Consider the following 57,671-nt stretch of genomic DNA (forward strand, 5'->3'; position numbering starts at 1 on the left):
TTGACAAGCTTTTTATCTCCTTTGGCTCTACCTTGACTGCCAGCGTCATACCCACCTACAGCAAACTCATCGACCTCAACATACCCCTTCAAAGGATGCTGTAAACTACTTTGCATAGCATATTGCACTTTACGTCTGAAATTTAAACAGCTTTGATAACTCAAGGACAGTTTCTCACTTAAAGTTAAAGTGGACATGCCTTTCTTATCACAACTAACTTTAAATATGAATTCAAAAGCAGTTAGAATTGAAAATTTCAGCTTATGAAATAGGGTATGAGCCGTAACAGACTCATCATATTTACACTTTTGACAACGTCTGGAATGTAACTTTTTACCTTTCATATATTTTGTATGTTCACATTTCCTACATTTGTAATGATCACTCCACTTTAGTGTCGATAAATATTCAAGACAATCTTCTTCTTTTTGAAATGTTGAATAAAATGTTCTATCGTCAAAACCTTCAAAATTGATCATAATACATCTGGTTGTTTGGTTACTTTTACACTAATGTAAATCAGTTAACCGTAACAGAAGTACGTTTTACTATTTAGGGCGATCTAAGTTTAGATACCTAATAAATAATAAAGATACACTCTTATGTTTCAGCATAGGAAAGTAGCTTTATTTTATCAAAAAACAAAAGATTTAATCACCCCATTTCGAACGTTTTTCAAGGTCAGTTCTCAATTAAATCCAGTTGAATAAATACCTGTATCAAGGTTCAGAGAAACTTTTCACTGACTGTGCTTTATTATCAACAGCTTGACTTTTTTACTTGTTTTTTGTGTACTATTCTCCCAATAATTGGAGTGATTTTTGACCCGAAAAGCGAAATGCTTATCAACGTTTTTTAAATATCAATTTAATACTTCACGAAATACTAAACTACGTAAATTATGTTAGAAAAAGAGGATTATAGCGAGCTAATCAAACACATTAAAGAAGGGCGAAAAGTCAAATTATCATCTTCAAGAATTCTTTTCGGAAGAATATTCACAATCATCATTACCACCTTCGTTATTGCTTTATGCAGCTTATACATTGTCAATCATTTGGATGAAGCCATTCACGTACCTTTAATCACGGTCAGTTTCTGCCTTCTGCTTATATTTTTAGTGCTTAAGATTTCATCGTTTGAAATTGAAAATCACAAAATCATTGTTAAAAATGGCTTTGGTAAAAAAGAATTCAAACCCGAAGAAATTTTCACTGCCAAATGCTTCAGCTTCGCTCTTGCAGATCCCTTTAAACAGTCCTATTACACAAAATTAGAGTTTAAGAAAGACGGTAAATTCAGTACTTTTTATATCCTCAATATTTCAACTGCGTCTGATGGATTTATCGAGTTCCCTGATATTCTATATATGAAAATCAAAAACATGTATACTGAAAAAACAGATGCATAACATGAAGCTTTCATAGTGGCAGTTTATCCACTTTGACTTTTATGCTGCAAAAAAAGGGATAAAAATAGCATGCACCATGGTTAAAACTATGGTGCATGAAACCTCCCGTTTAATTCATTCTGGAAGGAACGATATTCAAGTTCAGTTTTTCACCGCTTTCCAATGTCATCTCTAAATTAAATTCCTCGGGGAAAATACCTTTATCAATAGTAAGAATGATTCTTGCTGTAGGTGCCCCTGTTAAAAATGGAATATCTTTCTGGTTCTTTATCGCTTCTGAAATATTGTATTTTTGGTAAGGCCGCTCAGGAATAACTTTGAAAAGGGCAGACAATTCATCACCTGCTTGAATTGAATTAAATTCAACGGGAGCTTTGATGGAAATATTTTTTATCGTGTCAACACTTGCGAAAATAGGTCCCGGAGAAGCATAAGCACTTTGAAAAAATGAAAATGTACTTCGCTGTGAAGTTGTTCCTGCATTGTTGATCTCACTTGATTGCACTAGAAGTAAAATGGTTTTATCGCCTTCAGCAGTCGTGTCTCCATCAAAATGAAACGTAGAGTCAGAATCGATTGCTTTTAGCACACCTACCTGATAAGTCATGGATTCAACTTTAGTTGTTACTTGCCATATTTCTCCTCCTGAACATGAAGGCTCATCTTTTAAACTACATGAAACTGAAATGAAGATAAAAGTACAAATGATCAAGACTGACTTGAAGAGTGCAGAGGAATAGATTGTTCTCATGATATAATTAGTATTAAGTTTTTATGTATTACAATAAGGACAAATAACTTCGGTTAAAGGACAAAGAAAAAGTTTTTTTGAGAAATAAGAATAGACTTTCATCAAAAGTACTTGATTATAAGGGTATTTACCATAAACACCTATTAAATTTCAATTTTGTTTAACCTAAAACAAAATAACACCGTATCAATATACTGTAATCAAAAACACTATAAATTTAAAAACCTATATTACTTTATTTAATTGTTATGAAAAACATGTATAAAATCATTGCTACAGTATTATTCTTTACCATTTCTACTTTCGGATTTGCCCAAGACAACCCACAACAATCTACTGGCAATGGTGGTCACTATCAAGGCACTGGCTCATTAAATGTGGGCATCGGTGTAGGTTTCAATCATGGTGCTGGAGGAATCAACGCTGATTATGAGTTTCTACAAATGGGACAAGATTTCACTATGGCAGCCGCTGTTTCTTATTACGGTTGGGACACTGGTTATTCTAAGCATAATACAATTGGATTAGGTGTTAGATTTAGATGGTATGCTGACAGAGTTTTAGGCATTACATCTAATAAATGGGATGTATTTGCAAGTGGTGATGTTGGATTCGGCATTACAAACTCCAGTTATTACGGAGAAACTCACGGAGGCAATAATGTATCTCCTAATTTACTGGGGATTGGGGATTGGTACTAAATTCCATATCAGTGAAAAAATTGGTCTTCATGCCATTGTTGGTACAGGTGCACAGTTTGGTGTAACTTTCGGCCTGTAAGCACTTCAATCTGAAAAGGTTAGTTCAAGGTACTCTGTTCATCGGGGTACCTTTACTTATGTTATCCAAAAATTCCTTTCCAATTAACAAGCGTTCGAAATATTGATTTTCATTAAGCGACAAAGCAAACTGCTAAAACATATCTTTGTTGGATTAATTATCAACAAATTAATTCAACAATGACCAAACGATTTATTTTTTCAATTGTATTGCTAATTACTGTTCTGTTTTCTTTAGAAAGTACTGCTCAAAATACAAAACGCAGGACATCAAGCAATTATTCAAATGGATCAAAATTCTACCTTAATACAGGTGTAGGCGTCAACACAAGAGGTGTTCCCTTTTATATAGGCCTGGATTACAATGGTGTTCATCCCGACATCTCAATTGGTGGCAGTTTTGGTATTCATAATTACAAGCATTACCACAAAAATCATTATCGTGGCCATAGAGCATGGAATTTATCATTTAATGGTAACTACCACTTCAATAGAATAATGAACATTCCTAACAATTTTGATTTTTATGCGGGTGCAAATATTGGCCTTTACAGCTACAGTGACAGGCATGATTACCCTATTGACAATTGGTCTTACATCCGCATGGGACTACAAATAGGTGGACGATGGTTTATCAATGACACCATTGGTCTGAATCTTCAGTTTGGTGGGGGTACTCAATACAGTGGTGCTAACTTTGGGTTGACTTTTAGGTTGTAATATTGTTTACAGTGAATTTTTTTTCATTAGATTTGAATAAAATATTTTGTTACGAGCTTTATGAATACATTCTATCCTATGAAAGCACTTCCTAATTCGTAACACATTAACTCAATTTTTTATTCTAAACATACAAATGAAAAAGTCAATTCAACTACTAGTCACTCTAGTATTAGTAACATTTTCAAGTTCCGTTTTCGCTCAAAACAGTGCTGATTTTAGAGGTCCTAACACTTTAAACGTGGGTATTATCTCTCATTTGGGTGTGGGTTCTCTTGGTGTACAAGCTGATTACGAAATCGCACAATTAGGACAAGATTTTACAATTGGTGCTTCGGCTTACTATCAAGGTTGGTCAGATACACATTACAATTACAGCTATTTTGGTGTAGGTGCAAGAGTAAGATGGTATGCTGATCGTGTACTTGGTATTACTGATAACAGATGGGATGTTTTTGCAAGTGGTGATCTTGGTTTTAGATTTGGTAACGCCAGCGGAAAAGGAGATTTAAGCAATGTAAGTTCTAGTACTGTCAACCCTCTTTACTTGGGTATTGGTATTGGTGGTAAATTCCACATCAATGATAAAATAAGCTTACAAGCTATTATTGGATCAGGTGCACAGTTTGGTGTAGCTTTCCAATTATAAGATTACATCCTGCCCAACAAGCAGATATATTGATGAGCTTAAAGAGGAGCAGTTCAAGAGATTGAGCTGCTTTTTTTATTGTTCTTTTTCAAGAAAAAAAGGCAGTGAAATAAGAAAATCACATAAATATTCACGCATCAAAAAGGAAATATTTAGTTTTAGTAGCACATATTGATATGCCCTTGACATGTTTCATTAAAAAGGAAATATCAACGATTGTAACTTGGTCATCAAATAGTACTGATGACCAGATAAATGACACTAATAACTCATTACCTTTAAATATGAAAAAACTATTTCTTTTTCTTTTTACAATTATTTCTTTTTGTATGGTAAACACTGCTCTAGCTCAAAGTGGCGGAGGTGATTACAAAGGGCCTGGCAACCTGAACATCGGTTTAACTTCCGGATTCAGTGATTATGGCCTAGGTGTACAAGCAGATTATGAATTTAACCTTGCAAGAGACTTCACTGTAGGCCCGTCAGTCGGACTTCAGACCTGGGACAATGCAGGTAAAACAGGTACATCTATCGGGGTGGGTGCCCGTTTTAGATGGTATGCAGATCGTGTATTTAACCTCACACACCCTAAATGGGATGTTTTTGCGAATGGTGATATTGGTTTCAATATCAATAGTTTCAACAGCTTATGGTGGGGAATTGGTATTGGTGGAAAATTCCATATCAGCGACGGTTTCGGCTTGCAAGCTATTATTGGCTCAGGTGCACAAATAGGTGTGCATTTCCAGCTTTAAAAAATATTTACACCCCAAACACAAGAAAAGCGGTCTCACAACATGAGCCGCTTTTTCTATGGCGTAAATTCTTATCCCCTAAGAACGTACTAATCATCTTTATTTTTAAATTACTGATCTCTTACTCTAACTAGCTTTTAAATAGCCTGTAAGGTTTGTTACATGAAAACCTGTGTGATATGCTTCCTCCTGCATCCATCCCTTCACTCTCACTGTAAATGCTCTTTCGGCATATCCTTTTAAAATCTTTAAGCCTACGGGCTTTAAAATCAATTCTAATTGCTGTCCATCTACTGTATTCAATACCGCAAAGGCATTATTACCATTTTCATGAACATTACTCAATATACCTCTTACAACAGTTTTCATTTTTCCTTTTGTTATTGTATGCTACAAACATAAACAATAAAATGTCAAAATAAAAAACATTGATAATATTTTTAGCTTTTATTTTTATATAAGATGCTGAATCAATACGTTAACGCATTTATCATCTCTAATTTTTGACAAAAAAATAACCATCAATGCTCTCACATTGATGGTTATTTTAATCATATCTTAAATATGTTGCTATTTTTTAGAATGAAATACTGGACATCCTTCTGTATTAAAAACGCTTAATGCTCCATTAATTAGCTCTTCTGATGTGAAATGATTTCCATCACTAGCCATTCTTGTTTCCAGTAAATCAACAATGTTATCGATATACCCTTCTGCCACTGTTCTTGTAATATCAAGTGAATCCTCTCCAATTTGTTTTTTGAAGCGATCCAACTCTCCATCGACGAAAGTCATAAACAGTGAACGGATCTCTAACTTCGTACTTTCCAGTGAAGTAGAAATACGCTGACGGTGATAAGGGCAAAGGTTTGCTAAAACCTTTTGATTGAACATTTTGTTTAAAGAAGATTCTAGACGTTGCATATAATTAGAACTAGGTGCATTATCTCTCGGTACAAAATTACAATTTTTCAGCTAAATCGCACTATTTTCCCAAAATGATTCGTTTTTATTTACATTAATTTACTGATTCCCATAGCAATAAACAATTCAAATAACTTTTATCATATAATAAAATGACTCTAAATTAAATCTAAAATGCTATTGACTTTAATAGGTGCAGATTTGATAAACCCTTCTGCAAACTGTGCTCCTACCCTCTGTCCATACTCTCTTGCTCTTGCTTCTAAAAACTGCATAAACTGAGGTGTAGAGATAAATGTCTGTGGTTCGCCCGGTGCTGCATCAGCTCCTTCTCCCACGAAAAACTGAGAACCAAACGCTTTAATGGCTTCTACTTTTGTCTCCCACTCTTCTGTTACATCTACTACAAAATCAGGCATCAAAAAGTTAGATTGAATCATATGAAAGACGTTTACAGGTCTCCAAGGCTCTTGTGACTTACCGTCTTCAAATGTTTCTACCTTTCTTAAACCACTCATAAAACAGGCATCAACAACCAATTGAGCCCCTTTACCGTGATCAGGGTGGCGGTCTTCAGGTGCATTGGTAATGATAAGATCCGGCTTATATTTTCTTATGATTCTTGAAACTTCCTTTTGATGTTCTGCATCGTTTTTAAAGAAGAAGTCTGCAAACCCTAGGTTATCTCTAACCGCCAAGCCCATAATTTTTGAGGCCTTTTCGGCTTCTTGTATTCTTAATTCAGGAGTGCCTCTTGTTCCCATCTCACCTTTTGTAAGATCAACAATACCAACTTTTTTTCCTTCATTGATGGCTTTCACTAATGTACCAGAACAGCTTAATTCTGCATCATCTGGATGGGCACAGATTACTAAGATATCTAATTTCATTTTTTCTTGATTAATAAACACCTTATTCCTTCTACAAGAAGTCAGAGTGTTTAAGTGGGTATGTTTTTTATATTAACTAGAATGATCAGCAATGATCACCCATTTGTTGTCTATTTTTTTCCAAACTAAAGAAAAGTGACCTTGTAAGTCGTTTGTCTCACGTGACAAATGCCATTTTCCTACTACCAATGCCACATTCTCTGCTAAAAGTTCAGTCTCAATTAATGTAAAGGTTAATTTTCCCATTGCTTTCACATCAGGATATCCTTTTTTATAATTGGCCAATGTTTGTTCCCAACCGTACGTCAAACCACTTTTACCTATAAACATCAACTTTTCTGATTCCCAGTAGCCAATCATAAATTGATCAAGATCTCCCGTATTCCAGGCTTTCTCTTGTGTTTTTAATACTTTATGGATTTGCTGTATTTCTTGTTCAGGGTTAGAGGTAGTCGTTTGGCATCCTATTAAGATCGAAAACAGGAAGAGGTAAATATATTTTATCATGTCAAAAAAATGTTTGCTTGAAAAAAAGACTGAGATTATTGATGTTACAATAATCTCAGCATTCTTTTTTATTCTTCGTCTAAACCTTCTCCATTATCCAATGCTTCTGCCCAATTTTCACCGTGTTTTAACCACAGCTGATTGTAAGCAAATGAATGATGGTTAGGGTAGATCTTGTAGAATTTATCAGAAACTAATTCGAAGATTTTTCGCTTTAACTCCTCTACTCCTTCACTCTTCAAGGCTGAAACAAATACTGAATTGTTTTCTTTGGCTAAATAACTCTCTTTCCACTCCTCAATCGTCGCTGGTGGATGATCTTCAAATGGCGGATATTCTTTGTCCTCAAAGCTGTCTACTTTATTAAACACTAATAATGTAGGCTTATCTGTCGCTTTGATATCTTTCAAAGTATTATTAACCACAGTCACGTGCTCTTCAAAAGATTCATGAGAAACATCCACAACATGAATCAAAACATCTGCTTCTACGATCTCATCCAAAGTGGATTTAAAACTTTCGATAAGGGTAGTAGGAAGTTTACGTATAAAACCTACGGTATCCGTCATTAAGAAAGGAACGTTGTTCATGGTAATTTTTCTTACCGTTGAATCTACCGTGGCGAAGAGCTTATTTTCCGCAAAGACATCCGCTTTACTCAACAATCGCATGATGGTTGATTTACCCACGTTGGTATATCCTACCAATGCCACACGCACTTCCTTGTCTCTTCCTTTACGACGGAGATCTGACTGTACCGCAATTTTCTTCAGTTTCTTACGTAACAAACTGATTTTATCACGGATGATACGCTTATCCGTTTCCAATTCTGTTTCACCAGGACCTTTCATACCTACACCACCACGTTGTCTAGAGTGGTGAGTCCAAAGATTGGTCAATCTTGGCAACATGTATTGGTATTGTGCCAACTCTACTTGTGTTTTGGCTTGAGAAGATTTTGCTCTCATGGCAAAGATCTGAAGGATCAATAATGAACGGTCAATGATCATTACGTCTTCCACTTCTCTATCCAAGTTTCTAGAGTGGGCAGATGATAAGTCGTCATCAAAAATGATGGTATCAATTCCCTCTGCTTTCACATAGGTCATGATCTCCTCCAACTTACCTTTACCTACAAAATATTTCTTGTCAGGATGTTCTAAACGCTGGATAAACATTTTTCTAGTTTCAATCCCTAAGGTTGAAGCCAAAAATGCCAATTCGTCTAAGTATTCCTGTGCTTTTTCTACTTTTTGATCTTTTAAGGCTAAACCTACCAAAACGGCTTGTGGTGCCTTATTATCTCGTATATGATGAAATTCTTTTTTCAAGTAATTTTATTTTTATGACCCACTGAAAGGTCAGCTTTATAACTTTATTCAACCCTAGAATATGGGATTTCAAGTTTTGTTTGAACAAATTTAATACTTTTATCCGTATCAACCTAAGTTCAACCCGTTTACATTCCCAAAAGTGTTTCTAGGTGATGTGTAGTGATACCGTGAATCTTTTTGATTTCATTGATCTGCTCTATCACTTCTGGATTTGGCGTATCTCTGATTTCATCTTGCACTCCCACTACTAAAACATTTTTTGCAGTATGTTCTGTGGCAATAAATTCAAACACCTTCGTCTTGTAACCAAACGCTTCCATGATCAACGCACGGATACCATCTGTCAACAATTCCGCTTGTCTTTCCTTCAGAATACCAAACTGCGTGATTTTACCTAAACTGTCTTGTGGTTCTAATTGCTTACGCACTTGCTTATGACAACACGGAGCACAAACAATCACTTTCGACTGTGCTTTGATACCTCTATAAATAGCATCATCTGTAGCTGTATCACAGGCATGAAGTGCAATCAATAAATCAATTGATGGAAGGTCTACTTCTTTGATGGTACCTTCTTTGAAAGTCAGGTGCTCAAAATTCGATTTCTCTGCAATTCCATTACACTTTTTCACCAATTCAGGACGCATCTCCACACCAATTACTTCTGGAGATTGCTTCACGACATTCTTCAAGTAATCATATAATGCGAACGTCAGGTAACCTTTCCCTGCCCCCATATCTACAACATTATAGTTACTAGAAAGGTCCACATTTTTCAAAATACCTTCAATAATCTCAACATATTTGTTCAGCTGACGGTATTTGTCCTGCATGCTGTTTTTCACCTTAAACTCCTTGGTCGTTACACCCAGTTCTTGAAGGTATACATTGTCTTTTGCATCAATCAATCTTCTTTTTTGCTTGTCGTGCTGTAGCTTAGGCTTCGACTTCATAGAAGCGGCTTTCACTCTCAACTTGGCAGATTGCTTGGGAGAAATCAATAAATGGAAATCGTTTTCTGTAGTATATAAATCAGCATTGAAGAAATCTTCTTCCAAATACTTCATTACTGTTTCTACGATCTCTTCAAAAGAAATATTTTTCGTAATATCATTTGTAGGGTATCTGTAGATACATGAAAGATGTAATCCTTTTTTCAGCTGTGCTAACTTTCCATTAATAGACTTCAGGCCTGCTTCTTTGTTTCTCTTATTTGACAATGTAATTTTTACAAGGGTATCATTTTTCAAACTATCCCTTAAATGCTGTTCAAATTTATCTACATTGATAAGACTCATATTCCTTCTTTTTAAAATTCAACCCACAAAAGTAATGAATTCTAATTCTAAAGTCTTGTGAATTTGAACAATAGCTCTTAATAACTGAATTAACTACTTCTTAATAAGTTTAAAATCATGAATTTTCCCTTTATCAACCACTGATAAAAAGTATATTCCAGCAGGTAATGGATTATGACTGTTGGATAAATGAAGTCCTTCAACAGTGCCATATGCAATTAAGCATCCCTTTGAATTATGCAATAGATATTGTCCTTTGACAGGATAAGAAAATTCAATCTGTTCTAATGAATAATGCGGATGATTGAATTTTAAATAGAGTTTTTTCTCAGTATCAGAAATAGAAGTTATTACTTTTTTATACTCAAAATATAGCGTTTTGGACCAATTGGTTTCAACAGTATTTAAACTATCTATACCGCGTACTTTTATAAACACTGAAGAGTCTAATACCATTGAATAAGTATTTGATGGATGAATAGTTGTTATTGCATCCTTGAATAAAGAATCTGCTGAAGATAAAATTTCAAATTGTTGAGATGCTTGAGTTGAAAAAAGTGATAGGGTGTAAGCATTACTTTCACTGCTTGTAATTTTCACTTCACACTCCCCCATTTCTTTTTCTAATTCCTGTGTTTTAAAGGAATACATCTGATCAGACTCTTGAGAAGGAAATGTAAAATACATTGTACTTACTTTGATGGTATACCAAGTATCCGCCGTAAGATTTTCTAATTTATACTCAGAGGCAGATGTGAAATAAGTCTGTGTATTCCCTAATGAATCAACACAATCTATCTTATATTCTTTTGCTCCTTTTACCTCTTCCCAAACTACCGAAGCACTTGAATCTGTTACTGTTTTAATGACAGGCAAAGGTTGTACATATGCGAATTTTTCTAGGGAAAGAATGTTAGAATAAATGGTTACATACCTATTATCTTTTACTCCTCTTACTCGAATATACTCAGCGTCATAAGAGGTAAGATCAAAGTGGTTTTGTTCCAATACAATGGTATCTTTTTCAGAGATATAAAATGTTGAATCTTTTGAAGTTTCAATTTCTAAGGTATCTAATAGTAAGCTATCAGCATCAATGGCAATAGTATAAACTCCTTCAAAGTGAGAAGCTATTTTACAGGTTATTCCCTTCAGTTCTGGCACTTTTGGAACAAAGGCTTTTAAGAATAATGTATTAGAGAAATAGGTACTATATTCTCCGTCTTTTATACCTCTCACTCTTATATATTTTGAATTCGAAACACTTAAAGTGAATTGATTATTTTTAAGATAAACGGTATCAATAGTAACAGCATTGAATAATGAATCGTCAGAGCGTTCTATTTCTAATGTATCTAATTGTAGCTCATCTACTAATATGGTATATACACTTTCAACACTGGATTGAATTTTACATGAAATTGGCATTATCTCCCTTAAAGTATAAATGGATTTTTGATGACCTAGGCTATCCAACTCTTCATAGGAATAAATAGTGATCACTTCAAAAGAATATAATGTTGAATCATTCAATCCATCTATAACAAGCTCATTAGAGGTCGTGAAAGCTTTATTATTCAGCTCCATATTTTCACCCCACTTGACTAAGTACTTTTCTGCTTCTGCCACCTGATTCCATGATAAACTAATGGTATTATGAGTAACAGCTCCAAATTCGATTTCAGGATTAAAAAACGTTTCTCTTGGCTTATAAAGTGTGATGGACGTCCATTCTGAAAGTGCTCCAATAGAATTAAACTGAGACCTTATATTGAAGTGGTAAAACTGTCCTTCTTTAAGAGGACCAATATTACTTGTTGTGTCTGATAATTGCCCATCTGCGAGTAATACACTGTCAACATCATACAATTCATATTCATATCCTGAAGCTCCAAAGACATCACTCCAAACTAACGAAAGTTCATTATTCTCTATAAATGAAAATGAATGGACTGTGGGAGGTAATAGTCGTTGTTCTCCTTCAATAGTAAAGGTTTCTTCTTGATAAAAATATTCACTTTCTACCCTTAAATCATGAGTGGTTTCCCCTAGGAACTCCGGTAAATTGACCTTTAATTGCTCATTTTGTATTGTAAAATCGATTTGATTTCCATCTATATAAACCTTCTCTACACTTGAAACATTGACTATATCCAATACCAAAACAGTATCGCCTTGATAAAGGCTATTGTAACCTCTTATAGAAAATGCATAAGGAATATAGAACTGAGATGTTTGCTGACCGTCACCATTATGAAGAAATACATTAACGCCCTTTATGGTATCTTCTTGAAGAAGTAAATGCTCTAAAGGAATATCAAAATAGGCATTAAAATCATTTGCTCTACTCAATTGATATTTGTGTACTTTATGATTTTTGGATTGATCCTCGATACTATAAGTTCCCTTCCCCCCTACTATCTCATAATAAATAAACTGATCTGCATGTAAATCGAATAATGTATTGTATTCATTCGAAACCATCAATCTCACATCATTTGAGAGTACTTCTTCCATAGTATCAGCTAGGGAAGTGATATATACTTGTTGGTCTATTATCAAAGAAGTGGGTGATGTTGAAAAATGTAATGCTTCTGATAATTCTGAGTTTTCAAATTGGGCTTGAATTGTATAATCTGACTCGGGTTTTAAATGATAAATTGGAAAGACAGATTGATTGACTGTAAAAACACTATCCCCCATCACCACTGCTATTTCTTCTCCTTTTAATAGATCTGCTTTCACATAAACCAATGTATCATAAACAGAATGTAACTCTAATTCTGGTGTATCTCTAAAGGTCTTCACCTTCGTAAAATTACTGAATAGCCCCTCTTTTATTTTTATTCTAAAACTATAATCTGAATTAGGTTCTAACCCTTTAAAAGTATATTTATTTTGATCTACATCCTCCTCTCGAATGAGTTGATTATCGCTCCAGGCTTCGAGCACAAAGTGATTTCCATAGGCAGTAGACCAAACCAAACTTACACTCGTTTCAGTAATCTTATCCACTATTAATTGAGGTGGTTTGACATGAAGGTTAATCAAAGCCTTCCACCCTTCAGCATTCACACTTCTATCAGCATCAAAAGAAAAAGTCAAAGCACCACTTTCATGATCCGAAAATAAAGGTTGTTGATTGTGATAACTTGAGGTGTATTTTTTTATTAAGTGTTCACTATTCTGAATTGTATCGGCATAAACGGTTAAAGAATCATAGTTATTTTCTAATTGAATATCGATAAATTCCACTGATAATAAATAGTCATTATTGGGTGGAAATAAGGTCTGGACAATCTCTGTCTTTTCAGTATAATCTCCTTCTAACCCTCCCGGATCAGTGTAAACAAAACCATGAGACACCACAAGAGTATCTGCGGATATTTTAATGACATTGTCAAAAAGAGTAGAAGTCTCATAAGGCCGACTCCATTGCAGGCTATCCATAGAAATTGAAAAACCATACTTTTGCCCTGCCACTAGGTCTTTTATTGATAGAATCCCTTCTGTTGTAGAAAAAGCTACTGTATCATCCACAGTTATGCATAACAAGTAAAAAGTTTCTCCCTCAAAACCTTCTTTTGACCATTCTAAATTCAGAAAATCAACTCCTCTTTCTTTAAAAGTAACAGCAGGCCACCCCTTTTCTGTTTGATAATATTGAGGAGGAGAAAAAGAAGATCCTTCTGACCTAAATCTTACTTTATAATTTGTATTGGATGATAAGTGAGGAATAACGATGGTTTCTTGCAATTGGAATGTTTCATTCAATACATTTTCATTATCATCCTCTATTAAGAAATGTAGAGTTTGACCTTTATACTTTATGGGTAAATGAAATTCTAATTCATGCTCTGATTTACTGACAAGTTGAAGTGTATCTTGGTTTTTAGTTTGAAGTTCAGGGAATAGTATAAAGCCACTTTTATTGACTCTTCGATCAGAGGTCATCTGCAATTTCAAACCTGCTGAATCACTAAAAATTTGACGATCTGAAATCACTCCTGTCAATTCCTCTGTCAGATGATCTCCTTGCATAGTACCAACGTCATGTACTCTTAAAAAATCATAGTTGTTTTCTAAATCAAAATGAAAAATATTTAACGATAAAGCTTTTGATGAATCTTCTGACACAAAAAAATGAGATAGGTTTGAGGAAGATAGATAATCGCCATTCATTCCTCCGTTATCGACTATAGTATGATAGTTTCCTACGGTATCTATTTGTTGATCTTCTAAGAGAATAATTTTATTCGTATCAATGGTTAAGAAAGAAATAGGAACTGAAGCTATTGTTTCTTCATATCCTCTTAATTGTATTGAATATTGGTTTCTTGGATTTAGATTATCAACATGAAAAACACTCTGGTTAGTGGTGTAATACTGTACTTCTCCATCATCATTTCTCAATTCAATTTCCACCCAATCTGAAGGTATTTGCTGTTCTGATTTATCGATTTGAAAAGAACAAGAAGTAGCCGTTGATAATAGATCATCAATCTTTAAAAATGATGGTCCGTTGATATAAATAGTATAATCTTCAATTTCTCCATAAGATAGGTTTGCACAAGGAGTAGGGAGTTTATTAAAAGCCATCATCACACGCATTCTTTTCATACCTGATGATGCTTGTGATAGAATGAAACTTCCAGAAACAGGCCCTTTAGATGGATTCACAGAAATAATTTCTTCTCCTTCATCATAGAAGTTTCCATTTTCATTAAAATCAATCCATACCTTCCAGCCCTCCGCATAGCTATCGGCTAAATACCCTGGGGTGAATTGAAATACCACTTCCTCTCCGTAGGATAAAGTGAGGTTTGACGATGTATCAGTAAAACTTTGATAACCGCCATTATTTCCAGAATGTGAGGTCCAATTTCCAATGTCAATTTTCTCAATCCATTCATCCGAGGTATTTCCATTAGGTTTACAATAGTCTTGTGCAAATGAAAAGTAGTTTAAGAATAGCAAAACAAGGGTGATGTTTTTCATAGTTATAGTTAGTATGATAAGTACTTATATGGGTTTTAGTTATATATAAAATACTATGATTAAACTGAATAACATACCTGCTCTGCGAATGTTACTATTCTTTCTTTTGATAAAATAAAAAAGGCCACACTTTTCAGCATGGCCTTTCAATCTATGAAACCTTTATTATTATCTCACAATCAGCTTTTTCACGAAAGCATCTCTACCTGCAACAACCTTCACTAGATAAACACCAGAACTTAATGTACTTGTGTTTAACTCGATCACATCATAGTTAGAAATAGTCTCACGTTCAAAACTATCAATCGTTCTACCATTGTGGTCATAGATAAATACTGAAATTGCTTTTGTATCAATATCGATCAACGAAAGAGTAGTATTCTGTCCATTTGTAGGGTTAGGACTTAATAAGATATCACTTGTACTTCTATCTGAATCTACTAATACGCTAATTGGTCCGAAATACTCGTATTTACCGTCAAAATCAATTTGTTTTAATCTGTAATACATTCTTCCAGCAAAAAGGTCAGTATCAGCATAAGTGTAAGATACATTGACATTACTATTACCTACACCTTCTACAAACCCTGCCTGTTCCCAATTTCGATTATCTCTTGATTTCTCAATAACAAAACCTTCATTGTTGATTTCTGAAGCAGTAGCCCATTGTAACTCTACTTCATCGTCTTTTACTTCAGCATCAAAATAGATCAATTCTACTGGTAGCTCTTCCACTGTAAATCCTACAGAAATCATTGCTTCCACAGTAATATCAGAAGCCATTGTTCTTGCATTACTAGTATTCACTCTAGAGCCTGATCCTCCTTTTTTGTCTTTACTATGTCCAGTTTTAGTATCAAAAATGATCGGGTCACCAGATGTTGATGAGAAGTAATGCTCATCATCCAATAACGCTTCACTGAACTTACTACCACCTACAATGGCTTTTGAAGAATCATTTCCTATATAAGTCCATGTTTCTGACCCTACCGCTGACTCTGCATCTGAGTACAGTAAGAATCTATTTACATCTTGGTTTTCAGTAGAAATATAATTCAACTCTGTAGATACTGTAGCTGGTCCTCCTGCTGGTACTAATGGAACTAAGTGCCATTGACCTTCCTCTACAGTCGTAATATCCTCAGGATACCTACCTACTGATCCTTCTAGATCAATCATATCATGTGTATATTCTACTGACCAAATGATCACATCCTCACTTCTCGCTACTCTAGCATTACTTGCGGTTCTTGTATTAGAAGAATTTTGTTGTGCTGCACTACTTTTCGGCAATGCTCCTTTCGCAGTCAGACTACCGATACCAATTGGTCTAAAACCTCCTTGTAATGAACCTATCGGGAAAATCATACCTCCTGCTACTTTACCATCAATAGACTTCACCTGATAGTGTGATCTACCTAATACATAACTATTACCAGAGCCATTAGACTGTAAATTGTTATTAAAGTCATCATAGAACAAGAATCCTTCATCAGTAGAGTTTACAGTACCACTGATCAACTGTAAGGCATCTCCAACATGAATTGTATCTGTTAATACAACTGATGGTGTACCCAATACATTAAAGTTATGTGTATTATTTACTTTCAAGATTGGAAGATACTCACCTGGGTAAGCACCAAACTTAGCATAAACCGTTTGTGGAGCTGTACCATTTAACTCAAGAGTAAAGTCTCTCAAATCATAATTCAATCCTTTAGATGGCTTTCCATCAACCTCTCTATCTACTTTTTCAATTGTAAGATCTCCTCCTAATTGAATCGATGAATTTAATGCAGTTAACTTCGCTTCCTTTCTTACTGTCAAATCTCCATCAATAGTGATATTGGCACCGGAAGGAAGTTCTAATTCTCCTACATTTGCTACCTCAACACCTCCACCAGAGGTTGTTTTCAAGTCTGACTCTAACTGGAATTTCACACCTTCTCCTACTTTCAAACCATCCTTACCTAAAACTAATAATTCATCACTGAATCTATAAGAAATGATTGGATCTCCATCAGTATAAGCAGAGTTCATTAACTCTAAACCTTTCACATTTGCATACTCTCCAGTTTTAAAGTCATCTGGTAATGGATAAGGAATACCACCTGCATTTGGAGAAGAAAAGTCCATGACTAAAGTACCTGCATCCACAGTATAAAATTCTCTCCAGTTATCAGGAATAGCCATGTTTGATCTACGAACAAATCGACCAGAACCTTTTACTTTATTGAACTTTGTACCAGGAATAGCAACGTTAAAGATTAATTCACCTCTCAAGTCTAGAACATCTTGCTCAAGAGGATTATTTAGAATTACTTTTGCTCCTTCATCAATCAATATATTGGTAAACTCTGGAGCATTCACTAGCGTGGAAGTCCACACCGTATCTTCACCAGCAAGCTTAATTTCAAAAATGGTATATTCCCCAATTTTATTTGAACTAGCATCCAATAAATCATATGATTTCTCTGTACCATCTGCTTTTACCCAAATAGCATCACTCCAATTTTGTTCTGTAGAGAAATCTACTGAAGAGGCTGTTTTATATGGAATTGTATATTTCTTGAAATCATTAGGATCTCCAATCATATACACTCCTGCCACATAACCATTATTGAAAACATGTAATGCATCCTTTGTAAAAGAGGTCTTGAAAATATGATCGCCTTTATCAATATTAGATCCGTCAGATAATATTTTCCATATACCTGTTTTGTCATAGTTGACAGCTTCAACATAAGATGCTTCTGCTGTACCATCAGCATCATTGACGATATCTAACTCATTATAATAAAGCTCAAAATCTATATTCAAGTCATCATTAATTTGAATCTCATCACCATTCTGATCATAAGAAGTCAAGAACCAAGTATAATCCAAAATACGGGCGTCAGCTTCTGTTTTACCATCTGCTATTGCTGGCGAGAACATTTTATCCAAAATGTTTACGTTCACACCATATACACTTGCTCCTGTTGTATACTCTGCTACTGCAGGAGTAAATTTATAAACAGCTGTTTCTGTATCTTCAACTCCTAATGGATAAATAAATGATTTACTTGTTGCTGTATTCGCAGGGAAAAGTTTTGTAACTCCTCCACTTCTTCTCTTTCCTGACAACAGAATCATATTCTGATCAGAGAAACTTGATACTCTACTTCTACCATCAGAACCATTGATCTCAGCATTTTCTGACAATAACATATGATTATCTTTCAATGCTAAAACACCTAATTCAAGCGTCAAAGCATTGTTTATGGTAAATGCATAGAAACTATCACCTATGATCTCTGTAGAAACACCAGAATTGTTGTTAATCTTCAAATAAGAAATATTGATGTTATTACTTCTTATGTTTTGAGTTTGATTACCATTCAGGATTAGAGCCTCTTTTTTGTTATCACTTACAATATCACCTTCTCCAATAAAGTCACCCGTTAAATACAAGGAGTGGTTTCTGTTTAGAATAATGGTAGAATTATCACTAACTGTAAGGTCTCCTTCTACTTTTAATCCATTTTCTTTACCTGATTCAACATCAAAATAAGCTCTATTCAGTTTCAAGATTGTACCTGCTCCAGAAACCTCAAGGTCATTTAATTGGAATGATGATGCATTATTATTATCAAATCTATCAATATTCTGCTGTGTGCCACTGTTGAATTTTACTTTACCTCCATTAGCAATGTAAGCACCATCATTCTCAATGCCGTTTTTAAACTGAACATTAAATCCATTTTGGTTAAACGTTGCTCCTGACTCAATCTGTAATTTACCAGCTAACTGATAATATTTGTCCGTTGATAAAGGCATTAATTTCACCTCTCCAGACTTGATTAATAAAATTGGCAAGTTTACATCATCTGTTGATCTAAAAGTTGATACTTCAGATAAGCCATCTGCTAATTCGAAAACGATTTTAGCATCATCACTAAATTCAGAAGAAAGTGGAGTGATATTCACATAAGGGATTGTAGGATTGATCATCGCACCTGTTTTCACAATAAATGATCTTCCATTTCCAATATTATGATCAAAGTTCAGTTTAATAGAACCCTCGTTATAAATTTCAAAAACACCTCTTTCTTGATGTAATGCAGAAGAAATACCTTGAGATCCTACTTCGAAAGCACCACCTGTTTGTTCGTAGTTCAATTCACCAGTAGTAGTTGTCAACTTTCTTCTCACTTGTGAACCTACTTTGATTATACCATCTTCAAGAAGAATCGTTGATGCTCCACTTGCACCATACTCTATATAGTTTTCCTTACCAGCATCTGCCATTAATAGTGAACCGCCGTTAACATGGATTTTTCCGTCTAATTCAATACCACCATTATCAGATGTTACTCTTACAATTGCATTCTTAGTAATCTTAAGTGTTGTACCTACTGGAATTGCAAAGTTTCCTCCACCTGAGTTAAGGTCGATATCAATATTCGAAGAATTAAATTCAACACCACCCTTCACTAACTGAATTGGCTTTTCGTCAGATGTTCCATCAGCAGGTCTAGCAAAAGAAATCTTATCTTCTACTCTTATGACCTTAGAAGAAGAACCTTTGTTGACTACAAAATCATAAAGCTTAAGTTCATCCGTATCTTTTAAGTCAATTTCTCCATCACTTTCTCCATTGAATACTAAAGATACTCTTGGTACTTTATTGATATCAATCAAATCAAGCCCAACGCCATCATGACCAAACAAATCAAATGTATCAATAGTATTTTTTGACTTTATACCTTCGTTTAAATACATTGTATGATGAGCACCAACCGTAGATACTGAGTAGCGGTCTACCTTGACCTCAGGTTTATTTTCAAATCGAATAGAACCATCTTCATTTTTCTTAATATGGTTATCAAGAAGTAAGAAGTTCGCTTCCACCGTATGATTATAATTACCATCAGTGAAGTATAAATCACCTCCGTTTTTAAGGAAAATCTGACCTTCTATAAAAATATCTCCTTCCGGTTGATCTCCTCTTACATACAATGCCACTTCTTTAAAGATGTCTAAAGTTTTTGCCTTTAAATCACTAGACAAATAAACATTAGCATTTTTCACAAGGTCATCATCATCTGTTTCCTGCTCTCTGTTCCAAAGTTCATACCTTGGGTAAACCTGAATAGAAGGATAAGTTGGAATTTCTATATTATCTCCAGTAGGTACTTGTAATTTAAATACACTACTATCATTCATAGCCCAGCTATTAAAGTCTCCTTCAATGACTGGCCTTGTGATTGAAATAATATTATCATCAGCATCATAAGTAGCATTTATATCAACACTCAATTCTGCAGTACCAGTAACTAAGCCAGGTTTGAAAATAGCACTTTCTTTGATTTTAATACTTTTACCTTCTCTTGACTTAAACTGCTGTTCGAATCTGATTTCTGCAATCGTTAAGTCATAACCCTCAGGAATTACAATTCCTTTAAATTGTTTCCCAACATTATCTCGATCATAACCTGTTTTTGGAGAACCAATAATAGCTACATCACCTTCACCTGGAATATGATATTTTGATAAGTCATCAGTAATAGGGATTAAAGTACCTCCTACTTCAACGTACCAGCTATCTTCATTGGTCCAATCACTATTATTACTTATACCAGCTCTACAGTTTTTACAGTAGTAATAAGCGGTTGGCTCACCTTCAAAAGTGTTTTGCTCACCAAACGTATAACTTGCATTTTCTAGCGCAAAGAAACCTTCAGTACCTACACCACTTTCATCCCAGACTTTATCAAAAGTGATTAAGATTTTATCTTGAGTATAATGTACAGGTGTTGAATTTAGGTTTGATTTGTGCTTTTCATAACCTGGGTTACCTAATGTACCATTATTCGAATAATTCTCATGTAAGGCTAACGTTGTTTCACCTACTACACTTCCATCTTCACCATACTCTCTTTGGTAAGATGATGAAGGATAAGTAATACCAGCGTTTCCGTAAAGCTCAACTAATTTTTCATCACCACTTAAAACTTTACCGCTTACATAACCTGTTACAACATTACCTGCTCCTAAAGTAAACTTATTAGCATCCGGGCTGAATTTGTTTTCTGTATCAGCACCATTATTGACTTGGAAAGACCACTTTACTTTTGGTAATACTGACAAAGAACTTTCATCAAAACCTGATCTCTCTACTCTCCAATTCACTTTTGCAAGATTCCCCCCATCATTATCAGCAGTTTGCAAGACTGTATTCACTGGTCTTACACTTATATAACCATCAATAGCAGAAACATCTTCTATTGATAATCGAGCAGGAGTATATTCAAAATCAGTATCACCATATTTTATAGCCAATGGGAAAAGTAATGTATTGTCTTCTCCATCATACTTATAATATTGAGCCCAAGTACCATTATCTACTTTCAATTTCAGACCACCTGAAGAAGACTTACCATCAGTAAGGATAAAAGATATAATGTCTTTATCATTAAAAACGGCACCTGATTTGACTTTTTTAAGATACTCCTCGAAACGTGGCGAGTCACCAAAACCTGGATCTGTCACAGCATTTCCATTATTGGAATCTCTAGCAATATATTGGAAAGCTGTATAACCTAATTGATCTACTTCTAACTCATAACGACCAATATCAATATAACCATCATAATATACCAAACGGTCAATATGTACATCAGAAGTGAATTCGATACCAGTACCTTCCATGAACATTTTTATGTTACCAAAGCGTGCACCTGGTTTAGTTAACTTTACACCTTGATTCGCAGGTCTTAATTTCAACAATGCATTTGAAGCCGTAACTCCTGGCACAAAAACACCAATTGTACCATAGTTGATAATATCACCTTTAAGAGGTCTTATTGAAAAATCTTTATGATCAAGAACTCCTTTCAATACCTGTAAATCTCCATGGATATCTAAAAAGTTGGAGTTGTTCTGATGGTTTCTGAAAATATCTTTATCTGAATAATCAATGGCAGCATCACTTGCTCTCCAATAAGACGGATGTGCTTTTATTGTAATTTTAGCTTCAGGAACCTCTTTATCGATGATAAAGTGACTTGTGATAAAATTATTGAACTCCGCAAGATCAGAACCAGCTGGTTCAACAAGGTATTCTTGCCCATCTATAGTTCTAGTCTCCATTTCATGATAGCCATTAGGACAACTAGAACATTCTTTCTTTGTATTAGTGACAGTACCTGATCTAGTATCTGTTCTATTTACAACATAATTTATTCCTCCCTCCTCTATATAAGGATATTGGTAGTCAATAAATAACTCTCCATTCTCACGACCATTGAAAACAAGTCTATTGTAAGTGAAATTATCTTTATCATGACCTAAAGCATCATGCTTCTTAATAATTAAACTACCACCAACATAAATATCTTTATTTCCACCTTTGTATAATGCCTCTACTTTGAAATTATTTAATACTCTCAAGTCTTGAACAGGCACCACAACATTAGGATCAGCTCCTGATACATTCCAAGTATTTCCTCTTGAAGTCACTGTCGCTTTGTTTCCTGTTGCAGGATTAAGCTCCATTAATTCTAAGTTGTAGAAAGGCGCTGTACTTGTCAAACCAAAACCTTCGTCAGTCTTAATGATAACAGTACCGCCAGTGACGTTATAGTTAGAAGAAGTAACACCAATAAATAGACCTTTATCCGATCTTCCATCTGTATCTTCAATCATCAAACGGCCACCACTCATAATAAATGTGTTGTCAGGCCAAGGCAATGATAACATACTATGGTTATCTCCATTACCTTTGAATGTGATATCACCAGCATGCTGAATAAAAGCTCCTTTATGTGCACTACCATATGTTGATGTTCTTAACATCTTAGTGAAAACTTCACCTCCATCAACTTGCAATGTACCATCTGTTCTCAGTGTAAAACCTGAAGATGGACCAACTCCATTATTATATAAATCAAGCGTTCCTTCTGTTACTAAAACATCACCATAAATTACTAATGCAGTAGCTTTCTGAGTATCTCCACCCATCGAAACATCAGCTCCAGAAATCCACAGTCTAGAGTTCTGATTGATATTTCTATTGCCTGATCCTGTTTTTAAATCATAAGTAATGTTTCTTCCTAAACGTAATGTTCCTTGAAATAAAGAGAAAGCATAATCATCTTCTTTATTAACTTCTGCATCTTGAGGTCCACCGTAATCACTGGTAGCCATAAGAGAAAACGTCACATCATTTTCTGCATATACATATAATGTATTTTCTTTAAAGGCTTTTTCCACTCTAATCTGAGCCAAAGTAGCATCTGCTGCAATTCGGAATGTTTGCTCTGAAGTTGCATTTACTGCTTTGATTGATAAATCTGGAGCATTTACCTCACCAAAGTTGGTAAAGTTTCCTTGAGTAAGAATTTTATTTCTCACCTTAAAGTTAGAACCATCATCTGCTGCATGACCGTCATAAGTCCATCCTCCATTTTTACCAATGAGAATATCACCGTCAATCGTCAATTCATCACCGCTTGCATCAAATTCAATATTACCACTAGCTATTTCTATATTTCCATTCAGTTTAAGATTTTGGATATACACTTTTTTAGAAGTATCATCCAACTTCACAGATAGATTATTGAACTCGATATTATTAGGGAATGTGATATCAGAAGTACCATAAATTTCTAATGTACCGCCATCTTTTGTAAAAAATCCTTTATCAGTCAAACCGTCTGCTACAGGAATATTATCAGATGAAATTCTTACTACTCCTTCTCCAGTAAGTTCTCCAAAAGTATTTAAATCACCTTTAAAGTCTAAAGTACCCCCCTTTTCCACTACAACTTTTGTCAATGTAGGAAGAGTAGAAGCTGTAGTGACATACTGTCCATTTAAAACATGTATTTCATCACCTGCCTCTGGTCTATTGTCTTTATTATTTGGAATAATAGACAAACCGTCAGGATCCTTCGTCCAAACATAATCATCATCCCATCCTTTAGGAATGTTATGCTTGAATGTATACCACTTAGTGATATCCAAATATTCAGATTCATAGTAATCGCGTACTAATGCCCTTTCATTAGCATCAATAACATCATCATAAATTAATATTTCGGCGATTTCCCCTTTGAAAACATGCTCTCTATCAGATGAATGACTTTTATCTAAAGCTCCAACAAAAATATCTTGATTAACTTCACCTATATATAAAAAGTTAGAATCATCTATTTCAACCCCATCATAGTTCTCAAAATATGAAACTTCCAACATTTTGAAGCTATCATTTCCCTTTGTATAAGGAACGGGGCTATTGCTTTCTGAAATTGGGCCAGTGAACGTTCTATTAAAATTAACAGAATACGATGCACTAGTATTAGAATCCTTAGCTGTAAATCTTATGGTTGGAGGATTTTTTCTTGAATCTAAAAATACTCCAGATCTAATGTCTCCAAAAAGATTCATAAATGCATTTGTTGGAGCATCATTAGCAACTTTATAAATAACAAATAAAGTCTTTGTTTTAATTTTAAGTTCAGGAGCAATAGTTGCTACCATTGCTGCATTTCCATCAAAAAGTATTGTAGGCTTATCATTAAAACCGTTTTCATTATAGTCTGGAGCTTTGTTTATACCTTCTCCAGTTCCTGCATTAAATGAAACTAGCTTATCAGAATCATATTGAAACTTAATTGCAGTTTTATTTCTGTCTCCGTCTACATGGTATCCGTTCCATGAATTATCACCAGCGTTATAATCACCGGCACTGAGTCGGAAGGAATGATTAAGTAAATCATCTACAGGCACAACTTGTCCATAAACAGCATGCCTCTCTACTCCGAGGATTAAACCCAGAATTAGAAGAAAAAATAGCCTTTTCATAATAAAAAATTATGTTTGTCGTGTTAATTGAATCAAAAAAAGGTTTACTTAAAAAATGGTGTACACAGTAATTCGTAATTAATACTCAAAGTTGATTGTTAAGAAAAATTCACCATTAATTTTAAGTAGCTCACAATAAGTTCATTTAATTGAAAATTAATAACACAGTGTAAATGTTAAAATAGAGTTAGATCATCAAAATTTTACGGAAATATATGAAAAATTTAAGATAAATACCCTAATAACTCCTACAAACACAGTGTACTTGTTAAAAGCTTTAACTTTATTCACAGATACGAAGGATGAAATTTCACTTTACTACTAACTTACCATGTATTCGTAAACAAAAGTCAACAACAAGAGAATAGAGAAATTGTTATTTCATAATTTCAAAGTTCCATATTATTCGTTTAAAAAAGAGGACACATTTTAGTCAATTTTTCAAAAAAATGACGAAATAGCCTCCCCTGCTTGAAAAGCTAGAGTACATACTCACAAAAGAGGATCTATTTTTCATACAAAAGGTGACTTTAACTGATTGATTACCATGAAAGCTCTTATTTAGAACAGTAAAAATCTATGAACTAAAAGAATAAATCGATTGACGTTAATTCAAGTTAAACTATCTAACATTCTGCTTTTTACCTATTGAAATGCTAAAGATTTAATTTAATTTCGAAAATTACGGAAAATACTTTCTGCTATTTTAAAATACTAAGTACTTACAAACGTTTCAATCCTTTATGTTTAAAAGCCTATTTTCATTAAAAAACATACTTCATTTAGTCATTATCAGTGGGTTATTCTATTCCTGCGATTTCAGTTCCAAACATAAAGAACAAGTTGACGTCCCACAGGAAGATACGTTGGTCGTAGAAATTGATTCTTCTAATTACCTTTATAAGATCAATGTAGACAGTTTGATTGTAGAGCAAAATGTGGTTAAAAAAAATCAAAATTTATCGGATATCCTTTCAGAGAATAATGTAAGTTTTCCTACTATCTTTCAGTTGGCCAATAATGCGAAACCTGTATTTGATGTTCGTAAACTGAAAAGGGGTAATGATTATACTTTACTGAAAGCCAATGACTCTCTGCAAACATTAGAATATTTCATCTATCAGGAGGACCCTATTCATTATGTAGTTTTTGACCTGACAGACAGCAATAAAGTTTATACAGGCGACAAACCTATTGTATTAAATAAAAGAGAGGTATCGGCCTCTATTAATAATTCTCTGTATCAATCACTGATTGACCTTAACGAGTCACCTGTGCTCGTTAATGCACTTTCAGATGTTTTTGCATGGCAGATTGACTTCTTTCATATTCAAAAAGGTGATGCTTTTAAAGTGGTTTTATATGAAAAAATAGTTGATAATAATGTTATTGGCATTGATCATATTGAGGCAGCTTATTTCAAGCATCAAGACAGAAAATATTATGCCTTTGAGTATGATTATGAGGGGAAAAAGCAGTTTTTTGATGAAAAGGGAAATAGCTTGAAGAAAGAGTTTTTGAAGGCTCCTCTTCATTTTTCTAGAATTTCTTCTTCTTTTTCACGAAGAAGGTATCATCCGGTACAGAAAAGATATAAGGCGCACTTAGGTACTGACTATGCAGCTCCAATTGGCACACCGATTCATAGTGTAGGTGACGGTACAATTGTAGAAGCGAGGTATTCAAAATACAACGGAAATTATGTAAAAGTTAGACATAATTCTGTTTATACCACTCAGTACTTGCACATGTCTAAGATCAAAAAAGGCATCAAAAAAGGAAAACAGGTACAGCAAGGTGATGTGATTGGTTATGTTGGAAAAACGGGTTTAGCTACTGGTCCGCACCTTTGTTTCAGATTCTGGAAAAACGGAAAACAAGTAGACCCAAGAAGACAGGAAATTCCTTCGTCTGATCCCCTTCCTGATTCGTTGCTTTCTTCATATGAAGATGTAATCAAGCCGATCAAGAAGAACCTTGACAAAATGAAAATTCAACAACCAGAAAAAGAGATAGAAATTTATGATCAAACGGCTGACAGTAAATGATGCTGCACAGGCATTAGAGATTGTAAAAAGTGTGATTGTTAAAATGAAGGCAATGGGAATTGATCAATGGGATGAACACTACCCTACGATCGAGGACATACAAAAAGACATTGGCAAACAACATGCTTATGGTTTTTATTATGATTATCAACTCGCCGGCTATGTGATTTTCAATCAGGAATATGATGTGGAATACAATGAGATAGAATGGCTGAATAAAGGTGATAATTTCTTGGTGATGCACCGTCTTTCTGTACATGCTGATTTTCAAGGTAAAGGTATAGCGAGACAGCTTGTGAAATTTGGGGAAGAACTGGCGGAAGCTTATGATTTAAAATCGTTGCGGTTTGACGCCTTTACTAAAAATCCTGTTTCCAATGTGCTGTATGAGAAAATAGGTTATAAAAACCTTGGACAAGTGACCTTCCGAAAAGGATTGTTCAACTGTTATGAGAAACTGCTGTAAATAAAAAACACCCTCATCATAAAAGCTATGATGAGGGTGTTTTCTTTCAGAATGATTCAAATTATGAAATAGAAGGAATTTCTACTACTTCGTTTACATCTGCATCATAATCTACGCCTTCTACTTTGAAACCGAACAGGTTGAAGAAGTCGTCTGAGTATCCTTTAAGATCACCGATTTCTGATAAGTTTTCAGTTGTTGCGATAGCCCAAAGCTTGTCAACTTCAGCTTGAACGTCCTCACGCATTTCCCAATCGTCAATACGGATTCTACCTTTCTCATCCAATTGCATATCCTCACCATAAATACGGTCAGCATACAAACGTTGGATTTGCTCGATACAACCTTCGTGGATTCCTTTTTCTTTCATTGTTTTGTACAATAAAGAGATGTATAAAGGAATAACTGGAATAGCTGAAGAAGCTTGAGTAACCAATGCCTTATTAACAGAAACAACAGCATTACCGTTGATGTCTTTTAATTTCTCAGCAATTTTGAATGAAGTGGCTTCCAAGTCATCTTTCGCAGCACCAATAGTACCTTTTCTGTATACTGGCTCCGTTAATTTCGGTCCGATATAAGAATAAGCAAAAGTTTGGCAACCGTCTGCTAAAACACCTGCTTCTTTCATAGCGTCGATCCACATTTCCCAATCTTCACCACCCATTACTTCAACAGTATTGGCAATGTCATCTTCATTGGCAGGCTGGATTGTTACTTCAGTAACGTTGCCTGTGTGGAAATCAACTGTTTTGTTAGAGAATACATCTCCGATTGGCTTTAAAACCGATTTATGTCTTTTTCCTGTATTAGGATTCGTTCTCACTGGAGAAGCTAAACTATAGATTACTAAATCAACTTGACCTAAGTCTTCCTTGATCATATCGATAGTCTGCTGCTTGATTTCGTTTGAGAAAGCATCACCGTTGATACTTTTCGCATATAAACCTGCTTCAGTTGCTTGTTTTTCAAAAGCGGCACTGTTGTACCATCCTGGTGAAGCTGGACGACCTGCTGATGGACCTTTTTCTAAAAATACACCGATAGTTGATGCGCCTGATCCAAATGCACTAGTAATTCTAGATGCTAATCCAAAACCTGTAGATGCACCAATTACCAATACTTTTTTAGCACCGTTAATTTCTCCTTTTGACTTCACATATTCAATCTGATTGATCACATTTTGCTCACATCCTGTTGGGTGTGCTGTCAAACAGATGAAACCTCTAGTTTTAGGTTCAATAATCATTTTTGTTCTTTGTTTACTTCCGCAATTTCAACGGAATATGACTTAAAAATAAATGGTCCTATTTTTTGAACTCCCAAAGGTAAATAATTTTTGTGATTTATAATTCAGTGCTATACATATTCCTTGAAACTATAGCATTCTTTAAATAATGAATATTTGCTCACTATTCATGAAAGGTCTTAAGAATTAGCTGCTTCGATAGAAGCAATCACAAATTTAATCTCTGCATAGCTGTATCTATCGCCCAAACTTTCCTTGATCGCTTTCAAAGACATTGAATCCGCCTCTTCCAATTCTCCTTCTATGATCAATCGTTTTTTATTAGAAAGGACTTCCTTGATATTCACTTTGCCCAAAGCAATCAATTTTGCAAAATGCGTTTCTACACTGTTCAAAGACATGCCCCTCTCTGTGGCAATTTCGTCCATCGTCATACCTTGTCTGAATAAGATATACGTCTGAATATGTGTCGCTATTTTGGCCTTTTTAGTATCTGATGCTTTTGCTTTCGGCTTATCATAAGACTTTATTTCAGTAGCTTTATGAGCAATTTTGTAATCCGGCTTGCCTACATCCTCTTTTTTCAAATCTTCATTTTTCTGATAAGATATAATCAGACGTTCGGCACGTAACAGTTTCTTTGCGTGATTATAAAATAAGGAAGACAAAGCGATCAGCTCGTTTCTATACCCCATCACACCGTTCACACCATCAAGTGAGGTCAGTTTATTCTGTACATTGATGTGTTCTGCTTTCAGTTGTCCATCAAAATATTTATTGGCTTTGCTCACCCTTTCCAATAAATGAAGAATATACCCTGGCTTTTCCTCCGTGATAATAGCGTGTACTTCATGAATAAACTTGTTGCCGATTTTCACCAGTTGTTTCACTTTCTCATGAATTGCCTTAGCCCATTCTCTATGTGCCATTTTTTTAGAAGTACCTCCATCTTTATTATAAGAAGCTACATGTTCTAACAACTGTTCTGAGAGAAACTGATAATTATACGTATTATATAAAGTATGGTAGATATAATTCTTACTCTGTTGTTTTAATATCGGAGTGAGTTCTTCTACCGTCTGATTGCTCTGTGTGAATTGACTTAAATGACGATCAATATCAATCCCTCTTGCTGAAATAGAAGAAGAAAGCACCAATCCTTCCAAACTCGTCAACCTTGATAAAGCCACATAAGTCTGACCTGCCGCAAAAGCTTTTCCTACATCAATAATTGCTTTATCGAAGGTCAGCCCTTGACTTTTATGTACTGTAATGGCCCAAGCCAGACGCAGCGGGTACTGATGAAACTCTCCAATAACCTGCTCTTCCACCTCGTTGGTTTCTTTATTAAGCACATATTTTTTGTTTCCCCAAATGTATGGCTCCACATTCACCTCTTCACCATCTTCAAATTTCACATAAACCCCCTCATGCGACAAAGAAGAAACACGGCCAATTTTACCATTGAAATATCTCGATTCCCCAGAGTAATCATTTTTGATAAACATCACCTGAGCACCTCTTTTCAGTCGTAATTCTTCTTCATTGGGATATTGATTCTCAAAGAATTCTCCTTCAATTTTCGCCTTATATTTAAACTCTTTCGATTTTATTTTCTGTAACCACCCTTCATTTTTCTCATGTGCAATCTTATTATGAGTGGTAAGCTGTATATAGCCATCTTCCAGCGACTGCTCAAAGTCAGGATCGTAAAAAGAGTTGAGTACTTTCAAATCATCCGCCGTAATTTTATTTTCTCTGAGATGATTTAATACATCCACAAACAAAGGGTCAGATTGACGGTATACTTTTTCTAATGCCACATGCACTAGTGAAGTCTCTTGAAAAACTTTTGCACTGAAGAAATAAGCATTATTGTAGTATTTGTAAAGGTGTTGCCACTCATCATTCTTCACCACAGGCGGCAACTGCAACATATCTCCTATAAATAGTACTTGCACTCCACCAAAAGCTTCATTCTTTCTTTTTCTAATCAAACGAAGAATAAAATCAATCGCGTCCAGCATATCTGCCCTCAACATACTGACCTCATCTATGATCAAAAGTTCCAGATTACGAAGAATATCACGCTTCGTTTTTTTCATAGAAAGTTGTTTGAGCAATGATTTCGGTGTGTTGATATGTGCCACTGTAGTTGCCCCTTCATTAAACTGAAGGTTTTCATCAGGGATAAATGCACCAAAAGGCAGCTGGAAAAGTGAGTGTACTGTTACGCCTCCTGCATTGATCGCAGCAATACCTGTAGGGGCGGCAACCACCACATTTTTATGTGTTTCTTTTTCAATAGATCGTAAGAGAGTTGTTTTTCCAGTCCCCGCTTTTCCGGTTAAAAAAACATTGCAGTTTGTAGTGTTGATGTAGCGAGAAACAAGGTCAGCATGTACATTTTTCATGAATCGTAACTATTAATAGGATTGCGATTAAATTATAAAAGGTCAATTTCGATAATTAACTACGAAGTACCAAACTACAATGAAGGGGATTTGAGGGAAGGGAGAAGAGTTAAGAATTAAGAATGAAGGTGGTCCGTGTTCTGGTTCGTTGGGTATTATTTGTGAGGAAGAAAAAAAGTCACACACTCTTCATTGGGTTCTCGTTTCTTCATTCAAAATAAAAACCCCATCTTAGTTCTACCTAAAATGGGGTTGAAATATTTTAAAGATCATCATTACCAATCTTCATCTTCAGTGGCCGATGTATCTTGCTCATCGTCTTTCTTTTTGTCTTTATTCTTTTTACCGAAGAGTCCTTTTTTCTTTTTCGGTTCTTCTGCTTCAGCAGTCTCATCATCCACTGCCGATTCATCGTCTGATGCTGTAGAATCATCCGTCAAGTCTCCTTCCTCTTCAGCAGTCTCTTCTTTTTTCTTCTTTTTGCCAAATAAACCTTTTTTCTCCTCTACGATTTCATTTCCTAAAGAATCATATTTTGGAAGTTGTGACAACGAATCTGTTTCATATTTCGCCATCTTATTGGCATCTTTTCCATCAAGAACTCTCTTAGGAATCATATAATGCTTCGGTTTCCAAAGCTCATACCATTTACGCTCTACCAAATACATAGAATCAGGAACAAGGAAAAAGCCTGCACGCATACTATCTTCTTTCGCCACTCTTTCACCGTATTTCTTCATGTAAACATACCCGTCATAGAGCATTGGAGGAAGTGAATCATTAGTTTCTTCATTCGGTTCATCATCTTTCTGGTCAGGAAGTTCCTTTGCCACCATGGAATCATCATAGCCCGGCCCTCCTGCAAAAAGCATATTCTCTAAAGAATCTGATGCAGAAACAAGGTAAATACTATCTTCAGGAATAAAATTAATCACAGAATCTTCAGCGGTCAGTTCCAGAGGATAAGGATTATGCTGTAAACCAATAATATAATTGGGGTAATTTGAATTGGCTCTTTTCTTATCCGTCTTCAGGATTTTCTCATAAAAACGGCCTCTAGGCTCAACCATACCATTCCATCCTCTTTCTCTTGAAGCAAACAATTCTTCCTCTTTCGTTTCTACAGAATCACGGTCTAAGAAGTAACTGATATAAGATACCTTACCATGTATAGTATAAGTTGTATCTCCAATACCTACAAAATAATCATTGATTGTATCTGGAGTACTTTTTACGTAATACAAACTGCTAGTGTCATCTTTTTGATAAAATGAACTGATATATGCTGGACAAACTTTGGGCACACATCCCTCAAAAAAGAGTAAGCTAGATAAGAGTGAAATATATAAAAAAGTTTGTTTCATATAATTAGTCGCATTTTCTGCTGAAAACACGGAAAAGAGTAATTTTTAAAGTTAAAAGATGAAATAATTTCTATTAATTACTAAGTCGAAAATAAATGATAATTAATTCTTGTCTTAGTACTTACACACCAAGAAAATACATTTTCGCTACTTCACACACTGCTTCATTTCTAACGCACCACCCAAATTTAATGCTATACTACTATATTTATCATTAGGTTATGAAGGATTAGAAACAATAAGTGAGGTTTGCTGCAGTATTTAATTGGTAATAAATGTAAAATCAATCCGATTGAACACTTATAGTATAAACCTACAAACACATAAAGTGCCAAAAAAAGTAAGTTTCAATTTCAATTGGATCTATTCATGATTTTTTGGTAATTTTGCGGTGTTTAAATATTAATATGAAGTCAATATTTTCAGAAATAAATGTTCTGGTCCAAAAGGAAGTGGCATTGGAATGGAGGGAGCGTTCAAACCTCAACGGACTTTTGTTGTATACTATAAGTACAATATTCGTTTGTTATTTAAGTTTTAACCAACGCAGAGTAGAGCTGTCGCCCATCACATGGAACACGCTTTTCTGGATCATACAATTATTCACGGCTTTGAATGGTGCATCCAAAAGCTTCACTCAGGAAGCAGGAGGAAGACACTTTTATTACTACCAATTAGTAAGCCCGCAGTCCATTATCTTATCAAAAATAGTCTACAATGCACTTTTGATGTTGCTTGTTGCCTTCCTTGGTTTGGGAGTTTACAGCATAGTATTGGGCAATCCCATTCAAGATCCATGGATGTTCGCGGCTTGTGTAGGATTAGGGGCCATAGGTTTCTCTTCCTCTTTAACAATGGTGGCGGGTATCGCATCCAAAGCCCAGGGCAATAACACGCTGATGGCAATCCTTGGACTGCCAGCTATTCTGCCCATGATACTTATGTTAATCAAAGCTTCTAAAAATGCAATTGATGGATTGGCAAGGAGTCAAACCTTGGATGAAATCATGGTCATATTAGCAATTGATATTATTGTAATAACAGTTTCCTATCTCCTATTTCCTTATCTTTGGAGGAGTTAGATAATAATTAAATTAAACAGCAATGAAAGGTGCTTGGTGGAAAATTACAGCATTAGTTCTTATAGCTTACACCATTGTAGGCGGATTATTACTGGAAGTCCCTCGCTTAGACATACTAAACGAAACAATCAGAAACTTATATTTCCACGTTCCGATGTGGTTTGGAATGATCATCGTGCTTTTAGCATCCATGGTTTATTCCATTAAATACCTGAAATCTCAGGATCTGAAACACGACCTTTGGGCTGCAGAATTGGCCAACACAGGTATCCTTTTCGGTGTCTTAGGAATTGTGACTGGTATGATCTGGGCCAAATTCACTTGGGGAGCCTACTGGAGTGGAGACCCTAAACAAAACGGAGCCGCAGGTGGTTTGATGTTTTACCTTGGCTATGTGGTCTTAAGAGGTGCATTTAAAGATGAAGAGCAAAGGGCAAGAATAAGTGCGATCTCCAACATCTTTGCGTTCGCCATCTTTATCCCTCTCATTTTTGTACTGCCACGCCTTACTGATTCCCTTCACCCTGGAAATGGTGGAAATCCAGGTTTCAATGCGTATGACTTGGATAGTAAACTTCGTTTAATATTCTACCCTGCTATCATTGGCTGGACATTACTAGGCGTATGGTTCACAAGTTTGAATGTAAGAATGAGAACGGTTGAAAATCAATTATTAGAAAAAGAGTAAATTTATATATAAGATGAAAAAGATGCTTTCAATGATCGCTTTATCATTAATAACAGTGATCAGTGCAATTGCTCAAGATAAAATTCCTATCACATCAGCAGATTATGGAAACAACGGAATCGAGATGGCTGATGTAATGCGCGACAACGGTAAAATTTATGTAGTTGTAGCTGTTATTATCGCCTTATGGGCAGGAATGACTGTTTATCTTTTTATGGTAGATAAAAAGGTAAGCAAGTTGGAGAAAATGATAGAAGAACAATAAAACACATCTAAACATACTATGAAAAAGTCTCATATTTTTGGATTGGTGATCATTGCGGTGATGATCAGCATTCTGGTAGTCACTGCCGGTGATGCAAGCCAATATGTTAATTTCTCTGAAGCCTACAGCTTGGCAGCAGACGGAAACACTTCAAAAGTTCATGTCATTGGTGAACTTCAAAAAGACAACAACGGGAATGTCATTGGCATTGATTACAACCCTGCCAAAGACCCTAACTACCTTGCTTTTACTTTAGTTGACGATAAAAACGTGGCTAGAAAAGTAGTTTGCTACTCCCCTCCTGCTTCTATGCGAGATTTTGAGAAATCTGAAAAAGTAGTAGTGATCGGCAGAGCAAAAGGCGAAGGTCAAGAATTTTTAGCGAGTGAAATTTTAATGAAGTGCCCTTCTAAATACGAAGAGACACAATTATAATACAGCGCTGAAAACATAAAAAATCCCTTCTGAAATTAAATCAGAAGGGATTTTTTTGTCTATACTTTTTCCAACTGCGCCGTATTTCTCAACCTTGTCAGGTCTTTTGCTTTAGCGCTTGTAAAAGAAAGAAGGTAATCCGCTAAAGTTTCATCATCTAAGCGGGTTCTGTCGATCACAGTATCGTGAATCTCTTCATTTCCTTTTTGGATATGTTCCAAGAAGTCATTTCTCAGCTTACTATATTCAAGCATCTTCAGTTTTGCATCATTATAGCTTAAGTTATGGTTCTTCATAATTTCAGCCACTCTGAATTGATACGTACTGTTGATTTTGATTCTTAAGGCATTTTTCAGCATAGAAGCAAAGTATCCTCCACCTCTACCCAAAATCACCACATTACCTCTTTCAAAGTAAGTATGCATTACTGCTTCCAAAGCAGAGGTTAAATGCCCGTCTAATTTATTGTAATTCTTACCGAAAGAATGAATAAGCTGTTCTATAAATCCCTTTTTCTCAAAAGGAACATATTCTTGTACATCTTTATAAGAGACTTTCAATTTTTCAGAAAGGTCATGAATAACGGTAGTATCAATCAGTTTCCAAGGTTGATCATTAAGATTGAAACCTATTTTCTGATCATTTAATTTTTGTACTAATTTTTCTCCAACATCTCTTACACCAGACCCATATTCTCTAGAAATAGTCACTACCATTCCTTTTGAATAAGGATGTTTCTTCAATTTTTTCCGAAACTGTAATTCAATGTTTTTAATTAGCTGAGAATAGATATTTGCTTCCATGACAGTAGTGTTTTACAGGTTAAAGATTTATTAACTGTAATATAAACACTTACTATCAGAATTACGTTGACGCCTATCACCAAAACGAAATGATCTGCTAAATTTCTACTCTGAACTCATTGTCTCTGCGGCAGTGATTAGCAGTGACGAACTGATTCTTTTCTTAAAGTTAGGATTGATATACTCAAAGTTGATCTCGCCATTCTGACGCACAAAGAAAACTGCAGGCACCGGCAACATTCGGTGTTTTCCACCAGTTGTCATTACAATATCCATCCCCATATTGGAATACTTGCTGAACTCTTTATCATTCAATTCAAAAGCAAGTCCAAAGCTTTTTGCTGCAGTCATATCACTGTCGGACAATAATGAGTAGTTCATCATATGCTTGTCATAAGTGAGTGATAAATGCTCCGGTGTATCAGGAGAAATTGCAATAATCTGATATCCGATACTTACAAGATAATCTGAAACTTCTCCAAGACCGGAAAGCTGTCTATTACAATAAGGACACCAACCGCCTCTGTAGAAGATAAGAATTGTAGGTTTCTTGTTCATCTCTTTTTTAAGATTCACTTCATTACCTTCCACATCTCTTAAGATGATATCTTTTGGTATATATTCTCCAATCAGTAAAGGGGAAATGTCAGAAGCATTGCCAGGCACTTTCTGCGCTGACGTATTAAATGATAAAATTCCAAGAAAGAAAATTAAAACTGTCTTGAATAATAAGTTGGGATTGAGGTTTGGGAAATAAATTTGAAAATTAAGCATAATTGTTTAAGAGTCAGTGTGTTTTATATTATAAAATGAATAAAAAGTTAAATAAATTCAGCATTAAAAAGTTTAGAAATTAATACTGAAATTTAGATCTAATTATTACATCTATGCACAAACTTAATAAGTTATTATTAAATAGCACTCAAACATACAACGTAATAACATTCTAAATTAATAAAGATAATATATGGTAATTATCAACCAAATTTTGATTAATTTATAAAAAAACTCGTCTAAACACTTCTATTTTTGTTACATATCTCTAAAAAATGTAATTTTTCAGGGTTGATTTCATTATTCCATCGTATGAGAGCTCTTATAGTTCACATTTTATTTTTGCTCATTTCCCTATTCAACACTTCAACTGTTTATAGTCAAACTGTAAGCGAGAACGCTCATATCCATGGTTTTGTAAGAGATATTGATGACAAAATCACTGGCAGTATCTTTCTTTCCAATTCAAAACTGACACTCCTTTTTAATAATTATCCTCCAAAAAACTGGTGGGACAATGATGCTCTAGTTAGAAGAGACCGCCCTAAAGATGTGATATACGTTCCGAACAACAGTTACTTGATTGGTCTTGGTATCAGCTTCGGAAATCTTGGCATCAGAGCCAGTATTCAAACACCCATTTCAGAGTATGATGAAAATATCTATGGAAGATCGAGTGTATTCCGTTTGAGGGTGGATGGTTTTGTGAAGAAATGGTATTTAGATGCTGAATATTACAGGTATTCTGGTTTTACAGATACAAATGTTGCCATTTACGACAGTACGTGGAACAGCCCCCAGAAATTGATCAGAGATGATATTATCACACGCTCTATCAATCTTCATGCGGTACGTTTTTCTAATAAAAAATTCAGTTATAAAGCCATCTTCAAACAAAAGGAAATTCAGCTCAAAAGTGCTTTTACCACCTATTTTAAATTAAGGTATCGCTCTGAAAACTATAATGCGGCAGCTCCTTTTCTCCCTCCATTAGCCCGAAACCCCGAATCTGAATTTGGTACATTGAGCAGGCTTGTCATGAACGACCTCACTGTACTTGGTGGCGGCGCAGGAGCACTGGTATGGAAAGGTTTTTATTTTGGAGCTATGATTGGAGTAGGCTTAGGCGCACAGCATCAGAATTATACCTTGGCGACTAGAACAGGAAAGAGATATGCCTTATTGCCTGCATTGGACACCAAAGCATCTGCAGGGTATAATACACAGCGTATGTTTATTACTTTGTCACTCAATACTGAAATCACTTACAGTGTTCTTCCATCTATTGTAGACCAGGAATTTTTGGCCATCAGTTATTTCACCAACTTTGAAATCAATTGCGGTTACCGCTTTAATATGGGCCCTAATCTGAACAGGACCGTACAATGGACCAATCATTTTATTAAAACTACAATTGAGACGATCATCGGAAAACATAACAAAAAAAATAAGGAACAAGATTAGTCTTGTCCCCTATCCATCTATATAACCAAGTAAAATTTAAATGTCTCTAAGTTCTAAAAAGAGCCTCTCAATTTATATGTATCCGCCACTTTCGTGATAGCCACCATATAGGAAGCGATTCTCAATGATACATTGTGTTTTTCTGCTACATCAAACACTCTTTCGAAGGCCTCTTTCATAATACGGTCGCTTCTTCTGTTTACTCTGTCTCGGGTCCATTTGTAACCTAAACGGTTCTGTACCCATTCGAAATAAGAAACAGTTACACCACCGGCATTTGCCAGAATATCAGGTACCACTACCACACCTTTTTCATGCAGAACTTTATCCGCCTTAGCACCTGTTGGTCCATTAGCTCCTTCCACAATCAATTTGGCTTTAATGGCATCTGCATTCTTGATATTTATTACGTCTTCTTTCGCTGCAGGCACTAAAACATCTACCTCCAGTTCAAGTAGCTCTTCATTCGTAATTTTTTCTCCTCCTGTAAAACCACCCAACGTTTTATAGGTAGCTCTATATTCGCTCGCTTCTCTCAAATCAATACCATCCGGATTATAAAATGCTCCAGTATGATCAGAGATTGCTGTAATTTTCAATCCTTTTTGAGCCAGTAGTTTTGCTGCGTTGCTCCCTACATTTCCAAATCCTTGAATTGCGGCGGTAGCACCATTAGGGTTGATTTTCATCTTGCGTAAAGCCTCCATTGCTGAAACCATTACACCTCTACCCGTAGCTTCTACTCTACCTAAAGATCCACCCAAAACCAACGGTTTCCCTGTCACTACAGCCTGAACTGTTTTACCTTGTGCTTTTGAATATTCATCCATAATCCAGGCCATTTCCTGAGGGCCCGTACCCATATCAGGAGCAGGAATATCAATATCAGGACCAAAGATTTCATACATCTTCACAGTGTAAGCTCTTGTCAATCGCTCAAGCTCACCTTTTGACATGTTGGCCGGGTCGCATTTTATACCGCCTTTGGCTCCACCATAAGGAATATCTACAACGGCACACTTCCACGTCATCCAAGCGGCTAATGCTTTTACTTCATCAAGGTTCACATCCATATCATAACGAACGCCACCTTTTGAAGGCCCCAAAGTGTTTGAATGTATTACTCTATACCCTTCAAAGACTTTCTTATGACCATCGTCCATCACGATTGGCAATGAAACAATTACTTGTTTTGCTGGACTTTTCAAGACTTCATAAGTCTCCAAATCTAACCCAAGTTTTTCAGCAGCGATATTGAATCGCTCCATCATAGACTCAAACGGATTCTCCTTGTCAGTAATTGGTGCAGGTTCAATGTACCCCATGTTTAATGCTTTGTGTTTATATGTGTAAATATTACGTTTATTATTGCAAATACCTTAAAAAGCATTCAAATAAACAAATATTTCACCCATTTTGATGGAATAATAATCTGTAATCGTTTTATAATCAAATGAATATTTTCTTATTTAGTATATCGGCGGTTGCTGTAAGAAAGGCAAGTAAGGAAGAAATATTGCTGGGTTTCACTACGGTTGATTGTTGAAGTCACCTTCTTAGTTCCTGTATGGATAAAGTGATTTTCATACCAGTGGCTCAGTCCTCCATTCATGTATTTTTCAACATCATTAGCAGGAGAATAGTCTTTGTAAACCACCACCTCACAATCACTTTTATATTCAAGGCGATTTGAAATTTTATAGAAAAAGCTATCTCTGCTGACATGAAGGAAAGCTACTTTTTTATGATCAGCATAGGCTTGTACAGACTCTACAGGCAGGTCATTTTTCAAGCTTCTAGCGGAATAAGTATTATCCCATTGCATTTTTCCAGTTTCAGGGTCAAAACCACAAGCTATCACTCTTTTATAGCGGCATTCTAATGGGAAAGGGTTTCCACCTGTGAGTTTATCCACATTTAAAGCATAAGGAATATACTCTCCTTTTTTTACGATCTGATTTTCATAATCTTGTACAAAGCGTTTTGGAGTAGGCACATCTGCTTTTGAGAAGAACGTTTCCGTTGTATACTTCGCATCACTCGTGAAAGGATAAATGTAATCCATTTCTTCCATTACAAAAACCACCTGACCGTTCATAAACTGAAGCTCATGTTCTTGTAATATCAGATGTTGCGGTATCACTTTGTTTCTTTCTCTCTTGTTTTCAAACTTCTCTTTAATGTGATCCTGTTCTTTTTCTGTTAAGTGACTATTGATATTATTGAAAAACAGAAAATCATAGAACTTAGGTCTTAAACGATAACCATTTCTACCCACAGCCATAGTATACACACCTTGTGCACCTTCTTCATAACTCCCTATTCCGTAAGTACCTATAAGCATCAATTCTCCCCTTGAGTTATGATAAGGTCTAAAAGTCAAATAATTATAATCTCTCTGAACTTCCTCGAAATATTGCTTATCTAAAAAGCCATCTACGGTATAATCATTTATATATACACCTCTGTGTTCACTAGACATTTCTGCCTTGATAACCACGGTCAAAAGATCAACATCATGATCCCATTTCATACAAACCACACCACCTTTCAATTGATTAATGGAAGGCAGAATCGTTCTTTTTCCATTTTCGAGATCCCATCTTGACACAAAAGGTCTTGCATCTGCAGCACCACCTAGAAAACAGATATTATTCTCAATTTCAAAGTAGTCCACTGTCATCTTTTCTACATTTCTATAGAAAAAGACTTTATGCGATCCATCTTCAAGATGAATACGCAATATTTGATACACTTTCTTACTCGAACTCATCAGATAATAAGCATAGGTGTCATCAAAATCTTCAGAGATGAAATCACCGTAATGTGACAGCTGAATGGTTTTTACCCATTTTTTCTGAAAATTCGATTTGATGTAAGTGACTTCTAATTCGGAAATGATATCCTTTTTTTCTCCAGCGTACCTATTTCTGAGAACAATCAATCCTTTTTCACCCATGGGATTAATATGATAATTACCATCATATTCGTGAAGCATAGGGAATCGAATAGTGTTTTCTTCAAAAGTTTGTGAATGACAAATAATTGGGAAATTTAATGTCAAAATGAAAATTAGGAGTAGATAAAATTTTGTTTTCATGAGGTGAGATAGTTGATAAAGGGATAGTAACTAGGTTAAGATGAGATCTAGAAAATTGTATTTTTCTATCAGTAAATATTTGAAATAAAGCGTACTTTTGCTGAATCCTAATCGGCTTGATTGATAAACAAGAATGAATGATTAGAATTCCATTTCAGGACTATTGACAAACTCTATCATTTGAGAAAAGAGAACTTTGATAAGTACTTTGTTTCCTTTCTTTTTTGATAAACTATAAATTAAGAATCCATTTTGAATAATTCACAAGTTAAAGAGTTAAATACCAATCACTTAACAAAGAAACTTTTTATTAGAGTAAGCTTTCTTTTTATTATCCTATTTCAGATAATACTGATCATTAAATTTCTATTTCCCTATAATACTAAGACTACCTATGGCCAAATTGTTTTATCTTCTGAGAAGAATATCATTGGAGCAACTCTAAATTCTACTGATAAATGGCGACTTCATATAGAGAATGATAGTATTTCCGACTTCTTCAAAAAAGCGATTATTGAGAAAGAAGACCAATGGTTTTATTATCATTTTGGCGTAGATCCTTTAGCTATTGGAAGGGCATTTTTTGATAATGCAGTGACAGGAAAGAGAACTTCAGGAGCATCAACCATCAGCATGCAAGTAATACGGCTTCTGGAACCGAATGAAAGAACATACTGGAACAAATGCATTGAAATCCTGAAAGCTATTCAACTGGAAATCACCTTTTCAAAAGATGAAATTCTCAACCTTTATTTGAATCTTATTCCATTTGGTGGAAATATTGAAGGCATTTATTCTGCTTCGTTATTGTACCTTCAAAAAAAACCGGTCCTGCTCAGTCCTGCAGAAGCAACGCTTTTGTCCATTATTCCTAACCGACCCACTTCCCTAGCTATCAATAGCTCAAAAGCACAACTAAAAAAAGAAAGAAACCGATGGTTGGAAAAGTATTATAAAATGGGGCTTTTTGATGAAAGCACACTCAATACAGCACTCACTGAACCGATCTACTTCCAAAGAAAAAAAATCAATAACCTTACTCCTCACCTCAATCAAAGGCTTTATAATGAACATCCTCTACAGCTCACTTTTCCAACGAGTATTAACGAAAAAGTACAAATAAGATCACAAAAAATTGTCAAAAAATACTCAAGGCTCATTCAATCTTATGGCATTCAAAACGCCGCGGCAGTTGTTATCGACAATAAGTCGCATCAGATCATAGCTTATGTAGGTTCGCAGGACTTTGAAGATGATCAATATTCAGGACAAGTGGACGGTGTGAAGGCTGTAAGGTCTCCAGGAAGCACATTAAAACCTCTGGCCTACGGAATGGGATTTGACAAAGGTCTGATTACACCTCAGCAGATGATCCTTGATGTCCCGACTGATTTCGGAACATATAGTCCTTTGAATTATGATCAGAAGTTTAGAGGCAGTCTAACGGTTAAAGAGGCACTGACGCAGTCGCTGAATATACCTGCTGTTGCATTGTTGGAAAAAGTGGGTGTGCATGATTTCATACAGAAATTAACGCTTGCTGAATTTGCAACTGTGCAACAACAGCAAAAAAGGCTCGGCTTGTCCACTATTTTAGGTGGATGCGGTGTTACTTTGGAAGAATTGACTAAACTGTATTCGACCTTTGCTAATGAAGGTATTTACTATACCGCTTCACCATTGATTAATAACGATCAAAATGGAGATGGGACAGAAATCATTACTAAAGAAAGCGCGTATATGATCAGGGAAATTTTGAGCACTCTAAAAAGACCCGACTTACCTAATAATCCACAAAACAGTATCAATGTTCCGAAAATTGCATGGAAAACCGGAACATCATACGGCAGAAAGGACGCCTGGAGTGTGGGATATAATTCAAAATATACGGTGGGTGTCTGGTGCGGTAATTTTTCTAATGAAGGTATACAAGAACTTACAGGAGCAGAAATTGCCACACCACTCTTATTCAGAGTTTTCAGAAGCCTGTATGCTTCCAATAATGTGGTAGAGGAGGAAGTTGAAGTACCTGACAATTTATTTGAACGCAATGTCTGTGCTGTATCAGGATTGATTCCCAATAATTTTTGTGATCATCAAGTGACGGACTGGTACATCCCTCTTATTTCTCCTTCAAAAAAATGTACGCATAAGAAAATTGTATTTGTACATCCTGACGAAACCTTCTCTTACTGTTCAGATTGTTTACCTGTAAATGGTGGTTACATCAAAAAAAGCTACCCCAATCCACCTGAAGCATTGACACAGTATTACATCGATGAGAAAATTCCTTTCCCATTTGCACCACCGCATAATCCTGATTGCCAAAGTATGATTTCGGGCAACCCGCCAGAAATAGTCTCTCCATTAGACGGAAGAACGTATTATGTATCACAAAACAATGCTGAAATAGAACTGAAATCCATCACTTCCAACGATGTGGATTATGTATTTTGGTATGTCAATGATATTTTCAAAGGTAAAATTCACAAAAAGGAAACATTCTTCTATAAACCTTCACCTGGAAAAAATAAGATTTCTTGTAGTGATGATAAAGGTAGAAATACCGATATTTCTATCTTTGTAAAATAATCGCTTAATGTAAGAGCATGTTTGAAACATCTCATATTAAGTTCTTAAGACTCAAAACTTCTTAAAAAGTAATACGCTTTTACAATATATGATCGAACTTGCAGGACTTATCGGGTTGGGATTTTTTGCACAGTGGCTTGGTTGGAGAATCAAGATTCCTGCAATCTTACCACTTATTTTAATTGGTCTATTGATTGGGCCTTTTTCTACTTTTTTCACTTCAGATGGCTCAAAATTTATTGACGGTGATAAAATATTCCATGGAAATTTATTATTCGATGTCGTCAATCTGTCTGTAGGTTTAATCCTTTTTGAAGGAGGAATGACGCTCAAATTAAAAGAGACTAAAAATGTTGGCAGTGTTATTTGGCGGTTATTATTCTTCGGTACGTTTATCACACTGATAGGCGGAGCTATTGCCACACATTACATAATGGGCATCAGTTACAGAATCGCATTTCTTTTCAGCGCATTAATCATTGTAAGTGGGCCTACTGTAATTGGACCGCTTCTTAGAAATGTAAAACCAAACTCCAGAATAAACACTGTTTTAAAATGGGAAGGTATCTTAATTGACCCTGTTGGTGCATTGACTGCCATTCTTATTTTTGATTTTATCCTTTCCGGCAAGCCCAATGAACTGTTTACATTTTTCGCTTTAAAAGGGTTTGTACTGTTGACACTGTCAGGTTTGATTTCCGGTGGAATAGCGGCGTTTATTACTACTAAAGTTTTAAACCAACGTTTACTCCCTGATCATCTAAAGAATACTGTTATACTTGGTTTTGTAATTGCCACATTTGCCTTTTCAGATTTATTGCACGCTGAATCAGGTTTGCTGGCAGTGACCGTTTACGGCATGATCCTCGCCAATTCCAAAGTCGCTTCCCTAAAGTCTATTCTATCTTTTAAAGAAGATGTAACACTGATCCTGATTTCATTCCTTTTCGTGATGTTATCCTCAAGAATGAATATCAGCGATCTTGAAGCATTGGCCAACTTTCATAGTTTATTCTTATTTATTGTCATCATCTATGTATTGAGGCCGTTAGTCGTTTTGTGCAGTACATTAGGTACTACACTGACTTGGAAAGAAAGAATTTTCATTTCGTATATTTCTCCAAGAGGTATTGTTGCGGCGGGTGTTGCTTCTCTTTTCACGCTGAAGCTGACACAAGGCATTGCACCCATCACACCTGCACAAGTTGAAGAAGCAAAACTTTTACTGCCACTCACATTTATGATTATTGTAGGAACGGTGGTTTTACAGGGTTTGACTGCTAAGCCTTTCGCGAAGCTTCTCAAGGTGACAAGACAAGAACCAAACGGAATTTTATTCTTGGGAGCGAGTGAAGTGGGACTTTTTATTGCCAAAATACTGCAGCAATATCATATTCCTGTGATGGTTTCCGATACCTCAGAACAGAACTTAAGAGAAGCCAAAAGACATAGAATTCCTATTTATGAAGGAAGTATTTTATCAGACGGTGCCATAGAAAACGTAGATTTTTCTGCTTATGGCCAACTTTTTTCAACTACTTCCAATAATGAAATTAATATTTTAGGTAATCGCACCATTTCTTCTGAACTCGGAATGAATAAGGTATTCCGTCTCGCCTCAAAGATGGAAGTGGAAATGCACAACCTTCAAAAACCACAGCATTTACTATTCAGAGGAAAGCACGATTTTATTGGATTGAGTACTTTAATCCGTAAAAAACATCAGGTAAAACACATGAAGATTCAGAAAACTATGGATCAGGAAGAGAGCATAGATTTCTTAGATCAGCTTGATTTACCGGTGTTTATCATCCATGAAAACAACTATGTGACTCCCGTTACCGACTCTCTTAATGAGATCAATGAAGGAGACGAAATTGTCTATATTAAGTTTAATGAATAACAAATCATTGAATATTAGGTTAATTAAACCTAAAATATTTTGAATAATTTTTCTCTAACATTATTTATGTAAATAATAAGCGATACTGTGATGCTATCGTAAAAGTCAGTTTAAAGCGTGCAATGAAAAAGAGAGTCGCCATTGACATAGGCAATACTTTAATGAAAGTTGGATTCTTTCAAGACAACGAATTACAAGATGTTTGTGTCTTTAAAGAGGAAGAAGAACTTATAAAAGCATTAAAAGACTTCTCTTGTGAATGTATTGGTATAGCAAATGTGGGCAAAATTGAAAATAATTTGGTCCAAGAACTAGAAAAAGAGTTTGATGTTGTTATTATTACATCAGATTTGAAATTACCGTTCATCAATCGTTACGCAACTCCTAAAACGTTGGGTGTAGACCGTATTGCAGCAGTTGTTGGTGCAATGTCTGTTTTTCCCGATGAAAACTGTCTTGTTATTGATATCGGCACTTGTGTCACTTATGATTTCATCAATTACAAAAACGAATATTTAGGCGGTGGAATATCACCAGGAATAAATATGAGATTAAAAGCAATGCATTCATTTACGGCTAACTTACCTCTTCTAGATTGGGAAGGGACTGAAGTCGATCTGATCGGCGACAGTACTGACAACTGTATGTTATCAGGGGCTGTTAACGGAATCGCAGCTGAAATTGATGGGATTATTCGCCAATATGAGGCAAAATATGGTAGAATTAATAATTTACTATGCGGTGGAGTTGCAAATACTTTTGAATCTAAATTAAATTCAAGCATCTTTGCAGACCGAAATTTGGTTCTCAAGGGAATCGACAGTATCCTGAGATTACATGTATAGACGTATTAATCATATCATTCTTACTTGCCTCTCAATTTTTGCGTTCACTACAACAGCTTTAGCGCAAATAGGCAATTCTCCTTTTACAGCATTAGGAGTTGGAAACCCTGTAGACGCAGCCTCTGTCCGAAATAAAGGTATGGGCTATACAGGTGTAGGTTTAGCGAGTTATGGGCACTCCAATTTGCTCAACCCTGCGACGTTAACTTATAACAACTTAACACTCTTTGAAATCGGTATGTTTACCGAGCAAAGAACGTTAACAGCAGAAAATCAAACACAGGCCGATTATGGAGGAGGTTTAAGTTACATGACTTTTGCATTCCCAATCAGCCAAAGATGGACAATGAGTGTAGGTTTTAAGCCGTATACGGTAGTGGGATATAAATTCTCTCAAGCTGACACTTTAAGTATTCCAGTCAATGGACAAATGACTCCAGCAAAATACTACGGTATTGAAAACGAAGGTAGAGGCGGTGTGAACCAAGTTTACTTCTCAAACGCTTTCCGTGTTGCTAAAGGGCTTTCAATTGGCCTTGAACTAGGGTACAACATTGGCATTATTGAAAGAAATACAAAAACTGAACTTCTAGATGGTTCAAGTGACTTTATCTCTGCAAGAGGTATCCGTCTGAACTATAGAGGTTTGGTTTATAAGCCAGGGGTTTACTACTCTCACCATTTTGGTGCTAAAGAAAAAGGGTCTAGATTAAACTTCGGTGCTACATATACTTTTGAACAGCAAATCAACGTAAAACGTCTAGAAGATATTCAAACACGTTCTACTACTGATTTAATTTTGAACAGAGATACTATTATTGTTGATCAATCACAAAAAGCAACAATGCCTGAAGAGTTTGCAGTCGGGTTGAGTTATGAGTTGGTTGGAAAATTAGCAGTAGCAGTAGATTTCAAACAACAAAACTGGTCAAAGTTCGTTGATTATGATGGGAAATCTCAAATGACAGATGCTTACAACATCGGTGTAGGTGTTGAGTATACTTCCAATTATTTATCAACAAGATATGTCGATAGGATCACATACAGAGGTGGTTTCTCTTACGGAATCTCCCCTTATGAACCCTATGGACCTGGAAAAAAGATTAAAGAGTATTTAGTGACGGCTGGTATTGAATTCCCTATGGGCTTCTCATCCCTATCTGTCTCTGGACAATATGGATGGAAAGAATCAGAGATTCAAAACAGCAATACTTTCGATGATCGTCACTATCAATTAAATATAGGTGTAACAATCAACGATCGCTGGTTTGTAAGGCGAAAAATCAACTAATCAATCGGATTTTCAAACATGAATAAGTTAGCAACCTTTCTATTAGGACTAATGTTTGTAGCAGGAATTGCTCAAGCACAAGAAGAAGGAACAGAGGCCGAAAAGGACAATGGTTTAACAGAACAAAATGCTGCTGATGGTAGCGTGAAAAAAGGATGTGATGCGAGAGGGTATTGCTGGGGTGAAAATGTAGAAGAGACTAAGTCGAAATACACTTTCTTCTCTGATAATATGAAAGCAAAGAACTACGGACAAGAAACACTTGACGCTTTCAATTATTTATATACTAATGCTCCGTATATCCATAAAAATTTATATATCTACGGTTTAAAGCTTTTCAAAGCGAAACTTTCTGAGGAAACAAAGAAAAAAGACACTGCAGATAAAAACCTTATCACAGAGTATGAAGACATGGTTCTTAAACTTTATGATGAGAGAGGTAAATACTTTGGTAAAGCTGACACTTGGGAATCTACAAAAGGTAAATACCTTTACAGATATGTAAAAGATCGTCCTGATTTCGACGAAAGACTTCCTGAGTACTACAACTTCTACAGAGGTATTGCTGATAGAGATGGTGAGAAAACTGATGATGCTAACATGTCTGCTTATGTTGCAATCGTAGCTAAATTACATATCTCATACAAAAAAGCAGTTCAAGGATTCAACAAAGATCCTAAAACTAAAGCACAGAAATCTGCGATCTTAACTGCAAACTCTGTAATTGAGAACAAAGACGGTAAGTACACTGACGATCAGATCAAAGAGTACACTGCTAAAAAAGAGGCTGCTGAGAAAGAATTGGTTAACCTTGAAACAGCTTTCGAACAAAACGATGCTGAGTTCAAAAAATATAAATCTTACAATGAAAACTGGTTAATGGACGAATATGATTTCGTTTCTGAAATTGCTGGTAAAAACATTGCTACAGCTGAAGCTGCTAAGAAAGACAAAGACGTGAAGTCTTGGACTCGTATCCAAACTATGGCTGACAAGTACATCATGGGTATGTTGGATATCGACTGTGACTTCATCAACGAGAAATTAGGTGCTAAATTCAAAGCTGATCCTTCTGACCTTGGTACTGCTAAGAAAATCTTCGGTTACTCTATCCGTAAGAAATGTACTGACGGTCCTTACTTCTTAGATGCTGCATTAGTAGTATTTGAAGCGGATCCTCAAGCTGCAATGGCAAGCGTTATCGCTGGTCAATACATCAAGAGAGACGATGTAGACAAAGCAATCGAGTGGAAAGAAAAAGCAATCGAATTATATGCTGAAGATCCTACGAAACAAGCTGAGACTTCAATTGACCTTGCTAAATTATACAACAAGAAAGGTTTAAAAACTCAAGCTCGTGCTCAAGCTTACAAAGCTATCGAGTTTGACAGCGAAATCTCTAAAGAAGCTTACACTTTCATTGGTGACCTTTACATGGGTTCTTACAAGCAGTGTTTCGAGTCTTCAAATGACAACGTTCACGAAAGAGCATGTTACTTAGCGGCATATGACATGTATGCTAAAGCTGGTGCTTCTGCTAAAATGTCTGCTGCTCAAAAGCAATTCCCTTCTAAATCTGATGTATTTACATTAGCTGCAAAAGGATATGCTGAAGGTAAGCCATTACAAATTGGATGTTGGATCGGTGGATCAACTACTTTAAGAGTTCGTCCATAGTTTCAATAGACATTGAAAATATTCCAAGCCTCATACTTCTAAAGTATGAGGCTTTTTTATTAAGTTCTGGGTCAGAAAAAATTGATACTTAATCTTACCTTAGAACTATCAACTAACTTATATATGAAATGAAAAAATTAGTATTCACTTTATTTACCTATTTATTATTGACAAGCTGTACCCCTTCTTCTGATAAAGTAACTGTCACTTGGAATATCAAACTTAATCACCCTGTAGACAACGAAGTCTATATTGTAGGAAATCAAGACTTCTTAGGGTACTGGAACCCTAATCAGGTAAAAATGGAGAAAGTAAATGAACTGCATTGGACTTTCAGCCATGAAGTGGCACCTGAAAAACTATTAGAATTTAAGTTCACACAAGGAGACTGGAAATATCAAGCTGCTGATAAAAATGGAACAGAAAGACATAATGATGAGTTTTTAGTTCCCCAAAAAGACACAACATTTCATCTGCTTATTGAAAAATGGACGGATGGTAAGGATAACAAAACAACAGGTCAAATCACAGGAGAAGTAAAGTATCATCAAAACTTCCATATTGATGGACTTCTAGATAGAGATATTATTGTCTGGCTCCCTCCTTCTTATCATGCGGCAACCAATAAGCGCTACCCTGTGCTTTATATGCATGATGGTCAAAATATCATTGACCCTAAAACTTCTTCTTTTGGTGTAGACTGGCAAGTAGATGAAACATGTGACAGCCTGATCAAAAAAGGTATGCTTGAAGAGATCATTATCGTTGGTTCTTATTGTACCGCTGACCGTACTGAAGACTATGGTGATACTGAAAAGGGGAAAATATACCGTAAATCTATCGCTGCGAACTTAAAAAATTTCATTGACAAGAATTACAGAACTAAACCTGAAAAGCAAAATACGGCTGTCGCAGGTTCTTCTATGGGAGGGTTAGTCAGTTTTATGATAGCTTGGGAATATCCTGAAACATTTAAAGGTGCTATTTGTATGTCGCCAGCCTTTAAATATGAAGATTTTGATTATATCGAAAGTATCAAAAGTGATCCTAAAAAAGAACTTCTACTTTACATTGATAATGGAGGCAAGCAAGTAGATGTAGTACTTCAAGAAGGAGTAGATAAAATGTCTTCCTCTTTGAAAACAAAAGGCTACAAAGAAGGAGAAGATCTTTTTGTAGTGATCGATAAACAAGCAAGACACTCTGAAGGAGACTGGGCTAAACGTTTTCCAAGTGCTATTCAGCTGTTTTTTAAGAAATAATAAGTTTCAAATCAAACAATTAACCCTTTTATTACCGTAATTTTGTGATGAAAGGGTTATTCTATATTCCCTTTTTATTGCCTAATATTCATTACAATCAAAACATACAAGAAGATGAAAAAGTATTTTCTACTACTCAGTCTTTCATTATTCTGTTTTTCTCAAAATGTATTTTCACAGCATTATCAAACTAACCAGAAATTATTAGCAGAAAAAGAAAGTCAACTCAAGCAATTACAAAAAGAGTTCAGCATTGATTCTGTTTCTTTCAAAAGCTTGATTTATGGACTAGAAAGACAGATTAAAAGTATTGAGACAGAAAAAGATTCAGTACAGTTATACCTTGCTTCGGTTAAACCTGAGAATAATGCTGTCGGCATCTTTAAAAAAGACATCAGCATTACCAACAAGATAGATAAGAAGGATTATTATTTTGATGAAGGTGAAACTGTATTCCTAACCAATCATTCTCAGCATACATATACTTTTCTAAATGAAAAAGGACTTCAGTTTACCATCAATAGAAAGTATATCAAACCTCAGGAAGGCAAGAAGAAAACGACCTCACTGATTGCTCAATATCAAAATAAAATGGAAGATTACGACGCACTTGTCGCTTCCCTCCCTACACAGGAGTGGTATCAATACGATATCAACAGAGTAAGAAAAGAAAGAGATAATTATCAGTCACAGTACGATGAGATGTTGCATGAAATCAAAAAATTAAAAGAAGAGATTCAACAGCTTCAGAGTATATTAAATCTGAAAACAACGATATAAAAGTTTTAAAAATCGAGAGTATCTCTAAGAGCATACTCTTTTTTATGCAATAAAAGCCACCAGAATTTTGGTGGCTTTTGAGTAAAATTAATTATTCGATTAATTGTAGGATTATAAGTAGAATGTATGAACGATTCGTCTACATTGACGACCAAGTTTATAATTGAATTGATTAGTATGTATGTAATATTTTTGAGGTATTTAAATCACTGAGAACGAATCAATATATTTCTTGTTATCTAATTCTAACTCGATTATATAAACACCTGCTGGAAAATCTTTTAGTTCATATTTTGTATATTTTTTTGCTCCTGCTAAGAACTTATCAGAATAGATGGTCTCACCATACTCATCTTTAAGTTTCAGCTTTACAAAACCTTTTATTTTTGTATTCAACATCAGATACAGATCCTCATCCTTCACAGCAACTTCAAACTTTTCCTGTTGTGAAGTAAGGGTATAATTCATCATAATGGCTGTTTTGGAAGGGGTAACAAAAAACTCACGAGTCATTACCTTATCCTCAAAACTCATTTGAAAATAAAACTTACCTACCGGCAATGACTTTAAATTGATGTCCTCTTTCACTTTACCTGTAGAGATAATCGTTTTCTCATGATAAATATTTCCTTCTTTATCTGATATTCTAAAGTAGATCTCCTCTCCGTTTAAGTCTTCAAATATTAAACTTACAGCCTTACCATTTGAGGAAGCTTTAAAGAAATATGATATTCCATTAAATGGTAGATAAAAATCATTTGCTAAAGCTGTAATACTAGGTAATGTTACAAAGACTAATGCGCTAATAATGATAAATTTTTTCATAGTGTTTAGAGTGATTAGTGGGAAATAATAGTAGAAGTTTTTCAATGAAATGAAATGTTTTTTCTTTACTGTTTAAAATTTATAATCGTAGTATGTGATTGATTATATGACAAAGGTAGAGGTAGAGAAATAGTTATAATATGTTGATCAACACATAAAAATAATTTTTTACACCATGTTTTAAACTGCCAAAAATCAGTTAATGTAATATAAGTATTTCAACAAAAAGCATATATCATTATTATTATCATAAAATTAAACCCAAAACACACCTAAAAATCAATTATATGCAAATCACCTTTAGAAAATACAATTATTAAACGTACCTGATACACCCTTATATAACAGTTAATTTGTTGTTCTGGATTTTAATGGAAATAAATTTTATATTTTTTAAGATTGATTTATTGATCACAAGGAAAAGTAAGTTGTCATTTATTCAAACTATTTAATTTCAGTCTATTTTTTTGATAACATGAAAACATTAACTATTCTCTTAATTCTATTCTCGTTTACAACTGTATCTGCCCAAGAAAAAAACTCCTTTTTAAAATCAATAAAATTTACTGCCCTAGGTATAGGTGAATTTGGTTCTCAGTGGAAACCTTTTCAAAGGGAAGAAGACAAATGGCACAACTTACCTCCAGATCAAAGAAGAGAAGAAGATCGCCCCCATGGGTTTGTATCTTATGGTTTAGACTTACAACTCAATTATATGATTGACGGCGCCTCTTTTGTGGGTTTAGGATATCAACATCAGCAGTTTGTGGACCAAGATATTATAGGCCCAATGAATACCTATTATCTACATTTCAGAACAGGTGATGATTTTGATAGCAAATATTGTCTTTTTGTTGAATTAGACTTGGGTGGTTGTTATATGCAGAACAACATGGAAGGTATCATGTACAGGGCAACTGTAGGTATTGATTTCAATGGCCTCAAAATTCCTCAGATTACCCCTACTGTAAATCTATATATGGGTCAAAGGGTACTGAGTAATATCTCAACAGTAAAAAATTCAGGTGGTTTTTATACAATGTTTGGGGCGAGTATTGGGATGAGAATTCATTAATAAAAGAAAAACCTCATACCCTTTCGGATATGAGGTTTAATATTTTGAAGTTCCTCACTTTCTAAGTATGGTGATGAACTGATTCTTCTAACATTGGGTGGTTTTGAGGGATCAAACCGCCTTTGCTTAGACCTGTGAAATACAAGTATAAGAAGATCGATAAGAAGATCATACCAGTACCAATTTCAGTTAAACCGAATCCTCCATTTTCTTTTAATGAACCTGGAACGATCAGTAAGCAGTACTCCATGAAGTGACCGAAAATTACAACTACTGCTACAATTTTCATCATGATAGTCTTACGCTTAGCGTCACGAGTCATTAATACGAAGAATGGGAATAAGAAGTTAGTTACTAAGATACCGAAGAATAATGGAGCGTAAGTGTCGCTCTTCAAACGGTCAATAAAGTATACTGTTTCTTCTGGAATGTTCGCATAGTAAATCAATAAGAATTGAGAGAACCATAAGTACGACCAGAAGATAGAGAAACCAAATAAGAACTTACCTAAGTCATGTAAGTGGTTCTCGTTTACTAATTTCAAATAACCCATGTCTTGTAGGATCAATACAAACAATGACATGAATGCCACTGCAGTTACTAACCAACCTGCAAGGATGTACCACCCGAATAGAGTAGAGAACCAGTGCGTGTCGATTGACATGATCCAATCCCATGAAGTGATTGATTCAGAAATACCGAAGAAAATTAAGAAAGCTACTGAAAGTCTTTGTGCTTTTCTGAAGTATTTCGTTGTTCCTGACATATCTTGATCTTCAGCCTTAGTTACTTTGTTCAAGATGAACCCAAAGAAAGTCCAAATTGAAACGAAAAGTACCATTCTGAATAAGAAGAAAGGAACGTTTAAGAAATCTGTTTTACCTGCAATGATTGCATCATAGGTAGGTGAGTTAGGGTCAGCAATTCCATCATGCGTCCAGTGGAAAATTGTATGAGAACCTACTAAGAAAGTAATCAATAATACAATACCACCAACTGGGATAAACTGACGGAAGTTCAACATTACTCTCATGATTAATGTAGGCCAACCTGAGTTCGCTACATATTGAAGAGCAAAGAAGAAGAAACCTAACAGGGCTACGCCTGTGAAGAATACTCCACTCATCCAGAAATCTACGATAATACGCTGATACCAGTGGAATTCACCGTGGTGTCCTCCGCCATGAGCGTCACCGTGAGCACCATCTGAAGCAACAGAAGCTACCTCAGTTGCATGCTGTACTGCTGCATGATGATCATCGTGACCACCACCCAACATCAAGAAGATCGCACCCAACACGAACAATACCACTCCGATACCGCCGATGAGCAACACGTTCTTCTTCAGTTTACCATCAAAAGTAAACTGTTCTTGAACATTTTTAAGATCTACATCTACGTGTGCCATATCTCTATATTTAATATAGTTAAGATCGTTGGGACGATCTAGTTTCCTTGAAGTTTTCTAACATACTTAACAATAGCCCAACGCTCTTCAGGGTTCACCTGAGATTTGTGAGGCCACATATTTCCTTTACCGTGAGTGATCACGTGGAAAATATGTCCATCAGTTGCTTTCTTGATCGATCTACCTTTCAAGTTAGCTACACCACCGTATACTTTACCTACTTTACCTTTACCGTCACCTTTTTCACCGTGACAAGGCATACAGTAAGCTGTAAATAAGTGCTCACCTTGAGCTAATACAGCAGGAGTTGCTTCTAATGGATTTTTTAAGTTAGCGGCTGCCCACTCTAATGAATCTTTTGAAACCTCCATGTAATAAAGGATTGCTTGATCCGCAGTAGGAGCTGCTTGACCAGTTACTTTTGTAAAGTTTTGACGCTTTACAGTACCAGCAACTGGATCCTTAACGTTGATTTTTCTCTTTTTACCTTCAGAGTAGTAATCATTGTAAGGTGTCGAGTTGACAAAGTCAGGGTAGTAGAATTGCTCTAATACTCCTCCAGCGATGTCATCATCTGTAAACTGTGAAAGTGGCTCGTAAGGTACTGAGTGGTACATTTGAGGTGCATATTCAAGACCAGTGAAGTTACCGTCACCTTGAATCTTACATCCTGTCATTGCCAATGCTGCTGCACCTATCGCGATTGCTTTCATTACAACTTTATTCGTTCGCATATTGCGTAATGTTTTTTCGTGATAAGATCATTAACCTTTTAACTCTCTCGCAGAATCTGTAACGCCTTTCGTAAACAAGTCTGACACATAATCGAAGAAAGAAGCTTTCTTTTCTCTTTCTGTGAAACTCTTGTTGTTTACTTCTTCAGCACCAACTTCTTGCAATAAAGCTTTAAGCTCATCTTCTGAAAGCGAATTCTTAGCTAAATCAATAGCCATGATATGCTTGTCATCTGATTGACGACGGTCGAAGATTTGAGGAACTTTGTGTGGCTTCAAGTCTTGTGAAACGAAGAATGAACCCGCCATTCCGAATGCAGAGAATAATACTGTTAATTCGAAAGTAATCGGCACAAAGTCAGGAATTGCAATAAATCCTTTACCACCAATGATCATAGGCCATTCATAACCCATAATCCACGATTGTAATAAAATCGCACAAGTAGTACCTAGAGCTCCAAATCCGAAAGCTGCTCTTGGCATCCAAGAACGCTTATAACCTAATGCATCTTCTAAGAAGTGAACAGGATACGGAGTAAATACCTCATAGATTTTTACACCTTTCTTTCTTAAAGCTTTTACGGCTTTAACCAAGATATCTTGATCACCAAAAACGCCTACTAAATAATTTGTGTTTTTTTCCATCTCTAAATGCTTTTTTATAGATCAACTGGAACTCTATCTGCCTCAGGTACTACTTCGTTTGAGATAGTACGACGAGACTTGTACACCTTAGAATCAGAATCTTTCAATACTGATTTCACCTCTGCCATGTTTACTACTGGGAAGTACTTCGCAAATGCTAAGAACAATGTGAAGAATAAACCAAAAGTAAATACGTAACACATCACGTCAGTGATTGTAGGGTTGAAGTACAACCATGATGATGGTAAGTAATCACGGTGAAGTGACGTTACGATAATTACGAAACGCTCGAACCACATACCAATGTTTACTACGATAGAGATAAAGAAGATAAACGGAATGTTTGTTCTTAATTTCTTCACGTAGAATACCTGAGGAGAGATTACGTTACATGCCATCATTGACCAGTATGCCCACCAGTATTGGCCAGTCATACGGTTTACGAATGCATATTGCTCGTATTCTACACCTGAGTACCATGCGATTACGAATTCGGTAATATATGCGATACCTACAACAGAACCAGTAATTGTAACTACTAGTGACATCATTTCGATGTGCTCCATTGTGATATAATCTTCTAATTTATACAACTTACGCGTCACCAACATCAACGTTAATACCATGGCGAAACCTGAGAAGATCGCACCTGCTACGAAGTATGGAGGGAAGATAGTTGTATGCCATCCTGGAATTACTGACGTTGCAAAGTCCATTGATACAATTGTGTGTACTGAAAGTACTAGAGGTGTTGATAAACCTGCTAAGATCAATGAAACTGCTTCGTAGTGCATCCAAGTTTTTGCTGAACCGTTGAAGCCCATTGAAAGAGCACCGTAGATCAAACGAGGAATCGGCTTGATTGCACGGTCACGGATTGTAGCAAAGTCAGGTACAAGACCAATAAACCAGAATACTAATGATACTGAGAAATACGTCGAGATCGCGAATACGTCCCAAAGTAGTGGTGAGTTGAAGTTCACCCAAAGAGAACCATAAGTGTTTGGTAATGGCAATGCCCAAATACCACCAATCCAAGGACGACCCATGTGTACTACTGGCCAAATAGCGGCACAGATTACGGCAAAGATTGTCATTGCTTCCGCTGCACGGTTAATTGAAGTTCTCCATTTTTGACGGAATAACAACAATACCGCTGAGATTAGTGTACCTGCGTGACCGATACCTACCCACCATACGAAGTTGGTAATATCCCACGCCCATTGAACTGTCTTGTTAAGACCCCAACGACCAATACCGTTCCACAGCATGTCACCTAAATAGTAACCACCTGCAAGAAGTAAGAATAACGATAACGCCATTCCTCCAAACCAACCCTTAGAAGGGTTCGCTTCTACTGGTCGACAGACATCTTCTGTTATGTCCTTGTATGTTTTACCACCAGTTACCAGTGGTTCACGGACTTTCGATACTATCTGCATTTTATCTTATGTAGAGTATGAATAACTAATTTTAAAGTGGACACCTTTTGAATTGCTTCCGAAGGTATCCTTTAATTATGCGTTCTTTTCGTCTTTGTTTCTCACCTTCGCTAGGTAGTAAACGTTAGGACGAGTGTTGATTTCATCTAACACATTGTATGCACGCTCATGCAAT

The 57,671-nt window shown here is 35.6% G+C and carries 43 protein-coding genes (1 of these 43 running past the window's edge); 20 read left to right on the forward strand and 23 right to left on the reverse strand.

Annotation, left to right across the window (positions count from 1 at the left end):
- The coding region (locus HHU12_RS18075; RefSeq protein WP_169656597.1) for a transposase at positions 1-479 on the reverse strand (479 nt) is incomplete at its 3' end.
- Between the two features lie 422 nt (positions 480-901).
- Between HHU12_RS18075 and HHU12_RS18080 the strand changes: the two genes are divergently transcribed.
- Positions 902-1,411, forward strand: a complete 510-nt coding sequence (locus HHU12_RS18080; RefSeq protein WP_169658142.1) for a hypothetical protein — start codon at positions 902-904, stop codon at positions 1,409-1,411.
- Positions 1,412-1,520: 109 nt separating this feature from the next.
- Here the strand turns inward: HHU12_RS18080 and HHU12_RS18085 are convergent, their stop codons facing one another.
- Entirely contained in the window at positions 1,521-2,162 is a 642-nt protein-coding gene (locus HHU12_RS18085) for a hypothetical protein (protein WP_169658143.1), read from the reverse strand.
- 257 nt (positions 2,163-2,419) lie between these two features.
- Here HHU12_RS18085 and HHU12_RS18090 point away from each other — a divergent pair, with 257 nt between their 5' ends.
- From HHU12_RS18090 to HHU12_RS18105, 4 genes are all read left to right on the forward strand, one after another.
- On the forward strand, positions 2,420-2,863 hold the full coding sequence (locus tag HHU12_RS18090; protein ID WP_169658144.1) for a hypothetical protein: 444 nt from the start codon (positions 2,420-2,422) through the stop codon (positions 2,861-2,863).
- Positions 2,864-3,121: 258 nt separating this feature from the next.
- On the forward strand, positions 3,122-3,661 hold the full coding sequence (locus tag HHU12_RS18095) for a hypothetical protein (protein ID WP_169658145.1): 540 nt from the start codon (positions 3,122-3,124) through the stop codon (positions 3,659-3,661).
- A 136-nt stretch (positions 3,662-3,797) separates the two neighbouring features.
- A complete protein-coding gene (locus HHU12_RS18100) occupies positions 3,798-4,310 on the forward strand; it encodes a hypothetical protein (protein WP_169658146.1) in 513 nt (170 codons plus the stop codon).
- A gap of 284 nt (positions 4,311-4,594) precedes the next feature.
- Positions 4,595-5,065, forward strand: coding sequence for a hypothetical protein (locus tag HHU12_RS18105; RefSeq protein ID WP_169658147.1), 471 nt, complete (start codon positions 4,595-4,597; stop codon positions 5,063-5,065).
- A 126-nt stretch (positions 5,066-5,191) separates the two neighbouring features.
- On the opposite strand, the gene HHU12_RS18110 is transcribed toward HHU12_RS18105, so the two are convergent.
- The 8 genes from HHU12_RS18110 to HHU12_RS18145 form a co-directional block, all read right to left on the reverse strand.
- Positions 5,192-5,434: a hypothetical protein gene (locus HHU12_RS18110; RefSeq protein ID WP_169658148.1), complete on the reverse strand. Its 243-nt coding sequence runs from the start codon at positions 5,432-5,434 to the stop codon at positions 5,192-5,194.
- A 201-nt stretch (positions 5,435-5,635) separates the two neighbouring features.
- The gene (locus HHU12_RS18115; RefSeq protein WP_169658149.1) at positions 5,636-5,959 is read right to left on the reverse strand and encodes a hypothetical protein; all 324 of its coding nucleotides are present in this window, start codon (positions 5,957-5,959) and stop codon (positions 5,636-5,638) included.
- Positions 5,960-6,147: 188 nt separating this feature from the next.
- The gene (gene bshB1, locus HHU12_RS18120; RefSeq protein ID WP_169658150.1) at positions 6,148-6,879 is read right to left on the reverse strand and encodes a bacillithiol biosynthesis deacetylase BshB1; all 732 of its coding nucleotides are present in this window, start codon (positions 6,877-6,879) and stop codon (positions 6,148-6,150) included.
- A 72-nt stretch (positions 6,880-6,951) separates the two neighbouring features.
- Positions 6,952-7,386 carry a YybH family protein gene (locus HHU12_RS18125; RefSeq protein WP_169658151.1) on the reverse strand — a complete coding sequence of 145 codons (435 nt, stop codon included), beginning with the start codon at positions 7,384-7,386 and terminating at the stop codon, positions 6,952-6,954.
- A 68-nt stretch (positions 7,387-7,454) separates the two neighbouring features.
- A complete protein-coding gene (gene hflX, locus HHU12_RS18130) occupies positions 7,455-8,717 on the reverse strand; it encodes a GTPase HflX (RefSeq protein ID WP_169658152.1) in 1,263 nt (420 codons plus the stop codon).
- 128 nt (positions 8,718-8,845) lie between these two features.
- Positions 8,846-10,018 (reverse strand): class I SAM-dependent methyltransferase, encoded by a 1,173-nt coding sequence (locus tag HHU12_RS18135; RefSeq protein WP_169658153.1) that lies wholly within the window; start codon positions 10,016-10,018, stop codon positions 8,846-8,848.
- Between the two features lie 93 nt (positions 10,019-10,111).
- Complete coding sequence (locus tag HHU12_RS18140; protein WP_169658154.1) at positions 10,112-15,016, reverse strand: fibronectin type III domain-containing protein; 4,905 nt, start codon at positions 15,014-15,016, stop codon at positions 10,112-10,114.
- Between the two features lie 168 nt (positions 15,017-15,184).
- Positions 15,185-24,865: a T9SS type A sorting domain-containing protein gene (locus tag HHU12_RS18145; protein ID WP_169658155.1), complete on the reverse strand. Its 9,681-nt coding sequence runs from the start codon at positions 24,863-24,865 to the stop codon at positions 15,185-15,187.
- A gap of 743 nt (positions 24,866-25,608) precedes the next feature.
- On the opposite strand from HHU12_RS18145, the gene HHU12_RS18150 reads away from it, so the two are divergent.
- Positions 25,609-26,913 carry a M23 family metallopeptidase gene (locus tag HHU12_RS18150; protein ID WP_169658156.1) on the forward strand — a complete coding sequence of 435 codons (1,305 nt, stop codon included), beginning with the start codon at positions 25,609-25,611 and terminating at the stop codon, positions 26,911-26,913.
- Complete coding sequence (locus HHU12_RS18155) at positions 26,888-27,379, forward strand: GNAT family N-acetyltransferase (RefSeq protein ID WP_169658157.1); 492 nt, start codon at positions 26,888-26,890, stop codon at positions 27,377-27,379. The genes HHU12_RS18150 and HHU12_RS18155 overlap by 26 nt, the downstream gene beginning before the upstream one ends.
- Positions 27,380-27,440: 61 nt before the next feature.
- Here HHU12_RS18155 and fabV read toward each other — a convergent pair whose 3' ends face one another.
- The 3 genes from fabV to HHU12_RS18170 form a co-directional block, all read right to left on the reverse strand.
- Positions 27,441-28,628 carry an enoyl-ACP reductase FabV gene (gene fabV / locus HHU12_RS18160; RefSeq protein ID WP_169658158.1) on the reverse strand — a complete coding sequence of 396 codons (1,188 nt, stop codon included), beginning with the start codon at positions 28,626-28,628 and terminating at the stop codon, positions 27,441-27,443.
- 179 nt (positions 28,629-28,807) lie between these two features.
- Positions 28,808-31,042, reverse strand: coding sequence for a helix-turn-helix domain-containing protein (locus HHU12_RS18165; protein ID WP_169658159.1), 2,235 nt, complete (start codon positions 31,040-31,042; stop codon positions 28,808-28,810).
- A gap of 275 nt (positions 31,043-31,317) precedes the next feature.
- Positions 31,318-32,406: a hypothetical protein gene (locus HHU12_RS18170; RefSeq protein WP_169658160.1), complete on the reverse strand. Its 1,089-nt coding sequence runs from the start codon at positions 32,404-32,406 to the stop codon at positions 31,318-31,320.
- A gap of 407 nt (positions 32,407-32,813) precedes the next feature.
- Between HHU12_RS18170 and HHU12_RS18175 the strand changes: the two genes are divergently transcribed.
- Genes HHU12_RS18175 through HHU12_RS18190 form a run of 4 tightly spaced genes read left to right on the forward strand, consistent with a single transcriptional unit; the run spans position 32,814 to position 34,876 of the window.
- The gene (locus HHU12_RS18175; protein WP_169658183.1) at positions 32,814-33,488 is read left to right on the forward strand and encodes a heme exporter protein CcmB; all 675 of its coding nucleotides are present in this window, start codon (positions 32,814-32,816) and stop codon (positions 33,486-33,488) included.
- A 22-nt stretch (positions 33,489-33,510) separates the two neighbouring features.
- Positions 33,511-34,176, forward strand: a complete 666-nt coding sequence (gene ccsA, locus HHU12_RS18180; RefSeq protein ID WP_169658161.1) for a cytochrome c biogenesis protein CcsA — start codon at positions 33,511-33,513, stop codon at positions 34,174-34,176.
- 13 nt (positions 34,177-34,189) lie between these two features.
- Complete coding sequence (locus HHU12_RS18185) at positions 34,190-34,441, forward strand: CcmD family protein (RefSeq protein WP_205959924.1); 252 nt, start codon at positions 34,190-34,192, stop codon at positions 34,439-34,441.
- Between the two features lie 18 nt (positions 34,442-34,459).
- A complete protein-coding gene (locus HHU12_RS18190) occupies positions 34,460-34,876 on the forward strand; it encodes a cytochrome c maturation protein CcmE domain-containing protein (protein WP_169658162.1) in 417 nt (138 codons plus the stop codon).
- 59 nt (positions 34,877-34,935) lie between these two features.
- On the opposite strand, the gene HHU12_RS18195 is transcribed toward HHU12_RS18190, so the two are convergent.
- The gene (locus tag HHU12_RS18195; protein WP_169658163.1) at positions 34,936-35,679 is read right to left on the reverse strand and encodes a cytidylate kinase-like family protein; all 744 of its coding nucleotides are present in this window, start codon (positions 35,677-35,679) and stop codon (positions 34,936-34,938) included.
- A 105-nt stretch (positions 35,680-35,784) separates the two neighbouring features.
- On the reverse strand, positions 35,785-36,453 hold the full coding sequence (locus tag HHU12_RS18200) for a peroxiredoxin-like family protein (protein ID WP_169658164.1): 669 nt from the start codon (positions 36,451-36,453) through the stop codon (positions 35,785-35,787).
- 342 nt (positions 36,454-36,795) lie between these two features.
- Here HHU12_RS18200 and HHU12_RS18205 point away from each other — a divergent pair, with 342 nt between their 5' ends.
- Positions 36,796-37,917 (forward strand): DUF4421 family protein, encoded by a 1,122-nt coding sequence (locus HHU12_RS18205; protein ID WP_169658165.1) that lies wholly within the window; start codon positions 36,796-36,798, stop codon positions 37,915-37,917.
- A gap of 53 nt (positions 37,918-37,970) precedes the next feature.
- Here the strand turns inward: HHU12_RS18205 and HHU12_RS18210 are convergent, their stop codons facing one another.
- The gene (locus HHU12_RS18210; RefSeq protein WP_169658166.1) at positions 37,971-39,242 is read right to left on the reverse strand and encodes a Glu/Leu/Phe/Val family dehydrogenase; all 1,272 of its coding nucleotides are present in this window, start codon (positions 39,240-39,242) and stop codon (positions 37,971-37,973) included.
- Between the two features lie 140 nt (positions 39,243-39,382).
- Positions 39,383-41,017 carry a hypothetical protein gene (locus HHU12_RS18215; RefSeq protein WP_169658167.1) on the reverse strand — a complete coding sequence of 545 codons (1,635 nt, stop codon included), beginning with the start codon at positions 41,015-41,017 and terminating at the stop codon, positions 39,383-39,385.
- A 252-nt stretch (positions 41,018-41,269) separates the two neighbouring features.
- On the opposite strand from HHU12_RS18215, the gene pbpC reads away from it, so the two are divergent.
- The 7 genes from pbpC (at position 41,270) to HHU12_RS18250 (ending at position 51,367) form a co-directional block, all read left to right on the forward strand.
- A complete protein-coding gene (pbpC, locus tag HHU12_RS18220; RefSeq protein WP_169658168.1) occupies positions 41,270-43,609 on the forward strand; it encodes a penicillin-binding protein 1C in 2,340 nt (779 codons plus the stop codon).
- 88 nt (positions 43,610-43,697) lie between these two features.
- Positions 43,698-45,512 carry a cation:proton antiporter gene (locus tag HHU12_RS18225; RefSeq protein ID WP_169658169.1) on the forward strand — a complete coding sequence of 605 codons (1,815 nt, stop codon included), beginning with the start codon at positions 43,698-43,700 and terminating at the stop codon, positions 45,510-45,512.
- Positions 45,513-45,634: 122 nt separating this feature from the next.
- Positions 45,635-46,357 (forward strand): type III pantothenate kinase, encoded by a 723-nt coding sequence (locus tag HHU12_RS18230; RefSeq protein WP_169658170.1) that lies wholly within the window; start codon positions 45,635-45,637, stop codon positions 46,355-46,357.
- Positions 46,350-47,648, forward strand: a complete 1,299-nt coding sequence (locus HHU12_RS18235; protein ID WP_169658171.1) for an OmpP1/FadL family transporter — start codon at positions 46,350-46,352, stop codon at positions 47,646-47,648. The genes HHU12_RS18230 and HHU12_RS18235 overlap by 8 nt, the downstream gene beginning before the upstream one ends.
- A gap of 18 nt (positions 47,649-47,666) precedes the next feature.
- Complete coding sequence (locus HHU12_RS18240) at positions 47,667-49,325, forward strand: tetratricopeptide repeat protein (protein ID WP_169658172.1); 1,659 nt, start codon at positions 47,667-47,669, stop codon at positions 49,323-49,325.
- A 128-nt stretch (positions 49,326-49,453) separates the two neighbouring features.
- The gene (locus HHU12_RS18245) at positions 49,454-50,587 is read left to right on the forward strand and encodes an alpha/beta hydrolase-fold protein (protein WP_169658173.1); all 1,134 of its coding nucleotides are present in this window, start codon (positions 49,454-49,456) and stop codon (positions 50,585-50,587) included.
- A 114-nt stretch (positions 50,588-50,701) separates the two neighbouring features.
- Positions 50,702-51,367, forward strand: coding sequence for a hypothetical protein (locus HHU12_RS18250; protein ID WP_169658174.1), 666 nt, complete (start codon positions 50,702-50,704; stop codon positions 51,365-51,367).
- Positions 51,368-51,568: 201 nt separating this feature from the next.
- Here HHU12_RS18250 and HHU12_RS18255 read toward each other — a convergent pair whose 3' ends face one another.
- Positions 51,569-52,192 carry a hypothetical protein gene (locus tag HHU12_RS18255; RefSeq protein WP_169658175.1) on the reverse strand — a complete coding sequence of 208 codons (624 nt, stop codon included), beginning with the start codon at positions 52,190-52,192 and terminating at the stop codon, positions 51,569-51,571.
- A gap of 475 nt (positions 52,193-52,667) precedes the next feature.
- Between HHU12_RS18255 and HHU12_RS18260 the strand changes: the two genes are divergently transcribed.
- The gene (locus HHU12_RS18260) at positions 52,668-53,267 is read left to right on the forward strand and encodes a hypothetical protein (protein ID WP_169658176.1); all 600 of its coding nucleotides are present in this window, start codon (positions 52,668-52,670) and stop codon (positions 53,265-53,267) included.
- A 61-nt stretch (positions 53,268-53,328) separates the two neighbouring features.
- Here HHU12_RS18260 and HHU12_RS18265 read toward each other — a convergent pair whose 3' ends face one another.
- From HHU12_RS18265 to HHU12_RS18285, 5 genes are all read right to left on the reverse strand, one after another.
- A complete protein-coding gene (locus HHU12_RS18265) occupies positions 53,329-54,675 on the reverse strand; it encodes a quinol:cytochrome C oxidoreductase (RefSeq protein WP_169658177.1) in 1,347 nt (448 codons plus the stop codon).
- 38 nt (positions 54,676-54,713) lie between these two features.
- Positions 54,714-55,409, reverse strand: a complete 696-nt coding sequence (locus tag HHU12_RS18270; RefSeq protein ID WP_223241355.1) for a c-type cytochrome — start codon at positions 55,407-55,409, stop codon at positions 54,714-54,716.
- 30 nt (positions 55,410-55,439) lie between these two features.
- Entirely contained in the window at positions 55,440-56,054 is a 615-nt protein-coding gene (locus HHU12_RS18275; RefSeq protein ID WP_169658178.1) for a DUF3341 domain-containing protein, read from the reverse strand.
- Between the two features lie 14 nt (positions 56,055-56,068).
- Positions 56,069-57,496, reverse strand: a complete 1,428-nt coding sequence (gene nrfD, locus HHU12_RS18280) for an NrfD/PsrC family molybdoenzyme membrane anchor subunit (RefSeq protein WP_044210028.1) — start codon at positions 57,494-57,496, stop codon at positions 56,069-56,071.
- 75 nt (positions 57,497-57,571) lie between these two features.
- Positions 57,572-57,671, reverse strand: the 3' end of a protein-coding gene (locus HHU12_RS18285; protein ID WP_169658179.1) for a TAT-variant-translocated molybdopterin oxidoreductase. It continues 3,119 nt past the right edge of the window; only the last 100 of its 3,219 coding nucleotides appear in the window; the start codon falls outside the window, past its right edge; it ends in the stop codon at positions 57,572-57,574.

It is taken from the genome of Flammeovirga aprica JL-4, from assembly GCF_012844305.1.
GTDB classification, from domain to species: domain Bacteria; phylum Bacteroidota; class Bacteroidia; order Cytophagales; family Flammeovirgaceae; genus Flammeovirga; species Flammeovirga aprica.

What these genes read in the sequence shown, in the direction of transcription:
- HHU12_RS18275 (WP_169658178.1), bottom strand. Translation starts at nt 56,054, where the DNA reads ATGGAAAAAAACACAAATTATTTAGTAGGCGTTTTTGGTGATCAAGAT.
- HHU12_RS18265 (WP_169658177.1), bottom strand. Translation starts at nt 54,675, where the DNA reads ATGGCACACGTAGATGTAGATCTTAAAAATGTTCAAGAACAGTTTACT.
- HHU12_RS18125 (WP_169658151.1), bottom strand. Translation starts at nt 7,386, where the DNA reads ATGATAAAATATATTTACCTCTTCCTGTTTTCGATCTTAATAGGATGC.
- HHU12_RS18240 (WP_169658172.1), top strand. Translation starts at nt 47,667, where the DNA reads ATGAATAAGTTAGCAACCTTTCTATTAGGACTAATGTTTGTAGCAGGA.
- HHU12_RS18090 (WP_169658144.1), top strand. Translation starts at nt 2,420, where the DNA reads ATGTATAAAATCATTGCTACAGTATTATTCTTTACCATTTCTACTTTC.
- HHU12_RS18235 (WP_169658171.1), top strand. Translation starts at nt 46,350, where the DNA reads ATGTATAGACGTATTAATCATATCATTCTTACTTGCCTCTCAATTTTT.
- nrfD (WP_044210028.1), bottom strand. Translation starts at nt 57,496, where the DNA reads ATGCAGATAGTATCGAAAGTCCGTGAACCACTGGTAACTGGTGGTAAA.
- HHU12_RS18250 (WP_169658174.1), top strand. Translation starts at nt 50,702, where the DNA reads ATGAAAAAGTATTTTCTACTACTCAGTCTTTCATTATTCTGTTTTTCT.
- HHU12_RS18175 (WP_169658183.1), top strand. Translation starts at nt 32,814, where the DNA reads ATGAAGTCAATATTTTCAGAAATAAATGTTCTGGTCCAAAAGGAAGTG.
- HHU12_RS18230 (WP_169658170.1), top strand. Translation starts at nt 45,635, where the DNA reads ATGAAAAAGAGAGTCGCCATTGACATAGGCAATACTTTAATGAAAGTT.
- HHU12_RS18210 (WP_169658166.1), bottom strand. Translation starts at nt 39,242, where the DNA reads ATGGGGTACATTGAACCTGCACCAATTACTGACAAGGAGAATCCGTTT.
- HHU12_RS18190 (WP_169658162.1), top strand. Translation starts at nt 34,460, where the DNA reads ATGAAAAAGTCTCATATTTTTGGATTGGTGATCATTGCGGTGATGATC.
- HHU12_RS18115 (WP_169658149.1), bottom strand. Translation starts at nt 5,959, where the DNA reads ATGTTCAATCAAAAGGTTTTAGCAAACCTTTGCCCTTATCACCGTCAG.
- HHU12_RS18185 (WP_205959924.1), top strand. Translation starts at nt 34,190, where the DNA reads ATGAAAAAGATGCTTTCAATGATCGCTTTATCATTAATAACAGTGATC.
- fabV (WP_169658158.1), bottom strand. Translation starts at nt 28,628, where the DNA reads ATGATTATTGAACCTAAAACTAGAGGTTTCATCTGTTTGACAGCACAC.
- HHU12_RS18145 (WP_169658155.1), bottom strand. Translation starts at nt 24,865, where the DNA reads ATGAAAAGGCTATTTTTTCTTCTAATTCTGGGTTTAATCCTCGGAGTA.
- HHU12_RS18150 (WP_169658156.1), top strand. Translation starts at nt 25,609, where the DNA reads ATGTTTAAAAGCCTATTTTCATTAAAAAACATACTTCATTTAGTCATT.
- HHU12_RS18135 (WP_169658153.1), bottom strand. Translation starts at nt 10,018, where the DNA reads ATGAGTCTTATCAATGTAGATAAATTTGAACAGCATTTAAGGGATAGT.
- HHU12_RS18095 (WP_169658145.1), top strand. Translation starts at nt 3,122, where the DNA reads ATGACCAAACGATTTATTTTTTCAATTGTATTGCTAATTACTGTTCTG.
- HHU12_RS18200 (WP_169658164.1), bottom strand. Translation starts at nt 36,453, where the DNA reads ATGCTTAATTTTCAAATTTATTTCCCAAACCTCAATCCCAACTTATTA.
- HHU12_RS18140 (WP_169658154.1), bottom strand. Translation starts at nt 15,016, where the DNA reads ATGAAAAACATCACCCTTGTTTTGCTATTCTTAAACTACTTTTCATTT.
- HHU12_RS18170 (WP_169658160.1), bottom strand. Translation starts at nt 32,406, where the DNA reads ATGAAACAAACTTTTTTATATATTTCACTCTTATCTAGCTTACTCTTT.
- bshB1 (WP_169658150.1), bottom strand. Translation starts at nt 6,879, where the DNA reads ATGAAATTAGATATCTTAGTAATCTGTGCCCATCCAGATGATGCAGAA.
- HHU12_RS18255 (WP_169658175.1), bottom strand. Translation starts at nt 52,192, where the DNA reads ATGAAAAAATTTATCATTATTAGCGCATTAGTCTTTGTAACATTACCT.
- HHU12_RS18225 (WP_169658169.1), top strand. Translation starts at nt 43,698, where the DNA reads ATGATCGAACTTGCAGGACTTATCGGGTTGGGATTTTTTGCACAGTGG.
- HHU12_RS18195 (WP_169658163.1), bottom strand. Translation starts at nt 35,679, where the DNA reads ATGGAAGCAAATATCTATTCTCAGCTAATTAAAAACATTGAATTACAG.
- ccsA (WP_169658161.1), top strand. Translation starts at nt 33,511, where the DNA reads ATGAAAGGTGCTTGGTGGAAAATTACAGCATTAGTTCTTATAGCTTAC.
- HHU12_RS18080 (WP_169658142.1), top strand. Translation starts at nt 902, where the DNA reads ATGTTAGAAAAAGAGGATTATAGCGAGCTAATCAAACACATTAAAGAA.
- HHU12_RS18110 (WP_169658148.1), bottom strand. Translation starts at nt 5,434, where the DNA reads ATGAAAACTGTTGTAAGAGGTATATTGAGTAATGTTCATGAAAATGGT.
- HHU12_RS18165 (WP_169658159.1), bottom strand. Translation starts at nt 31,042, where the DNA reads ATGAAAAATGTACATGCTGACCTTGTTTCTCGCTACATCAACACTACA.
- HHU12_RS18085 (WP_169658143.1), bottom strand. Translation starts at nt 2,162, where the DNA reads ATGAGAACAATCTATTCCTCTGCACTCTTCAAGTCAGTCTTGATCATT.
- HHU12_RS18270 (WP_223241355.1), bottom strand. Translation starts at nt 55,409, where the DNA reads ATGCGAACGAATAAAGTTGTAATGAAAGCAATCGCGATAGGTGCAGCA.
- HHU12_RS18100 (WP_169658146.1), top strand. Translation starts at nt 3,798, where the DNA reads ATGAAAAAGTCAATTCAACTACTAGTCACTCTAGTATTAGTAACATTT.
- HHU12_RS18155 (WP_169658157.1), top strand. Translation starts at nt 26,888, where the DNA reads ATGATCAAACGGCTGACAGTAAATGATGCTGCACAGGCATTAGAGATT.
- HHU12_RS18215 (WP_169658167.1), bottom strand. Translation starts at nt 41,017, where the DNA reads ATGAAAACAAAATTTTATCTACTCCTAATTTTCATTTTGACATTAAAT.
- HHU12_RS18260 (WP_169658176.1), top strand. Translation starts at nt 52,668, where the DNA reads ATGAAAACATTAACTATTCTCTTAATTCTATTCTCGTTTACAACTGTA.
- HHU12_RS18245 (WP_169658173.1), top strand. Translation starts at nt 49,454, where the DNA reads ATGAAAAAATTAGTATTCACTTTATTTACCTATTTATTATTGACAAGC.
- HHU12_RS18105 (WP_169658147.1), top strand. Translation starts at nt 4,595, where the DNA reads ATGAAAAAACTATTTCTTTTTCTTTTTACAATTATTTCTTTTTGTATG.